Raw genomic sequence first — 46,460 nt, 5'->3', positions numbered from 1 at the left:
GTGGGGTTAACCCGGCTAATTCCATGCTACGAACGTGGGGTTAAATTACTATAGAGCCTTGGGTTAATAAAAGAAGATAGCCAGGGTATCAGATCAGAATAGAGCCTCGAAGGCTAGAACTTATGAATATTTCCTACCGGCTATCTTCTCCACATCTTAACATCCCAAAATTATCAACAACAATCTGTTAATTAATTTCTTTGCAAGTCTAATGGAACTTGTTTCAGGACCCCATCATAAAAGTGGCCACTTTGCCGAGCCGCTTTACATACCGGTTACCTGCCGTGTGGGGTACCGAAACAAGTTCGGCATGACGGTGGTTTTTTTTGCCGTTGTCGGCTTGTGACCACCAACCCTTTGCCGCTTAGCTTAAATTTGCTGATATTGCCCCTGCATCCACATAACCAATTATGAGCAACACCGATAACGGCAACATATTGCTGCACATCAGCGATGAAGGCATTGCCACCATCACCTTTTACCACCCGGCGCAAAACTCGCTGCCATCGGCCCTTCTTAAGCAATTGGCCGATACAATTGACAATGCGGGTGCCGATCCAAAAACAAAAATCATCGTACTCAAAAGCGGCGGCGAGCGCACTTTCTGCGCCGGTGCAAGCTTCGATGAGTTACTGCAGATAAAAGATAAGCAGGCGGGAGCGGCGTTTTTTTCGGGATTTGCTACGGTGATAAATGCCTGCCGCAAATCACCCAAAATTATCATTGCCCGGGTGCAGGGCAAAGCGGTTGGCGGCGGCGTTGGGCTGGCGGCGGCAGCAGATTATTGCCTGGCAACCGAAGCAGCGGCCATTAAACTGAGCGAACTGGCCATAGGTATAGGCCCATTCGTAATTTCTCCTGCCGTAACACGCAAAATAGGCCTACCTGCATTCTCCCAACTCACCATCCGTGCAACAGATTTCCAGTCGGCGCAATGGGCCATGGAAAAAGGACTTTATAACGAGGTATATGCCGATATCCCGACACTGGATGAAGCACTGGATATCCTTAGCCAAAAACTCGCTTCCTATCACCCGGATGCGCTTGTAGGCCTTAAACAAATACTTTGGGAAGGTACCGGGGATTGGGATGAACTGTTATTAGAACGTGCTGCTATAAGCGGGGAGTTGGTATTATCAGAATTTACGCAACAGGCCTTGAAGGGGTTTTTGAAGAAATAAAAAATCACGTCATGTTGAATTTATTTCAACACACCATCATAAAAGTCGCCACTTTGCTGAGCTGCTTGCATGCTGGTTACTTGCCGTGTGGGTTCCCGAAACAAGTTCGGCATGACGGTTGGTTCAAAATAGCGCCACAAAAAAAGCCCCTCAACCGAGGGGCTCCATATATCTATCTGATTAAAAAATTACCATCTCCTGCCACCGCGACCCCAACCGTGTCCACGGCCATGGCCACGCCCTTCGTAATAATGTTCGCGGTAAACTACACGGCGGTATTGCGGCCTGTAATATACTCTGCGGTAAACGGGGCGGTTAACGTAAACCGGCTGTTCGTAGTAAACCGGCGCAGGTTCTTCATAATAGGCCGGATAAACTACCCTGCGGGGCTGGTAACCAATATGTATGGTTGCGCCTACCCTTACCTGGGCCTTTGCAAACTGTGCCGAAAAAGCTAATACCAGTGCTATTATCGAAAATTTAATAAACTTCATGACTATAATTTTTAGTTATAAATTCTTGTTCGTTTTGTAAGTATGACTGTTTAACGCTTCAAGGGTTTAAAAAATTATGCCAAATTTTTTCCCGTCAATCCTCGTAAAGACGCAACCGGCTGCGCAACAGGGCTATTTCCTGTTGCATATTTTCTACTTTATCCAGCAGTTCATCTATCACAAAAATGCCAGGCTCGTTAATATCCAACTGGGTGTGCAGGCGTGCAAGGCGTTCTATTTTTTGTATCTCATCTATTGATACACAGGAGGTTTCATCAACCACGGTTATTTCTATCAGCCCCGCTTCCTGCAATTGATCTATAAAGGCGTATTCTACATTATGGTAAATACAAAAATCGTGTACGGTTATCAAATTCAACGTTTTCATTGGCTTGATTTTTTTTTAAGATTTGGCTAATTCTTCAAACAATCCGCGCTGTTTTTCGGTCAGGTTGGTGGGTAATTGTACATTATAGGTAATATACAGGTCGCCATGCTGGCCGTCCTTTTTATAAACAGGCACGCCTTTTCCTTTCAGTTTTACCTTGGTTGCGTTTTGCGTGCCTGCGGTAACTTTCAGCTTCACTTTGCCGCTGAGGGTATCAGCCGTAATTTCGCCGCCCAAAACCGCAGTGTACAAATCAAGATTTATGGTTTTGTGCAAATCGCTGCCTGTGCGCTTAAACTCCGGGTCATCCGGTATGGTAAAGGTGATGTACAAATCACCTGCGGGTGCGCCGTTAGTACCAGCAGCGCCATGCCCTGCTATCTTAATCGTTTGCCCGTTCTCTATCCCTGCGGGGATGGTAAGGCGGATATTTTTGCCGTTAACGGTGAGCGTCTGCTTTTTCGATTCCATGGTATCGCGCAGGTTCATTTGGTAGGTGGCGTTTAAATCCTGCCCTCGATAGCGTTGCTGCTGCCTGCCGCCGCCTGCACCGCTCCCCGGAGGGCCGCCGCCAAACATGGAGTTGAAGAATTCCGAAAAATCACCGCCGCTACCGAAGTCCGTCCCGCCAAAATCCTGGGCACCGCCGCCGCCAAAGCCGCCGCTGTAGCTACTTTGCCGCTTTTGATTTTGCCGCGCTTGTTCATAAGCTTCGCCATTCTGCCAGTTTTCGCCGTATTTGTCGTACTTCTTACGCTTCTCGGGGTCGCTTAAAACCTCGTTGGCCTCGTTCAATTGCTGAAAGAGCTTATTGGATTCGGGGTTATCGGGGTTAAGGTCGGGATGATGCTTGCGCGCCAGCTTTCGATAGGCATTTTTAATGTCCTTATCGGTCGCGGTTTTATTCACCCCTAAAATTTTATAATAATCAATAAAGGCCATAACACATATAGGTTGTAGAAGATAAACCTGTAAACAGGGGCTAAGTTTTAATAGCTGCACTAAATTACGGTAAGATTATATAAATTACCCCACCAATTATCCCGTAAATGACGAGTATCACAAATCCCTCAACCGCGTTTAAACCCAGCCCCACGGCCTACCTTAATGTATTGCGCATTTTTGCCTGCCTTATGGTGCTGATTGTACACAGCGGTGAGTTCTTTTATATCGGCCCGACAGGCGATATCATCTCCACGCACTATGCCTGGGTAAACCATTATGGCAGCCTGATGCGCGCCTGTGTGCCGCTCTTTGTAATGATATCGGGCTATTTGCTGCTGCCGATAAAGGAATCAGCATCGGTATTTTATAAGAAGAGGTTTACCCGGCTGTTGTTCCCGTTTTTGATATGGTCGGTAATGTATTGCATCGTACCCTATTTTATGGGTACAGATAAGGCGGGTACTATGTGGGCCAACATTGCCAACATCCCGGTGAACATCAACTGGAGCGCGGGGCACTTGTGGTTTGTGTATATGTTTATTGGCGTTTACCTTTTTATCCCCATCATATCGCCCTGGGCACAAACGGCATCCAAAAACTTCAAATTATTCTTTTTGGCCATATGGGTATTCACCCTGTTTTTGCCCTACATCCGCACCATTTACCCCGACGTGCTGGGCGAGGTGTTCTGGAACAAATTCAGCAGCGTGTATTATTTCTCGGGCTATATAGGCTATTTGGTATTGGGGCAATATATTAAAGAACATGTGCGACTATCCAAGCCGACCACCATCGGCATCGGACTGGTACTGGTTATTGCTGGCTATATCATCACCCACCAGGTGTTTGCGCACCAATGGCCAACCGCCAAAACCCTGCCCGAACTGGAACTATCCTGGGCTTTCCCCACCATCAACGTAGCCATGATGGCCACCGGGCTTTTCCTGTTGTTCAGCCTATCAGTTTCAAAAGTGCCAAAACAGAGTTGGCGGTCGCAAAATTTTCTGGGCTTACTTACGGCATGTACCTGGCGCATATACTGGTATTAAACCAGTTCTTCGGCCCCATAAACAACTGGCTGCACGGCGAGCCCAGGCTGGTAATACCGGTGCTGGCACTGAGTACTTTTATCGCTACGTATATCGGCATAAAGCTGTTATCGTATTTGCCGGGGAGCAAGTATATTGTGGGGTAGGCAGCAGCCCCACCATTTGTCTGAACTCGAATTTTTCGTGTTAATTATTTTTCAATGGCACTCAAGAGGGCTGCGCCGTTTTAAGGAATTAATAGAATTTGTCGAATTAAGGAACTATGCATTCTGTATAATTCTCCTAATTCGACAAATTCGAGTTCGGACAACTCTTAAAACTTTAAACAAATTACTATGGATACTTCTATCTTCAAATATTTCGCAGACATACAAACCAAGGATATAGCCCCGGGCTATCACTCCAAAATTATACACACGGCCACCAATACCATCAATTTTATTGAGGTGGATGCAGGCAGCGATGTGCCGCCGCATCAACATATCCACGAGCAATGCGCATTCGTGCTGGAGGGTACTTTCCAGCTAACGGTTAACGGCATCCCTCAGGTAATGGAGAAAGGCATGTTCGCCATTATACCGCCCAATGTACCGCACGGCGGCCTTGCCATAACCGACTGCAAACTAATAGACCTTTTTGCGCCTCCGCGCGAGGATTTTAAGGCGCTATAAGGTTAAAAGGTTGAAGGTTGGAAAGTTTAAAAGTTAATGCAAATGTTATTTTTGCTGCTTATGAATATTACTAAAGCTACCGTTGCCGATATACCCGAACTTACTGCGCTGATCAACTCTGCCTATCGTGGCGATGCTTCTTTTAAAGGCTGGACGACCGAAGCGAGTATGATTGGTGGGCAGCGCATAGGCGCTGCCGATCTTGAAGAACAATTTGCCGATGCGGATGCCGCCATTTTAAAACATACCGAAGCCGACGGCAGCATAACCGGTTGCGTTTACCTCAAAAAACAAGGCGAAAAGATATACCTGGGCACGCTCAGCGTATCTCCGCTTTTACAGGCGCAGGGCATAGGCCGTAAGCTGCTCGAAGCGGCCGAAATCTACGCCCGCGAAGCAGGCATCCATACCATCATGATAACAGTTATCACCCTCCGCGAAGAATTGATTGCCTGGTACGAACGCCGCGGCTATCGCAAAACCGGCGAGATAGTGCCGCTGGATATTCCAGAGAATTTTGGCATACTGAAGCAACCGCTGGATATGTATAAGCTGGAGAAAGAGGTGTAGAAAGCACTTTCAGACTTATGCTCTCCGCCGCGTCATTGCGCGAGGAACGAAGCAATCTCCCGTTTAGCAGAGCGGCTTTGCATGTCGTCCTATCCTCCGTAGAGATTGCTTCGTGCCTCGCAATGACGATGGGGTTAATAGGAACACAGAAATTCTACAAAATCTCAAAATCCCATGCAACCTCTCGCCAAAAAATGCATCTCATATAGTATAAGGCGCAAGCATGGATCAACTACACCCACAGTTAAGAGATTTTATTATTGATTACTGTCGCAAGTATAAAGTGCAGCGTGTGGACCTGAACGACCTTTCGCCCAACACCAGCATCGATTTGGACCTGGATATCTTCGACATTGAAATAGACCTCTTTATTGATGAGTTTGCCGAACATTTTAAGATTGACGCTTCCCGCTTTACCTGGTACAAATATGGTTACCCTACCGGCTCTAACAAGGTAAATATGCTAAAAATGCTTTTTGGCTACAAACGCCCCTGGGTAAAGCAATTGGCCGAACGCTGGTACACGCCAAAACTACGCGTGCACACCCTGCAATCAGCTTTGCAAACGGGTAAGTTATTGTAAGGCTATCGGGCACTAGCCAATCCTCTTCCCCTCTTCGCTTGCTTTTATTAAATTTTCCAGCCTGCTCAATTGCGTTTTTTCCTGCTTGGCGCTCATTACCCTGTGCTGCGATAGTTTTTTATACCAGGGTGCCTGCGACTGGAAGAACGCCCAGGCAGCTTTGTTGGCTTTGAACTGTTTTTCGTAAGCGGCAGAGAAGGGCAATTCGTCTTTCTCGAAACTGTAGATGGCCGAGCGCTTTTCCTCGCGCAGGGCATAGGCGGCAAGGCCTGCCGGTTGCATCAGGCCTTTCTCTGTAAGTTCTGCTATTTTTTTGATGTTGATGCCGCTCCAGATGCTTTTGGGTTTGCGCGGGGTAAAGCGGATGCTGTAGCTATCGGCATTGATGTTCTTGCGCACGCCGTCTATCCAGCCAAAGCAAAGCGCCTGGTCTACCGATTGCGGCCAGGTGATGCTTGGCTTGCCGCTTTTGGTAGTATAAAAGCCTACCAGTAGTTCGGTTTTATCGGCATGGTTATGCTCCAGCCAATGCCTGAATTCATCCTGTGTGGCAAAAAAGGTTGCTTCCATGCAGGCTAATATACAAAGGCCTTACTGTTTTTTGGCCGTAGCTACAATAACAATACCGCCAACCAATAAAATACCACCAAGGTATGGCGGCCAGTTTACGGTTTTTTGCCTGTCGGCCGATATTTGGATGGGACCTGCATCTACTATTTTTTCCTTCTTGGTGTAGGTGAAGCCTGTCCATATCAGCATGGCCGCGCCTACAATGATGAGTACGATTCCGATTGTCTTGTTCATATTATTTCTTTTTTCACCGATTACACCGATTTGATGATTACACCGATTTGTTTTCATCGATTTAGATGATTTCATCGATGGTTGTGTGGACAATAGCAGATTACTTTAAATTGTTTGCGATGGGCACAGAATTAAGTTCACTAAACCCGATGGCAGCGGCACAACGTAAAGCGGATAGCGGGACTGGCGGAACAGATGGAATGCAGGAAGTCCTTTGCAAAAAGAGAATTTTCAATTTTACCTGTCCCCGCTCATTGCTCTAAGGTCGTAATCAGTCTCGTAAAGCTCGGTGTTGTGGATGTTCCAGTCTTCGATATCGATAATGCCGGGGATGGTTTGGTAATGGCTATCATCGTTGGGGCATTTTACTACATACCCCTCTATACCCACATGCGCTATAATGGGGCGCGCACCGCACTCGCGGCAGCGCTTGCAATAAACCGACTTAGGGATGTTAACGTAGCCCTTCATACTTAATTATACGCAAAAACCATTCCGTATGGTTGTGCCACACCGGAAATATTTATCGATACTACTGTTAATTATTTAGCGTCGTTAATTTCTATGAGGTAACCGTCCGGGTCGTTGATGTAAACCTGGTTAACGCCATCAACACGGTGCTCGGTTTTGCCGGTTTCGCCTTTCCAGTTGCTATAGGGGATGTTCATGCCGTTGAGGCGTTCGATAAAAGCCGGGATAGATGGCACGCTGAAGCACAAATGCACACCGCGGGGATAATCGGCCTTGGGGCAATTGGCTTGTATGATGTGCATCTGCAGATTGGGGCCAATGCTGTACCAGGTGTGCACGGTATCCTGGAAAGGGTTGGGGATAATTTTGAGCTGTAGTACGGTAGTATAGAACTTGTTGCTCACCTTAAGGTTGGCACTGCATAGCGCAGCATGATTAAAAGTGGCTTGCGCTTTAACCATAAAGGGTAGGCATGAGAAGGCACAAATGGCAACCGCCTTAAAAGCGCTTGCCCTTAAGGCTATTAGTTGGGTAGATAAGGGCATGGTAAAAAATAGTTTATGCCATAAATATACATGCAGGTAATACCATCTCCTAATTTTATTTGTAACAAACACGTGTAGTCGCGCCGCATCTATCCACCTCCAAAACACATTTGTAACGTTTATGTGATACGGCTTTTGCAGACTAAACTTTGCTTTACGGGCTTAGTTTAACTTATAAAGAAACAGTAATTGACACTAAATTATAGAAATCATGAAAAAGGAAATGATAAAAATGCTGGCCCTGTTGTTCTTAGGAGTAGGCGCATTATCTGGCTGCGCAATAGATAACGGCCGCTACCATAACAGGCACCATAACGACAGGCACCGCGACCGCGACCATAACGGCTATCACAATAATGATAACAATTATGGCCATAACAACGGTTACCACGGTAACTAATCAAAATTAAAAAGCAACCAACAGTTTAAACAACAATTAAAAAAAAGCAATCATGAAATATCTTAGAGTATTAGCCATAGCCATAGTAGCCATATTCGCCTTTGAGGGCGCAAAAGCACAAGTAGTAGTAAGGGCCCGCGTGGGCGCACCGGTACATACCCGTACCGTTGTAGTAGAAAGGCCTGCATACCGCACACATTACCGCCGCACGGTGGTAGCTACACGCCCCGTTTACCACAGGAATTATCGCCGCACTGTAGTGGTAGAACGCCCTGTGTACCGCAGTAATTATCGCCGCACCGTAGTGGTAGAGCGCCCCGTGTACCGCAGGGCAGTTGCCTATCACCGCCCTTACGAACGCGTTGTAGTTAGGCGTTATTAATAAAAAGGCTTAACACCTTTTCCCCTATAAAGCAAAATGGCTCTGTGGTAATTACCGCAGGGCCATTTTCATTTTATTTGGTTACCAGCACCCAATCTACTATTACCCTGGCATCTCCGGCCCTTATTTTATCTACCGTTGATTGTGTTATACCGAAATAAGGGTTATCGGCTTTGTTTACCGAGTGCGGAAAACCGCCGCCCAGTGCAAAATTGAGGATGATGAATTTCGGCGTATCAAACGCCCAGCGGCCATACTTTTCTACCATGGCTTTGGTTACGTTATAGGTTACATTGCCGTCTACCTTAAAAGTGAGGCCCTCTGCGGTCCAATCAACCGTGTACACATGCCATTGGGTAACATCTATGCCTTTTGGGAAGGGGTTGCGATGCACCAGCGGCGTATTGCCAAAATAACCGGGGCCGTGCAGAGCGTTGCTGGTCCAGCTGCTGTCGCCTACGGTTTCCATAATATCTATCTCGCCGCAATCGGGCCAGTGACCTTTGCCCAACAGCCAAAAGGCGGGCCAAAGCCCGGCCCCTGCGGGCATCTTCATCCTTGCCGAAAAGGTGCCGTAGGTAAACATCATTTTATCGCGTGTATTTATCCTGCCCGATACGAAATCGTATTTCTTTTGCTCTTTGCTGGTGTGGCCGGATTTGTAAACGGCCTTTAAAACCAAGGCACCATTGGTTGCGCCTTCGGCTTTGCCGTTAATCATATATATCGTGGCTGACGAGTCGATATAAGCCTGCTGCTCATCATTAACGGTATGGCCCGTAACTTCTGCATTCCATTTGCTACGGTTGAGGGCGTTGGCGTTAAAGTCTTCAAAAAACAAAGTGTCTTTTTTAGTTTGCTGCGCGATGGCAGCGGTGGAAGCGAGTAATAAAACAGAGAGGGTGAACGTACGTGAGATCATTGAGAGAGATTTTAGTTGAGGCTTTAAAAATAGTTATTTAGTGCAATAGCCGCTCAATTTTTACACCCTAATTACCTTAGCTTGTTTACCTTGCAACTTTACCCAGCTACACTATGCATAAAGGCGGTTTTTTAAATGTGTTCCTGATAATTGCAGCCCTTACGCTGCTAATGGACTGGTACGTAATAAATGGCCTGCGCACGCTTACGGCCGACTGGCAATCGCGCCCGTGGCGCTTAATTGTGCTTTGGGGCTACGCGGTTATCTCCATAGGCGTAACGGTGGTTTTTATGGCCGGCTTCGGTAGTTACAGTACATCGCGGGGGATGACACCTTACCACGAGTGGATGCTGAGTCTGCTGTTTACCTTTTTTGTTACCAAGCTGGTTTTTATCATCGTTATTTCCTTGTGCGACCTGGGCCGTTTCCTATATGGCATAGGCGACAATATCCTGCATGATAAACCGGAAGACCAGCCCTTCTTCCCGGAACGGCGCAAGTTCATCGTCCAGCTTGGTTTGATATTGGCCGCCATACCTTTTAGCGGGTTCCTTTATGCCATGATACGTGGCAAGTACGATTATAAGGTGCACCGCACTATTATTTATTATGATGAACTCCCAGAGGCTTTCGATGGTTTTACTATAACGCAGCTGTCAGATATCCATTCCGGGAGTTTCGATAACGTAACCGCCATGCAACGGGGGATAGATCTGGCCAAAGCCCAAAAATCTGACCTGTTTGTGTTTACCGGTGACCTGGTGAACAACGCCGCCTGGGAAATTGAACAATATATCGATAGATTCGGCCAGCTAAAGGCCCCTTATGGACAGTTCTCTATACTGGGCAACCACGATTATGGCGACTATATCCCCTGGGATAGTGCCGAAGAAAAAGCCGCCAACCTGCAGAAGCTGAAACGCCACCACGCCGAGCTGGGGTATCGCTTGCTGCTTAACGAAAACGTGGAGATAGAAAAAGGCGGGCAAAAGATAAGCCTCATCGGCGTAGAAAACTGGGGCAAGGGCTTCATCCAACTGGGCGACCTGGACAAGGCCCTGCGTGGCGTTGATAAAGATGCCTTTAAGATACTCCTCTCGCACGATCCTACCCACTGGGAAGAAAAAGTGCGTTACAACCCTACCGATATCCACCTCACCTTATCGGGCCATACGCATGGCGCACAATTCGGTATAGAAACGGCGGGCATCAAATGGAGCCCTATTAAATACAAATACCTGGATTGGGCCGGCCTCATCAACCATAAAAACCGCTACCTATACGTAAACAGGGGTTTCGGCTTTTTGGCGTTCTCGGGAAGGTTAGGTATCTGGCCGGAGATTACAGTGATAACGTTAAAGAAAAAGGTGGCTTAAAATGGATGTTGCAATAATCCCCGTTGCCGTGGTGACAGTAGTTTTTGCGTATCTGGAAATCAAAAAACGATTGAAGAAGCGGCCGGTAATCACAAAAAACACGATTAATGAAACGGCTACTGTTTTGGAGGTCGAGAAAAGTGACGTCCAATATACCAACGGTAGAGACCATGGTATACGAGACTTCGAGATTACGTTACTAGTACAAAATACGGAATTTGGCGAAAGGAATATTGTGGTGACGCAAAAATTCAAATTTTGGTTGCACCCTGAAGTTGGAGACCTTGTCGAGATTGTTGTCGAAGTAGGCGATACTAACAACGCAGTTATTTTGTTTGACAGCGGGAAAAGCTAAAACATCCTGATAAAACAATTCCGCCTCGTTCAGGCTTATCCTATCATGGAAAAGAAGAAAATAGGCGCCGGGAAAGCCCAGCCAACGCACAGCAATAACCATAACGCACTGGAAGTAATGAAGCCGTTCCTACTTTTTGGCGTGAAGGCTATAGCGGTAATCGGCGCTGCCTTAGTTACCATCGTGCGCAACATTCCTAAGCCGGAAGCCGATAAACCGAAGAATAAAAAAGACGGAAGGATAATAAAGATTTGAGGGAGTCCGGAAGTTGGAAAGTCCGCAGTCCGAAAGATGTCTTGAATTTCGGATAAAGAATATATCGGATTATGCCGCAGCTATTCTTTCGGACTTCCGGACTAAAAACTTTCCGACTTAAGACAGCCACTTCCCAAACTCGTAGAACTTTTCGATTTTTATACCCAGTTTGCTGCCCGGTTTGTATTTAGCGCGGTCGTAATTGATAACGCGTAACGATACCTCATCGCGCTCTATTACCAGTTCTTCGTAAAAGCCTTTGAACAGCACTTGCTTCACCGTCCACCTTTTGGGGCCGATACCGCCGATGGTGATGTGTTCGGCATAAATAACCACCGTTCCGCGTTTAGATTTTATGCCACACACCGCTGCCTGGGCTGCGGTAAGCTCGCTGCAGCTTACCAATATCTTCGCCGTATATAAAAGCTTTGGCGACTGGTAAAGCTTTTCGGGTGAGCCATGCTCCACTATCTCACCCTCTTTTATCACGATGAGTTCATCGGCCATGCTTAGCAATTCGGCCGGGTCGTGCGATACCAGTATTACGGTTACGCCCCATTCCTTTACAATCTGGCGTATATCGTGCTGCAAATCGTCGCGGTAATTAGCATCAACCTGGTTAAAGGGCTCATCCAGCATCAACACTTCTGGGCGGTTTATAAGGGCCTTGGCAATGGTAACGCGCTGTTCCTCGCCGCCGCTCAGCTTACCGAAGGATTGTTCTTTTAGGCCGTATATACCCAATAAATTAAGGGCTTGGGTAGTTTTCTGCACCTGGTAGTTTACGTCCCCCGTTGGTAAGCCTGCGCAAACATTCTCCCAAACAGATGCACCCATATCCATATCACGGTTATCCTGGCTCACCATAGTAATAGCGGCGTGCGCTGCGGTAGAGCCATCGCTGCGCGGCGGCAGCACCTGCGAATGGAAGAAAACTTCGCCCGAATCGGGCTTGATGCTACCGTTGAGCAGTTTAAGCAAAGTGGTTTTGCCGCTGCCGCTTTCGCCCACTATGGCGGTTATCTTCCCCTTAGGGATGAACACGGTAATATTGTTTACCCCGGTAGATTTGTCGCCAAAAAAGTTCTTGGTTATTGATATGGTTTCCAGTATCAGTTCGGCGCTCATAAATATCTGCAGGGATTTTTCAATTCTTTCAAACCTAACCTATAAAAGCTTATCGGCCAAAAAAAAGTTAAAAACTGTCTGAACCGGGATTTAGCGGATTTTTACGATTAATGGGATTTTGATTTGCCAGGGAGGATACATTTTTATCTGTCCTCTGGGATTGTGGCAGCCCCCTTCCGCGCATATCCCTCGCTTCGACTTCGCAATGACAACTGTTGCGATAAACAATAGTCGAACTGCAAACTGCTCCCCGCAAACTGCCCACTAATTAAACCTTCCCCTATAATTCCCGTCGAATTATACAGAAACACAACAAAGAATATTTAATTAGTACTACCATGAAAACTACCCTATCAACCATAAAAAACGATCTTTTCCGCGTATTTGTAAAAGGCGATGCCGACACTACCCAAATGGCTCACGTATTTGTACTAATGGCCGTTCCGTCTATCGCATCCTTGTTAGCGTTCGGTCATTTCCCGGTATATTAATAACCGTAAACTGTCCCTGCAAAAAATAATCTGCTATTTTTGCGGCACAAAACGCAAAAATGGATAGCACGCTTAAAGGCAAATACGACAGCATCATCTTCGACCTCGACGGCACCCTTTGGGATAGCACCGAGACCATTACCCAGGCATGGCAAGCCGCCCTTAACCAGGCGCCTTATATGAGCGATGAGGTAATGACGCGCGAACGCGTACGCTCTATTACCGGGATGACTTACGATAAGATATTCGAAAAGCTATTCCCATTTTTGAGTACTGAACAGCGTGCCGAGGTACAAAAACTATGCTCGGTAAGCGAACTGGAGATACTGCACAAGCAAGGCGGTACCCTGTACCCTAAACTGGCCGAAACGCTGGAGTACCTGGGGCGGCGCTATAATCTGTACATCGTGAGCAATTGCCAAAGCGGGTATATCGAATTATTTTTGGATCTGAACAACATGCACCACCACTTTTTGGCGCACCAATGCTACGGCACCAAGGGCAACCCCAAGGCCGATAACATCCGCGATATAGTAGAGGACAATAACCTGATTTCGCCGGTGTACGTAGGCGATACTATGGGCGATTACGATGCCGCCACCAAAGCGGGCGTGCCATTCATATTCGCTTCTTACGGTTTCGGCGTGGTGGAGAGCGGGCAGGTGGCTACCATAGATAGCTTTGAGGCGCTGAAGGAAATACTTTAGGCCAAACCTTTTTTGTGGCGATGGGTTTATCGGTTAAAGCGTAGCCTGTAATGAAGATATCCAAATACATCCATTCGTGCCTTTTATTTGAACTGGAGGGGCATAAACTCTTGTTCGACCCGGGGAACTTTACCTTTGCCGATGGCACCGTAACGCCCGAAATGTTTGCCGATGTAGATAGCATCATCATTACCCATATCCATCCCGACCATCTCGATATAGAAAACCTCAAAAAAATAAAAGCCCTCGGCAGCCCTACCATCTACACCAATATGGAGGTGGGCACGGCCATACAAAAAGCGGGATTGAATTATACTTTGATAGAAGAAGGTGTTTATAGCATCGGCCCCTTTAAGCTTGAGGCCATCCCGGTAGTGCATGAGCCGCTGTTAGATAGCCCCATACCGCAGATGACAGGTTTTATTATCAATGATAAGGTACTGCACCCGGTAGATTCTATGGAAGATAAGCTTACCCAATACCACGGCATAGAATTACTGCTGCTGGTTACCATGGCACCCTTTGCCAACGAGTTGCGAATAGCAGGCTTTGGCGATAAGGTGAAGCCCAAAAAGATTCTGCCATTGCACGATGGCTTTGCGAAGCCATCCTTCGTGAAATCGCGTTTCCAGAATTATGCCAGGCATTTTGCCAAAACCGGTATCGAGTTTATTGAGATATATGAACCGGGCGATACTATTGCCATTTAGAGATTAATGGCCGGAGGTTAGAGAATGACCGGTAGGCAGGTGCTCTATCCTCTAATTAACTAACCCCTCACCTTCACTTCCTTATCAAAATTCTCCATCACCAGCACTGCCGCGCCAATCAACTCGGCATCGAAACCAAGGGCGGAGATCAGCAGCTCTGTGCCCGATGCCAAACGAGGGATACAGTATTTAAGCAGGGCCTGTTGTATGGGTGCCAGCAATATCTTGCCCACCTTTGCACCGCGGCCACTCAAAACGATGGTAGCCGGGTTCATGATATGGATGAGGATAGCCAGCGCTTTGCCTATTTTATAGCCGGCATCTGACAACAGCTCCAGCGCAAACTGGTCGCCCTGATTGGCGGCATCCATCAAGGCATCGCCCATCAGTTTAAAGTTGCCATCCATGGTTTTCAGGCTGGTAACGCGGCCCTCTTTTATGCCCTCTTCGGCTTTCTCGGCCACCACCAGCATGCTGGCTTCGGCCTCCAGGCAGCCACGTTTGCCGCAGGTACAAAGCGCGCCATCGTCTGACAAGGGGATATGGCTCAACTCGCCCGCAAACCCGTTAGATCCGCGGAATATTTTACCATCTATAATCATCCCCAAACCTATACCCCAGCCCAGGTTAATCACCATTACTTCCTGCTGAAATTTGGCTATGCCAAACTTTTGCTCGGCAAGGGCAATCAAACTGCTATCGTTATCTATGTAAGTGGTAATGCCGGTGTGCTGGCTTATATGGTCGCTCAGGCTTTGTCCGCCGGCATCCATGTAGGTGTAGTTGATGCCTTCTACCGCGTTGATGAAGCCCGGCATCCCTATGCCAATGCCCGCTATTTTGCTTTTAGAGATACCGCTTGCAGCCACATAATCGTTTAGGCTGTCTATCAGCGTGGGCAGTGCCTCGTCGTTATTCAATAGTTTTATATCAACGGTAACCATTGCGGCAACAGGGTTGTTCTGCAAATCTATCAGTTGCAGGCGGGCGGTTAGCTGGTCCATCGCTACGGCCAAAATATACATGGCTTTAGCATTGATGGCGTACATCAGGGGGCGGCGGCCACCACTCGATGGCGCGTACCCTTCCTCTACCACAAAGCCTTCTTTTATCAGTTCGTTTATCGCCTTTGTAATAGAGGGGATGCTTTTATCAAACAACAGGCTAAGCCCCGCGCACGACATTGCATTATCGAAATACAGGCGCTTGATGATCATGTTTTTTAACCAGCTGCCTTTAATGCCGTTACTTTTTATTTCCATTCAGTATAAGTGCTGCAGTTTTTAAGATATGTGCATAATTCAATCCGATAAAAATAAAAATAATGCATCAAAGTACAACATAATCATTTTAGCCATCTGCTCCCCCTCTTTTTTTAATAACTATGCCCGGTAATTAAATAGCAGTATATTTACCAAATCAATAAACGACTGCCAAACTATTGATGATGAACAAGATACTGTTGATTTTGGCGCTTGCCGGCTTTTTAACTTCCTGCAAAAAAGAAGATAGTGGCCCCGGTACCGATGCTTTACTTAAAGGCGAGTGGAAGACAAACCTGACCACCGACGTGATATTCGACAACGCAACCGGCACCGAACTTACCCGGGTAAGCTACCTGCATGGCTTGGAAACTAAACTTACTTTTGACGGCGCGGGCTCGGTAACATCGTACGATACCGAGTACAAAACAACCCTGAAACACGCTTACACTCTGCGTACCGAAAACAACCACACTTATCTGAGCACGCAGATCGTAGGTTTTGAACCGGCGGAATATGATATACTGGCCCTCCACGATCCCGACCTGCAAATGAAAGGCACCGTAATAAGTAATTTGCCGTACAGCATCAATGGTAAAAATTACCGGGTGCATTATGAGCGCACGCAATTCTTCACGAAACAATAAGCGGTTTATTTTGCAGGAGTTGGCAGCATTTATGATTTAATATCGGCCAGCTGCTTTTTCAGTTTCTCCAGCTCATATTCCAATTTTAACACATACTCGTTTTGCGGGGCGAACGCCCGCTTTATTTCGTCTTCGGTATAGCGTGGGGTAATATGCTGGGGGCAATTCCAATCAAATGCTTTTACATCAAATAGCATCATCCGCTCGGGGGTATGTTTATAATCGGCAGGGTCTAATAATTTAAACAGAGCGGGGTCGTCTTTCAAATCTACAATGCGGGCATCGGCATAAATTTTAAGGCGTGTTTTATGTGGATAATCCATCAGGAACAGCGCCACCTGGTGATGACTTAGCACATTGCCAACGGATATATATTGTTTATTCCCCCTAAAATCAACCAGGCCAATGGTGCCTGAATTTATCACTTTAATAAAACCCACCGGCCCGCCACGGTGCTGTATATAGGGGTAGCCATTTTCGCCAATGCTGGCCATGTAAAAGCTATCGCGGCTTTCAATAAACTCAATTTCTGCCTCTGTTAAACCGTCTTTATCTGTTTGGGTCTCCATCCTTGCGTAGCTTTGGCGGCTGCCGTATTGTTCCTGTAAAGCTTTAATACCATCGGTAAAGGCGAATTTTGCAAAGTTCATAGCTGTGTGGCAATTAGTGCTGGTATAAAGGTATTACAAATCAGCCCCATAACCCAAAGCCTAAACGCCCGCCAATCAAATTTACATTGGCGTTATTTACAAGCCCATCCGCATTTGTATCATACTTTTGGTGAAGCCGCTTTTCTCGTAGGCTTTTACTGCCGGGGTGTTCTCATAATAAACTTCCAGCTGCAATTCGGTCATGCCCTGGCTTATGGCCCAATCTTTTAAGGCCTGCATCACCAGGTTGTTTACGCCCTTACCTCTGTGTTGCGGCAACACGTACATAAAGCCAAGGTAAGCATGCTGCGGATGGTTTAAGAAGTGCTTAGATTCCTGTATGCGGGCGTATCCGCTGCCTATGGGCTCGCCGTTTAATTCGGCCACCACAAGATGGATGTGCGTGGCAGCAATCATCAGCTCAAGGTCGTAATAGTTTACCGGATTGGGTTTAATAGTTGGGTCGAACGGACGTTCGGCAGTAATTACGCCTTGCTCAAATTGAAGCAATACGGGCATATCGGCCATTGTGGCCTCGCGAACAATGATGGTCTCCATGCCGCTAAATTACTATTTTGATAGCCCCGATAAACACGATTGAATGATTTAAAGATTAACACGATTTCTCAATGTAGGTGTCTTATATATTCGCCCGCATACCTCCCGTTTTTAGAATTTAGAATTTCGGTTTTAGAATTTCTCTCTTAGGCTGCTCCTCCGAAATCGGCTATGAAGGCGTAGTAATCGTTCCAAGTGGGGTCTTCGGCTTTTTCGATGCGGATGGGCAGCGTCTCAAAATCGAAGAGCACGGTATCTATGCGTTCCTGTGCGCTATCGGCGTTGGCGGTGTACCAGGTCCATTGTTTTTCGCCCTGGCCTGCCATTACGGTTGCCAGTATGCTTTGCCTATCGCCCTCTAACGCTTCTACTAGCTTGTATTCCAGGTTATCCATTACGTTTGCTTCGCCGGGCGTGGGCATCTCCGCGGCTTCGTCGGTATCGTAGCTCCAGGTGATAGTGATTTTTTGGGTATAGTTGCCACTATCGATAAAGCTGCGCAGGTTTTGGCGGTAACGTACCATTACGGGTATCCCTTCGGCATTCGAACCTTCGGCACCCGTCCAGTTATCTTCCAGTATCAAGTCGTCGTTCATACTTTAATAAAGGGGATTGGGGGAGAAATGTTTGGGAGCGGCAGAAGGAGCTGATTTAATTAAATGATAGCCCCAAACCATCGTTTTTACAGTAAACTGTAATGTTCAAATGCCGCCTTTATCGCATTTATTGTCAATGGTTTAGAAATTATCGGATAATCTGGAAGATCATTAGTTTTCAACTTTTCTTTCATAGCGATATGACCTGTCAATATCATGATTTTAGGCTGATTAATGCCAAGCCTTATAACTTCCTTTATCAATTGATAACCATCCATTTTACTAACGATAGATAAATCTATATCTACAATTAGCACGTCAAAAGTACTTAACTTAGTCAAATCTCCGAACTCTTGTGATGATTTATAGTCTTTAATTTGCAGACTATTTTTACAATAGATTAAGTTAAACCCATCAAAAGAACTCTTGAAATTAACATACTCATTTTCAAATATCGCTACTTTCATATCTCCTAATAGTTAAAACTAAACTTAAAATATCGTCTACCAAGTATAATTTATGTTCAATATCCAATTGTTCCAAATATTGTTTGATAATTTTCAAACCCTTACTATTTCTCTTCATAATCTCACTCATGCGTTCATTATTAAAATCGTCAATGATTTTTATGAGCTCTTTTTTGTTCTTATCAATGCTTTTAACTTTATTGCTGAATTCAATGATGGGCACTTCATCATTATTATAGCGGAATTTTATTGTGCAAAAGCCATTCGAATGTTTAGCTAAATTTATGATTAATTCTTCAATAATAAATTCAAAAAGATGGGTATTAGATTTCGTAAGCGAATCTAATGTTACGAAGTCCCATTCGACCAAAAGTTCATTTACTATAATGCTATTTTCGAATAAAGTCCTTATGATAGTAAATAGTTTTCTTAATTTAAAAATTTTGGTATCGCTGATAATGTTAGGATTACTAGCCTTCTCTGCCATCTGGTTCATTTTATCTGTAATCGGTAAAATGTTATTCATTGCATTTTTCTTTTCTCGTTCAATAATTATGTGAAATTGATCTTTAATACCACTGCTTTTCATTTTTTCATAATATTCTAACATGGAAAAGTAGCTCGTTATGGGAGAAAGCTTATTATTCAGAAAGTGAATAGCATTAACAGCTATATCTATATCTTCTAGCCGCTGTTTTAGCGCTGCGAAATATTTCTTATTCTCATTTTGATATACGTATTCAACGCTGATTATGTTAGTGATTTTGGATAATAGCGGCACCAAAATTTTATTTAAATAGATATTGAAAAAAATCCTTATTGGTTTCTTTTTAAATGCGACGAAAAATACGTACTGCGAATCTTGGTAAGAATTGAGCAGAAACACGTTATTGTTACTAAAAATGCCGTCTATTTCAATTTCAAAATCCAACGCCCTTTTATCCTCAAATAAAATTTCTAACAATTCATGTTCCTGTAAATTGAACTTTATAATAAATTGGGAGCTTATTAGTATTTGTAATTTTTGAGAATTACCGATCTTAAAAAGTGCTATATGTTCAATTGGAATAAATTTATTTATCAGCGGTACATTTTTATGCACCTTCATTATTCTTTGGAATAGCAAATGGGTTTTGCCAATATTGAAATTTTCCTGATAAAATTGTTCAATTAAAGTGTAAAGGTTATTGCTAAAGTCCATCACGCTTAATCGTATATAAAAAAGAGTATTTATGGCGCTGATTGCTATAATTGGGATAAAAAACCGGGTGTTAAAAGTAAAATTATTTAGTATGTATAGTGATAATATCAATACAACATACAGAATAATTGGAAACGGCGTAGGCCTTCTATCGCTTGAGTGATTGAGAGTATTTATTAACGGTAAGAATAAAAAAATGGAAATATTAATATCATTCAAAGATTTACCCCATATAATCATTAAAATAAAAAGATAATCATTTAATAATCTAATTACTACCAGCCAAAAATTCCTTTTGAATATTAAATAGGCATAGATACCAGCATAAACCACATACCCCGCTAAATATATTTTATAAGAAAAAGCATTACCAAACTTATAAAGTACTGTAAAAGAGTAGAACACTAATATAACGCGGAAAAACAGTGAGTTGACTTTTCGTAAAATTGAGTCGGTCGCTTTTAATATGGACATTACATTTTGAATCTTTTAATAAGTTGGTCTATCAAAATATTGATGACTATTAATATGAAGAAGCATTTTCCTAAGACGAACACAATCGCCCCTGTTAGTGAAGTTGGTGTTACAAAAGAAGGGTTCTCTTGTACATTAAATATTGATAACAGAACATTACCAATATGATTCAATATTTGCACGTTACTTACGTCGACGTAATGAAGCTCAAATAATATTGGCCATCCATCTGGGGCTGGCAGGTATATGACTACTTTGGCAATAAAGCAAAACAGCAAAGAAAAAAAAATAGTTATGTGATTGTAAACGGTTGCTAAATATAAAACCTTGAAAAAATTTCTATGATTTAACTTGCTCCATTCTTTAAGAAACTCACATTTGTTGAATTCGTTTTCAAATATCTTTATTTTTTTATCTAATCCAATAATTTTTAAATGACGAATTGTAAATTGCAGTAAACTACATTTTTGATCTACGCCGAATAGATTTAGGTAATTAAATATCTTTTCCTCATCAAATTCATCATAATAATATTGTTTTTCTTCAATGGCATAGGTATAGTATAATATAAAATTCTTTACGTTTATGTAAATGTCACTTTCTAATTCCGGGATCGACGAATGAATTTTTAATTGAAGTATATTATTAACCCTATCCAATTTCTCGCAATTGCTATTGGCTTTGATAATAAGTTCATTTTCGTTTGATATTAGACTAACAATCTTACTTTTAACCATTTAATCTTTAATTATGGAAAGCAAATATAGATTAGCGCGTCACAATTAATATCAATCAAAAACATATATTTATAAACATACTAACATATTGCCTTTCCCCTCTATTCCACCACAAACTCCTTCTTCAACTTAATATCTTCCGACGATGCACCAATCATTACGGTGAATTTGCCCGGTTCTACCGTCCAGTTCATGTTTTTATCCAACAGGGCCAGGTCGTCCGGGTGGAGGGTGAACTGCACGGTTTTCTTTTCGCCGGGTGCCAGGGTAATGCGCTCGAAACCCCGCAGGTCGAATTCGTAGGTGGTTACGCTACTTACGTTATCCTTTAGGTAAAGTTGCACCACCTCATCGCCTTTGCGGCTGCCGGTGTTGGTAATATCTACCGATATGCTGAAATCGCCCTGCGAGTTCTGTTTATCCGGCGATACCACCAGGTTGCTGTACTCGAACGTGGTATAGCTCAACCCGTACCCGAATGGATAAAGCGCGCCGTTCACGCTAGTTTTGCCCCAGCTGTTTTGCCCGCCCTGCCCTGCCTGGGCATTGGGCTTAAAGGGGAAGTTGAATTCTATCTGTCCCGTTGTTTTGGGGAAGGTAATGCTGAGCTTGCCGCCGGGGTTATTATCGCCAAAAAGCGTTTCGGCAATTACCTGTCCGCTTTGCACACTGGGGAACCAGGCTTCTAAAATAGCCGGCACATATTTATTTTCCCAGTTGATGGTGAGCGGCTGTCCATTTATCATTACCATTATTACCGGCTTGCCGGTTGCCTGCAATGCCTGTATTAGCTTCAGCTGACGGCCCGGCAGATTCAGTCCCGTGCGCGAAAGGCTCTCGCCTACCCTATCTACATCCTCGCCCACCACGGCAATCACCACATCTGCCAGCCTGGCCTGCGCCACTGCCGAATCTATCCCTGCCTGCTCGGTAGCAGTCAAAGGCGTTTCGATGATTTCGCTCTCGGGCCAGGTAGCATCAATCATATCGCAACCTTTGGCGTAGTTTACTTTTACGCCTGTGCCTACATAGTTCCTTATCCCATCCAAAACGGTAGTAACCGGGTTATGTGATGGGCCGTACCTGCTGATGGCGTAGTTGGTTTCCATAGCCAGCGGACCGGTAACCAGTATGTTCTTCAGCTTGCTTTTATCCAGCGGCAGCAGGTTGCCTGCATTTTTCAGCAACACCATGCTTTCGCGGTTCATTTGCAGGCTCATGGCAGCATCGGCTTGCGTATGCACTACCTTATCGGCGGCGGCGGGGTCTTTCACATACGGACTATCAAACAGCCCCAGCCTGAACTTCACCCGCAGCACATCGGCCACGCGGCTATCAATTACCTTCATGGATATCTTATTCTCTTTGATCAACTCGCGCAGCGGGAGGATAAAAGTTTGCGGCATGGTAAAGTTGGTGCGAACATTCAGCCCCGCCTCTACCGCCTGTCGCACGGCCTCTTTATAATCGGCAGCAACGTGGTGTTTAGAGTACAGGAACTCCACAGCCTCGCTATCGCTCACCACATACCCATCAAAGCCGAATTGCTGGCGCAGCAGCTGAGTTAAGAAGTAATAGCTGCCGGTTACGGGCACGCCATCCCAATCGTTATAGCTGCTCATAACGCCCATAGGGTGCGCCTCCTGTATCACCCTGCGGAAAGGGTACAGGTATATCTGATACATCTCGCGCGGGGCCACGTGCGGGTCGGTACGGGCGCTGCCGTCGCGGCCGCCTTTGGGCACGCTATAAACGGCATAGTGTTTTAAGGTTGATGCCACGCCCTGCTCCTGTATGCCCAGCACCATTTGCTTACCCAGTTCGGCAATCAAAAAGGGGCTCTCGCCATAGCATTCCACCACACGGCCCCAACGCTGATCGCGGGCAGGGTCTAATATCGGTGCGTAAACATTGGTATAGCCCAGGGCCTTGGCTTCGCGGCCAACGGTTTGGCCGGCCAGGCGCACCAGCGGCTTATCCCAGGTGCTACCTATTGATATTGGCGCCGGCAAGGGCGTGGCCCTATCGTGGTTAAGCCCGTGGATACCCTCGTTGGTAAAATCTACCGGGATGCCCAGGCGGGTTTCTTCCACAAACCAATGCTGTATGGTATTGATGGCCCTGGCATGCTTGCTGAAGGGGTAAGAATATTGCGTAGGCGCATCATCGGTGTGCGAGGTGAGGTTGTTCAGTTCCTCATCAATATTGGCAATACCGTCCTTCCATATCTCGGTTTTCCAACGGTCAACCGGCATCTCGTCTTTCAGCACGCGCTTGTAACCATACAGGGTGGCCATCTGGCAGGTTTTCTCGTCAACGGTCATCTGGCTTATCAGGTCGGCAACGCGTTTGTCTATGGTTTGCTTGGGGTCCTCAAAAACGTCCATCTTGCCGTTTTTGTTAAAATCTACCCAACCCTTATGGTATATGTTTTTTGTTTGTGCCGATGCGGAGACAGCAAGCAGTAGCAGCGGCAGTAGCAGTAGCGGTTTTTTCATGAATGAGAGATGTATTGGTTTACCTCTCAAATATATAAACCGGGCGGGAGATACGCTATTGCGTAGCGAATAAATCAACTATCACGTTTTCGTTGGCTCACTTAACGATATATTTATAATCTGGTTCCCGCCACTTTTACCACGGCCAAGATTGGGAACCCTGCCGAATTATAGGCGTAGGTTGCTTCCATAGCGATGGACTTGAAACCTATCGCTATTTGAGCTGTATTTGTCGACAACGCATTTATGAAAGCAGTTTTCTTAGCCTCCTCTCCTGTACAAATTCACCAGTCGCGAAACACCCGTATAATGTCACAAAGGACACCGCCGCGTATCCTCTATACGCTCTACCTTTACAATCATAAGCTAACACCAAACAAAATGAGAAAGATTAAAATTTTTGAGCACATATCGCTGGATGGCGTAATAGAGCATGATGAAAACTACGAATATGGCGCATGGACCGCACCATACAGAACTCCAACCGGCCTGGCGAGCCTTTTGGAAGCATATGGTACAGATTTCGACTTGCTGCTTGGTCGTAAAACTTACGATGCATGGACCGGCTTTTGGCCAAATGCGGGTAATTTTCCTATGGCAAACGCCCTTAACGCTGCAACAAAATTCGTGGTAACCCATCATCCCGGTGGCCTGGAGTGGGGCCCGGTAAACTCCCTGGGCGAGGATGCGATAGCGGGCATTCGCGAATTGAAAGCGACGGATGGCCCGGACCTTATCGTATCGGGAAGCGCGTCGTTGACGTCAATACTGCTGGATGAAGGATTGGCAGACGAGGTTGTACTAATTGTGTACCCGGTATTGCTGGGTCGGGGTAAACGCATCTTTTCCGATGCATTCGATGCACGTGAACTCTCTTACGTAAGCACTATAACCACACCTACCGGTGTGCTTATGAATACCTACAAGCACCTGGGGCCATTGAAGAAATAATTTTGGGGCCAACGGCGCAAACCGAACGGGCATTTACCGATTGATTATCCGGTAGATGCCCTTTTTAATTTTCCATAAAAAACCGGCGTCCCCCCTCTGCTCGTTTTCCCCTACACCTGTACTAAAAATTATTTTCGGGACTGCTAACAAATGGCTGTATTAAATCGTAATAGCAATGTAATGCTTTGGCATTTTATTTGCGCTGACAATGCCGTACATCTTAACCGGAAGTTTTTTATGAGCCATTCGTTTTTACTAAGCTTTTTTGGATTGCTGCTGATTACCGCAAACGCCGATACAACCTCCAACGTTTCGCTTGCCGCCGAGGAGCAAATTTGCGGCAAATGGCAAAACCAGGAAAAGAACTTGATAGTGCAGGTTTATAAGGAAGACAGCCAATTTAAAGCCAAAATAGTATGGTTCAATAATGGCGAAGGCGAAAACGCCATGCAAACCTGCATGGACAAACACAACCCCGACCCTGCCCTACGCAACCGTAAGCTGCTTGGTATGAACGTGCTGGAAAAACTGGTTTATAGGCCCGAAACCAATTCATGGGAAGACGGAATGATATACGATGCCCAGGCGGGCAAACATTGGAACTCGTCGGCCTATATCAATAAAGATGGCTCGCTAAAAGTGAAAGGTTACTGGCACTTTAAGTTCATCGGCAAAACCATGACGTTTAATAGATTATAGATGTGCAGATTAAAGTGAAGGATTTTTAAGTCCACTCTTCGTGAGGCCACCCGAGAAACAAAACTGAACTATATATAAACAACGAAGCGCCCCGGGGATTTCCCTGGGGCGCTTTGTATTTATATGGTATTACCTAAATTATTTAGATTGGCCAAACTCGCCGCTTGCGCTCAGTTCAACTTCGTCGCTCAGCATTGGTGAACCATATTTGCTGCCGAAACCGAAATCAGAACGTTTGATAGTACCGGTTACTTTGAAACCGGCAGAAGGTTGTTTGCTCATTGGGTTGGTGATAGTACCACGGTGTACAAAATCAAAAACAACCGGTTTAGTAACGCCATGCAGCGTTAAGTTACCGGTAAGTTTGTATTTGCCTGTGCCTACAGAAGTAATGCCTGTGCTTACGAAAGTAAGGGTTGGGAATTTAGCAACATCAAAAAAGTCTTCGCTTTTCAGGTGGCCGTCGCGACGCTCGTTGTCGGTGTTTACTGATGCAGTTTGCGCTACGAAAGTAACTTTAGCATCGCTGAAATCTGGCTTTGCAGCAACGATGGTAGCATCAAAATCTTTAAATACACCATCAACATCAGATACCGCTAAGTGAGTGATGGTGAAAGTTACGTGCGAATGCGCCTTATCGTTCTTCCAGGTAGTTTGAGCAAATACAGCCGTTTGCATCAACAATGCAGCAGCAGCTAACAATAGTGTCTTTTTCATTTGTTTAAAATTGTGTTTTAATATTTTTTATGCGTCAAATATACACAAACGATTCAGATAAGGTAAATTAAATGTTTAAACATTTAATATATGAATAAACGGTGACAAATTATGTCACTTTTCGAAGAACTCATCCACTTTTTTGTTGAATTCCTTCGCATGTTCTATCAATGTACCATGGCCACTGTTGGGTACAATCCACAATTCGCTGCCGGGTATATTGCTTTGGATGAGGCGGGTATGCTCGTCGCGTATCGCATCGTGGTCGCCGGCTATGATGAGGGCCGGGCATTTTATTTGCTGCAACTCGGTAAGCTTAATGTTGGGCTGGTTCCAATCGAGCATGAAAATCTTCCAGCTGTTTTTGGCCCGCGGGGTTTTCCAAATACGGTTTTTATTCTCGTTATAATATTTCTCGCTTTGTTTCTAGCCCTGCGGGTCGAGCGCGGTGCTGTCGAGCCATATGTTAGCACCGGTAGATGCCAGTTTTATCACCTTATCGGGATGCCGCATGGCCATCATTAGCGCGTTTATGCCACCGTCGCTCCAGCCTAGTACGTAAGCCCTGGGGCTTTTAAGGTATCAAGCAGTACGGCGAAATCATCGGCCATTTGCTCAAAACTAAGCGAATCGGCAGCATCTACGGTTTTACCCTGCGCGCGACTGTCCACCAGTATCACCCGGTATTTTTTGGCAAAGTAAGGCACGTTTTCGGTAAAGGCGCTCATATCGCCGCCATTGCCATGTATCATCAGCAAGGGTTGGCCGCTGCCGTACTCCTCCACGTACATTTTTATGCCGTTGATGCTGTAGTATTTCCCTACCTCCGGGTTATTGCCATACATCGTTTTTGGTTTGCAACCCAGCAGGGTTAGCAGCTGCGGCAAAATAGCGAGCAATATCAATCTTTTTATGCGCATATATAACTTATTCATAGGGGTGCATAAATATAGATAATTAGCGGGCAGAGATTGGAGGTTAGTTGATTAGCGGTTAGGGATTAGGAATTTTTAGAGGTTAGAGGTTAAAGCAGATTACTATGCTTTGTTTTAAATTCTGAAAAATTCTTCTAATTTCATAAAATTCGAGTTCAGATAAATTATGATGGCGATGCCTGCGGCCCGGGCTATTCGCTCATACTGCACAGGCCTTAGCCACGGGGCCGGTATCCGCTCCTATCCCTATCGCTTTTTTTCTGAACCATGATTAGTAAGATTTAAGGACTGCCATGACTAGTTCCCGAGAATCCATCAGATAATCCTAAAATCAAGAAAATCATGGTTCAGACAACAACAACTCCGAAATCTACAATATCCTCAAATACGCTGCTATCTCCGCATACTTCTTCAATTCTTCCTCGCCCCCACCCTCAGTTGGCGCATACTCTGCCCAGCCAAGAGGCGTGCCGCCGTACACTTTATCTTTAGCTTTCAAATCTGCGCCGGCTTCAACCAATAGTCTTACCGTCTCTATGGAGCCCGACCATACCGCCTGGTGCAACGGCGTAGCATGCGAGTGGAAACCGCTATCGGCGGCGGGGTAGCCGTTCGGACTAACACCATTATCCAGCAGGAACTTCACGATATCGGCCATGCCGTAAAATGCAACGCCGGCCAGGGCGGTAATCTTTTCGCTTTCGGCGGCAGTTTGCAGCAGGCGGGCTACATCATCCATGCGCCGTAAGCCTACGGCAACGCCCAGGCTTAGCTTGCCGCCACGTTCTATCAGGTAGTTGGCTGCTTCGGTATTGCCGTGGGCCAATGCCCCCATGCCGCCACCCGGCTTTGCACCGGCGTTAATTAGGGCATCCATCATGGCTATCTGTACCCCGCATTCGCGCGGGATGCGGCCTGTAGCTACTAAGCCCAGGCAGTAATCCAATTGCTGCTGCACAGTGTCGGCCGCTTTTGCTTTTACTTCAGTTATCAGCAAGTTAGTAATATCAACAATATTAGCGGGCAGTTTTTCGTGCCTGATGGGGTTATCAGCCACGAACCAAAGCAGGTATGGATCTTTAAAATAGCCTTCTTCGGCGGTGGGCAGCTTGTCGGTAACCAGGTAAGGGTTATCTGCAATAAGCGTTTTAAGCGTGGCAATATCGCTGCTGTCGATAGCTTCCACGGCTTGCAGGAAAATGGCATCGGTGATATCTGAGGTTTGCATGTAAATCTTGAATTATTTTACTGCGTCGGCTAACACACCCCTCCGCCCCTCTCAAGAGGGGAATCGCACATGGCCGCCGCTTTTATCGGTGAAATCGTAAAAATCAGTGAAATCAATTTATAAATCCGTAAAATCCCGGTTATATATTCTCCCATTTCCCGCTATCCAGGCTGCGGTAAATGGCATCTACTATCTTATTGGTTTTTAATCGGCATTTAAAGTTAAGCGAAAATATCAAGTAAGCAAAGAGCTGACCTGTTCCTCAGCAGCGGTTATTCCATTTGTTTACTTCAGCACCACCTTAGTTGCCCCATAGCCGAATTTCTCTTTACGGGCATCCATAAAGGTTTGCACCTTGTTGCTTTTGCTGAGCAGTTTATGTAGTTCGTTCTTGAGTGTGCCGTTTCCGGTGCCGTGGATAAAGGTAATCTCGGGCATCTGGTGCACTATGGCCGCATCAAGCGCGTGCTTAAAGTTGGTGAGCTGTATATTCAGTATCTCGCTGCTGCCCAAAAAGTGGTGGTCGGTACGCAGTTTTTCTATGTGGAGGTCTACCTCGATTTGTGGTTTGGCTACTACCTGCTTTTCTTCGGCGGGTTTAAAAAAGCTTTCTTTTAACTTCTGGGCATCTATTACCAGTTCGGGTTCGTCAAGCTGTATCATCCAGCCCAACTGATTGATAAAGGGCACCTGCTTTTTCGCACCCGAAAAATCCTTGGCCTTAAATTGCTCGCTTATATCCAATGGCGCAAGCGCAGGCTGGTTCTGTTTGGTATGGAACAGCACCCGGAAGATGAGCTTTGGCCACAGCTGCAAATCGGCCAGCTTTGCCGAATATACTTTTGCATGGCTGCGCGGTTCTATAATTCCCGCAAACTCGCCTTTATATTGTTTATTTTGTTCGGTACTTACCGATGCCAGCAGCTGGTACGACGTTTCGTTCACCAAATGCAGGTGCACCACCGAATTGGCCCGGGCATCGGCTATTACAGCTATATACGCCCCCTTGCTTTTGAACTCGCCGGTAGGCAAAGCCACCTCTATGAGGTCTTCAGGCCGCTCATCGCCAACCAATTTGGCATGGCCATGTACAAAGGTTACCTTGCTGGCCAGCACCGGAATCTCAAAATCGTCGTCGCCGGTAACGCCAATCATTTGTTCGTCAATGATGCGGGTTACGTAACCCTCCATTTTTTCGTCTACAAAGCGAACAAAATCGCCTAATTTATATTTCATATGGTATTACTGTGCAGCAAAGGTATCAATATAGATAGCCGCAAGCCGGTAATTAAAATAATTTACTCCAACGGGATATTTTACGCGTGATAACCGATGCCATTTTTGACCAGGCCCAACACTAATCTATTATGAATATGCAAGCTACCTCCACACCTACAGACAATGCCCTTTTAAAGGAACTTTTCACCCATCACCTTAACCGTATTTATAGCGGCAAATGTTTCCTGAATAAAAACCTCGACCACCTCATCAGCCTCGCTTCTTTCAAAGGCCTGCAACTGGCCATAGAAGAAATTGGCGGGGACGTAAAAAAGCAGATAGAGCGGATGGAGCAGATTTACCGGCTGATAGGCGAAAAGCCAGTCAGGGACGACTGCAACCCCATCAAATCTATTTTGAAAGATGAGTTTTGCCTGGATGAGCAACAAACCCTCGCAGCCTTGAACGACCTGGACCTGATGTTATACGTGCAGGTGCTGGAGCATGTGAATATTACCTCGTACCGCATGCTCATCATGATAGCCAAACTGCTGCATTATGATGAAGTTACCCAGCTGCTGAAGGAGAATTTCGACGAATCGGAAGACAACGATAAGCTGTTTATGCTGATAGCGAAGGAGTATATTAGTGAGTAGAGTTTAGGAAGAAATTCTAAAGCCGAATGTCTAATACCCCTAAAATAACAAAAGCCGGGCTTGCGCCCGGCTTTGCAGAGTTATTTAATACCCCTACTAAAATAACTTTGAACAAAGGAAAATAATTAATCGGCGCTACGCAAATTAATATGGCAAACCTATTGTAACAATTCGTTTACCATCATCGTCTCATCTATTAGCGGTATAATACCTAATTTGCGCACCTAATCATCAAATTGAATATATCCACCCTATAACCTCGTAATTTATGTTTAAACCCATTGCGTTAACCGCTGTATGCAGTTTGTTCCTGTTACAGCTGCAGGCCCAAAACCTGTACATGCCGCGCGAAATTAAGCAGGCATACACCAAAGGAACCCGCTCGCCCGATGGCAAGCCCGGCAGCAAATACTGGCAAAACTTTGGCCGCTACAACATTGCCATTACCCTGGCCCCGCCCACACGCACCGTAAAGGGTGTTGAGCAGATTACCTATATCAACAACAGCCCCGATACCCTGAAGCGGTTGAACATAAAGCTGATCCTGAACATCCACCGCCCGGGCGCATCGCGCGATGGTGGCGCCAGCCTTGATTACCTTACCGAAGGCATACAGGTAGATAGCTTTTTGGTGAATGGCCAAAAAAAGAAATGGGATAATAAAGTTGCCTCGGCTACAAACGCCGGCGTAGGCTTAACCAAACCCCTGATGCCGCACGATTCGGTAAAACTGAATTTTATATGGCATTTTGATGTAAGCAAAGAAAGTGGTCGCGAGGGTATGATCGATTCTACCTCGTTTTACCTTGCCTACTTCTATCCCCGCGTATCGGTTTATGACGATTACCAGGGCTGGGACCGCGTAGAATTTGTAGACTCTAAAGAGTTTTACAACGATTTTAACGATTACACCCTAAGCGTAACCGTACCCAAAAACTTTATCGTTTGGGCAACCGGCACCCTGCAAAACCCGGCGCAGCTTTTACAGCCTGAGTTTGCAAGCCGCCTTGCCGCTTCCTTTACCAGCGACTCAACCATACACGTGGCTACCCTTGCCGACCTAAAGGCTAAAAACGTAACCACCCAAAATGCAACCAATACATGGGTGTGGAAAGCCGATAACATAAGCGATATGGCTGTGGGTATAAGCGACCATTACCTTTGGGATGCCGGTAGCGTTGTGGTTGACAAAGCCACGGGCCGCCGCAGCAGCATGCAGGCTGCATACCCGGATGCCGCTTTCGATTTCAAGAAATCGGTACAGTATGGCCGTAACGCACTGGGCTGGTTCAGCGCCAACTGGCCGGGTGTGCCTTACCCCTTCCCTAAAATGACTGCCTTTAAAGGCTTCGCCGATATGGAATACCCCATGATGGTGAACGATAGCCAGTTTGGCGACCCAACATTCGCGCAACTGGTGCAGGACCATGAGATTGCCCACACCTGGTTCCCTTTTTATATGGGCATAAACGAAAGCAAATACGCCTTTATGGACGAGGGCTGGGCAACCACGCTGGAATACCTGATAGGCACCGCAGAAAACGGTAAAGACAAAGCCGACAGCTTTTACAAGCAGTTCCGCATCAACGGCTGGATAGGCGATAAATCTACCGCGGAAGACCAACCCATTATTACCATGAGCAGCGAGCAGAAAGGCGGCTACGGCAACAACGCCTACGGCAAGCCATCGTTAAGCTACCTGGCCCTGAAAGATTACCTGGGCGACGACCTGTTTAAGAAAGCCCTGCACGGGTATATGGATAGGTGGCACGGCAAACACCCTATCCCATGGGATTATTTCAACTCCATGAGCAATGTATCGGGCAAAAACCTCACCTGGTTCTTCAACAACTGGTTCTTCAGCAACGGCTACAACGATTTGGCTATCACCACCGGCGTAAAAGGCAAAGATGGTTATACGCTTACCGTTAGCAATGTTGGCGGTTTTGCCATCCCGTTTGATGTGGTATTGACTTTTGCCGATGGCACTACCCAAACCATCCACAAAACCCCTGCCGTATGGGAAGCAAACCAAAAACAGGTTTACGTAACCTTTAAAGCGGTAATAGGCAAAAGCTTAAAATCGGTTACTTTAGATACCGGCATTTTTGTAGATGCTGTTAAGGCCGATAATACCTGGGTGGTGAAATAAAAGTGATATAGAGTAGTGGTTGGTGAGTAGAGAATGGTTCTCTGCTTAATCATCATTGCGATAAAGACTTTCTTCCATTATCATAATCGTACAAATGCAAAAACCCGGCTCATCACCGGGTTTTTTGCGTTATTGCAGCGAGTATCTTATGCGCCCTGTATAGAGCTGTTTACGTCGTTAGCGGCAGATTTTACCCTGCTTTTGGCTTCGTCTGCGCCGTTTTGGGCATAATTTTTGGCCGAGCCAATAGCATCTTCGGCACTACCGCGTGCGCTATCAACCACATTGCCTGCGCCGCTTACCAGGTCGTTATATTTAGATTTTACCGAATCTACAGCGTTGCTGCTGTATTCCTTTACGCTACCGGCAGCATTTTGTGCCTTGTTTTTAGCATTCTCCAACACGTCGTTAACGTAATCGGCGATATCGCCTCTTAGGTTTTCGCCTTTTTCGGGGGCCAGTAACAGGCCCAATGCGGCACCGGCCGCAGCGCCCACTAAAAGCGCTGCTATAATTTTCGCTTGATCTTTCATATCTGTTTGCTTTTAAGTAGATGTTCTTTTTCTTATAAGGTTAACAACGCCTTTGCCTTTGTGTTTACAGAAATAAAAAATAAGTCAAAATTAGTTTAAAAGGCTTGCAAATGAGGCTATTTGCACGTAAAGCCAACAATAAGCGCAAAAACGCTGTTAGGGCAGCAGTAACTAGCCCGAATTCTATGGATCCTATACTGCAATCGATACATTTCCGCAAGGTGTTTTACCTGGTGAGCATCATCGCCCTTATATTGCTTTTCGTAATAAAATATACGCTTATACCGGTTATAGACCGCCGCGAGGCCCTGCCCAAAAAGATTTTAAGGTATATATTAGATACCCTTATAGCCCTATTGATAGCCGCTATGGCCATTGGCGGAGCAGTGTTTTGGATGAGCGGGAATGAGTAAACCGGGAACAGGCCTACCGCTTTTCATAGCTTAGTTGCCGAAACCGGCCTTATATTTTTTGATTGCCCGGATGATGGATTGTACGATCTGGTTTTGCCCCTCATCTGAGTTGAGATATCTTTCGTCTTCGGCATTGTTGATGTAGCCCGTTTCTATCAACAGGCCCGGCATGCCGCTTTGCTGCAATACCAACACGCCCTGCTCCTTTACACCAGCGCTGGCGCGGCCGTCGGTTTCGGTAAATTCGGCATTCAGCAATTCGCCAAACTGCACGCTTTGCTTGCGGTAACGCTGCTGGAACGCTGCTAGTACAATGGCGTTCATGGCGGCATCTTCGCCGTAGCCGTTATATTTTTGCTGATAATCTTTCTCCTGGTAAATAGAGGCGTTCTCGCGAAGGGCCTCCAACTGCTCCTGCTTGCGGTGGAAACCATATAACAGCAGCATGGCGCCGCGCCGCGTGCCTATGCGCTGCGGGGTAGAATTACAATGTATGGAGATGAACAGGTTGGCCTTGCTATCGTTAGCTATCTGGGCGCGGGTATGTAATTCTATGAATTTATCGGTGCTGCGCGTCATGATTACATTGAGGTAGGGCATCTGGTCGTTAAGGGCATCGCGCAGCTTTTTGCCGATGCTGAGTGCCACGGCTTTCTCGTTAGAATATGCGCCATGGGCACCGGGATCCTTGCCACCGTGGCCGGGGTCGATAACAATCGTTTTAAATTGGAACGACCGGGTAGAATCGTTGGTTTTAACGGATGTTTGAGCGAAAGCCGGGCAAACGCCCACAAAAAATAAGATGATAAAAGCCGGTAACGGGGCTTTAAGGAACGGCCTAAAAAACATGGCGCAAAGATATAGGATTGTTTTTGGGTACAAACCCTTGAGTGTTAGAAATATGGTTTTTAGTCCCCTCTCGAGAGGGGGCGCGGTAGATTGTGTAGTGGGAGGGGTGTGTTCACCACCATGCAATGGCGTAACGCATAGCGTGCAAACACACCCCTCCACCCCTCTCAAGAGGGGAATCGCACATCCCCCTGCGCTTTTCAAAGCTTTCGAACAATCAAGGTACAAACCCCGTGTTTTTGAATTATTTGCAGGCATTTATTTGGTTTATAATACGGCTGGCCTTATAACGGAACCTTGGCAGCTATTGTTTGGTATGACAGCAAACGGGATAAAAGGATTAACAGGAACCGGGATTTCACCGATTTATTCGATTTCACAGATTTTAATTTCGCTCATTAAAAATAAAAAGAGACGCAAAATATTGCGTCTCTTACGGTTGAGATTATACCTGCATATCGTTTACACGATATTATTTTTCTCTACGAAGGCCTTCACTTTGGCCATCAGCCCCTGTTTCAGCTTTAAGTAAGCGGGGCTGTTGCTTAATTTGGTATCGAAGTCTATCTTACCGCCATCCCATTTAAAGCGGGGCGTAAGTTTACCATCTTCAAAATCAATTACATTGAATAGCTCCAGCAGGCCATCCATGCGGCATTCGCTTACTTCGCCCTGGTTAAGGTCGTTAACGTAAATGGCGGGTGTGCCCATCCCTACCGATGGCAGGGCGCAATGCACGCGACTGGTTACCACAAAGGCGGCTTTGGCGTATTTGCCCAGCAGTTCCTTGGCGTACTCAAATTTCTCGTCTTCGTCCTTATAAGTCTTCAGCGGGTCGGCGTGTTTTACGTATTCGGCCTGGGTTAGTACCTCATCGGTAAAATAGGGCGAGTAGGTTTTATAGAAACTGGCGGCGCGTATCATCCACCGTAAATTGGTAAAGCCCGAGCGGCGCTGCGATATGGTTTTGATGGTGTTATATTTCGTCAGTAATATCCAGCTGAAACCTACAAGCGAGGCATCCCTTTTTATCGCTTCGTATTTGGTATCTACAAAATAAGCTTTGCGTTCTTTCTGCGGGTTGGCGTAGGTTTCGCCCAGGGTAAGCGTTAAGCAGCCCGAAAAATAGGCATCTATACCTTTGGCATTGAGTACTTCGGCCGTTTTGCGGTCGCGGCAACCTATAGGTGCGTGCTGCTTAAGGTAATCTATAATTTGAGGCGTGTTCAGGAAATGTTCCTGCGCCAGCACATTCAGGTGAAAGGAAATAAAAAAGGGCAATATGGCTTTAGCGGGTGGCCAGTTTTTTGGGTGGTGGGTAAACCAGCCGTTCATAATCAGGGCTATCTCCTCGCCGGTGTATTCGTTCAGCAATTCGCGGTTCAAATAAGTATCGGCTTTGCCGCCTAAAAATTGCAGGGCGGCCAAACTTTGTACGTAGTCGCCTACGTTATCTTTACGGAAACCCGACTCGTAAATTAATACGCCTTTCTTAATACTCATAAGTTTTTGTTAGAAGCCTCGCAATATTTGCCCTAAAAATAAGCATAAATCGTAATTACGCAAGTTTAAGCGCAGGTTTAAGTCGTTTTAAGTTCGTGCGCAACAAAGCGGCCGGTTACAAAGGCCACTCAGTAAGTTTTCCACATTTTCTAATTTAATAAACTGATAATGTGCGATTTAAAAAAATAACAAATGCTTACATTTCTACTAAATTAATTTTCTCTGCAACCTATCTTTCCAAAATATCGTATTAACTGTATATTAAAAATACAGGGCGTTATGGAAGCAATTTTCTCCTCATCATTATTTACTTTTTTCTTCTTCCTGGTGGTTGGCAGCGTGATAGTGTATTTTATTTTGAAGTACGATAAGCAGCAACGCCATAAAATGAGCAAACTGGTGGCCGAAACCCGCAACGTACAGCCTTTGTTGATGGCCAAAGCCATTAACCATAAATTGAAAAGCATTAAGCCCGAGTTGAATTCAGATTCGAGGCGCGACATAGCCAAACAACTCGACGAATTGGTTGCCGCTTACGATCGTGGCCAGGTGACCCTGCCCGATTACTGCCACAAGTTGAACAGTCTGCTATCGATGGTAGCGTAAGTAAGTCCGAACGTCTGAAGTCGGTAAGTCCGTAAGACGAATTTTAACGCTTCCCGACTTCGTGGCTTTTTCCATAATTTTGGCGCAACATCATGATCGCCGAAAATCAACCCCAACATTTAAGCATAGTTGCCACTGCCGATGGTTCTAACACCATATACAACGCGCAGGTTGGCGAAAATTACCACTCGCGTAATGGTGCCCTGCAAGAAAGCCGGCACGTGTTCCTGCAATCGGGCCTGGTTTATTTTCTTCAGCATGCACCCTCGCCTCCCACCGCCGTTAGTGTTTTAGAAGTCGGCTTTGGAACAGGGCTTAACTTTTTGCTGAGTGCCGATTATTGCGCTACTGAAAACATCGGCCTCGATTATACGGGCATCGAAGCTTACCCCCTTAGGCCCGAGATGATTGCCCAAACAGGGTACGATGAATTCGTATCGGCAACCACCTGGAATAACTTCCTACGAACTTACCCCGCATCGTTAATGGCCAAAAGTAAGTTCAGCCATGGCATCCAACTGCAAACCGCACACTGCCCACTGCAAGATTTCTCCTCCAACCAGAAATTCGATATCATTTATTTCGATGCCTTCGCGGCAGCCTACCAGCCCGAAATGTGGGGCGAGGCTGCGATAAGCCATACCCTAAGCTTTTTGAAGCCAGGCGGAGTATTCGTAACCTATGCTATTACCGGTAATCTTAAGCGCATCGTAAAATCACTCGGCCTTGAGGTAGAGAAAGCACCCGGCGCACCGGGGAAGAGAGAGATGTTGAGAGCAGTGAAAGGTATGCAGATATGAAAACAATGCTACGTGATGATTATGAGGAGAGCTTTAAGAAATTTATAAAGTGGGCAAATTGCCGGTAAGGTTTATATTCTGTCAATCCCTTCCGAGTTTAAATGCGGGTTCAAAAAGAAATTTTTGCAGTAACCTTTATTGCAGGCCTGTCGTCTTACAGGTACCTTGTATTTAAAACCTGTTACTCAAAACATATTTTCTGGCATGAAGAATACTTTTAGGCGTGTACTCATCTTATTGGCAATAATTGCCCAAACCACCATCGTTGTTTATGCGCAGGATACAGTTATCATTAAGCATGGCATTTCGTACCTCGATTCGTTGCAATCAACCATATTGCAACAAAAAAGGATGATACAGGTGTTCCTGCCCGAAAATTACAAACCGCAAAATGCAGCAAGATACGATGTGCTTTACGTACTCGATGGCGGCAACTGGAACACCGGGCTTATCAAAAACATTCAGCGTTTTGTGGAAGGCGAAAGTTATATGCCGCCTACCATCATCGTGAGCATAATGGGTATCGACCGTAATAAAGACCTTACCCCTACCCATTTAGAGGATATGAAAACGTCGGGCGGGGCAGCAAATTTCCTTAACTTCATCACTACCGAACTTATCCCTTATATCAATAAAAAATATCCTACTAACGGCGATAACACCCTCTGGGGGCATTCCCTGGGAGGTTTGTTTGTGGTAAACGCCCTTTTAATGCAGCCTGGTGCCTTTAAATCGTACATCGCAGTAGACCCCAGCCTTTGGTGGGATAAAGAATACATAAAAAAAATTGCGCCGGATAAATTAGCTGCATTGGCGGGCACACCCATTACGTTGTTTATGGGAGGGCGCGAAGGCGCCGATGGCGAAGGCATGAAAATAGCCGGCATGGATTCCTTGCTCAAAAAAGCGGCCCCCACAAGTCTGAAATGGAAAAGCGTTAAGTACCCCGATGAAACGCACGCCTCGGTAAGGTTTAAAACCACATACGATGGGCTAAAGTTTTCATACGGATGGCAAACCGGGCGAATTGAGTTTCACCCCATGAATGGCATTGTAGTTAACAACAAACCCTGGCCATTTTGGTACTTTGGCGATACCACCAAAGTACGCTACACCTTAGATGGCAGCACACCCACCATTGCTTCGGCCAAAACGCAGCCCGAACTCAAGCTGATGGATGGCGCAAAAATAACCGTAAAACAGTTTACCAACCGTGCACGATACGATAAGGTTAAAACAGGCGTGTTTTTGACGGAGCGGGCTTTTGAGCCTGTTTCCAAACCACGAAACTTATCACCGGGGGGCTTTCATTACGCCTATTATGAAGGCGGATTAGATTCGGCCTCCAATTTCAAAAATTTAAAACCACTGCAGGAAGGCATTACTAACGCAAGTTTCGACCCGGAAAAAATGCCGCGCAAAAACAACTTCGCGCTGGTGATTGATGGCTTTTTGGAGGCGAAGGAAGAGGGTTATTACATTTTTGGTTTGGAGGCAGATAAAGATTCTAAATTATACATCAACAACCGTATGCTCATAAATTGGCAGGGCGGCTACAATAACCTAGCCTACTCATGCATCGTGCCCCTTAAAAAAGGCTTTTACCCCTTCCGTTTAGAGTACCGCCATAAAATACAGGATTTTAAATTGAGGCTAACTTACCTTACCCCCGGTAAAATAAGCACAAAAGAGCCAATTGACATTCCAACGGAACTACAGTGGGCTACCCGCGCAAGATAGCTGCAATAAGTCAGGTTGATTTGCAAACTAAAAAGGGAAGCAAACCGCCAACTGTTACCTATCTTTGCAGCCTATGCCAATAACACCGCCTATTGCTTCTGTTACGCCTTCGGGCGCTTTTGAGCGCTTGCTTACGATCATGAACGACCTGCGCACTAACTGCCCCTGGGATAAAAAGCAAACCCTGGAGAGCCTGCGCCACCTTACCATCGAAGAAACTTATGAGCTGAGCGATGCCATACTGGGCGGCGATATGCAGGAGATTAAAAAAGAGTTGGGTGATATTATGCTGCACCTGGTTTTCTATTCGCGCATCGCATCAGAAACCGATAGTTTCGATATCACCGGCGTGCTCAACGGCATCTGCGATAAGCTCATCAACCGCCACCCGCACATCTATAGCGATGTTGAGGTGAGCAATGAGGAAGATGTAAAACGCAACTGGGAGCAGATAAAGCTGAAGGAAGGCAATAAATCGGTATTGGGCGGGGTGCCTGCATCGCTGCCGGCATTGGTAAAGGCATCGCGCATACAGGAGAAAGCCCGCGGCGTAGGCTTTGATTGGGATAATAAAACGCAGGTATGGGCCAAGGTAGAAGAAGAACTGCAGGAATTTAAAGCCGAGTTCAACGTGGATAACGATACCGCCATTGACCAGGAAAAGGCTGAGGCCGAATTTGGCGACCTGCTTTTCTCGCTTATCAACTACGCGCGCTTCATCAACATAAACCCGGAAGATGCGTTGGAAAAAACCAACCGCAAATTCATCAAACGCTTCCAATATTTAGAGAGCAAGGCCAAAGAAAACGGCAAGCAATTGCAGGATATGAACCTAGCCGAAATGGACGTATTTTGGAACGAAGCCAAAAAAGTGTAAAAATATATTGCGTTTAGTAGCGTTTTATTAAATTACCGCGTAAACCAATTGAAACCAAATAGCCCATGAGAAGAAGATTTACTTATTTACTGCCCCTTTTAACGGTAGTGATAGCCTTACTAGCTGCCTGTGGTCCCAATAAGTCAGATAATCCGGTACCAAATCCAACCGGTACCTTCGCAGGCGAATTCCGCAGATTGCACCGTTCACCAGGTGCCAGTAAAATTGATACGCTTAAAGCAAATATATCCGTTACTTTAAACAGCGATTTTACCTACAAGGTAACAGGCGACACCAGCACCGTACACGCCGGAAGTATGGGTCTTTGGAATATCTCTGCCAACAGTATAAAATTCCAGGATAACACTTATTCGCCAGCTTCTACGATAAAAAAAGCACGTCTGTTTGGCGAGTACGATTATGCTTATGATGGCAGTTCGCTTAAAATGGCAGTGAGTAGCGTGGATACCCTTAGCTTGCAATACGATTTGAAAAGAGTTAACTAATATTGCTGCGTAGCAGCTGTACCCTGTAGCAAAAAAGCTACGGGGTTTTTATTTTTATAAATTATTTGGTATTATTTGTAGCGTTTTGCCCATAGGCGGCGTAATGATTTGTAAACAACCGGAACTAACAGTTTTTAATGCATCTAACCCACCGCATTACCGAAGATGAAATAGTAGGTAAGTGCAAAACCGGCAGCCTAAAGCACCAGGAATTGCTATATAAGCAGTTCTATGGCTATGCTATGGGTATTAGCGTACGCTATAGCCTTAACCAGGATGATGCTTTAGAGGTTGTAAATGATGCGTTTATAAAAGTGTTCAACAATATAAGTACATATAATACCGACAAGCCTTTTAAGGCCTGGCTGCGCACCATAGTGGTAAACACCGCTATAGACAGGCGCCGCAAAGAACTGAAGCACCAGGCCCATACCGACCTGGATACGGCTGTTGGCGTGGGTAGCAACGCCAGCGCCATAGCTAGCCTGAACGCACAGGATATTTTAAAACTAATGAAACAGCTGCCGCAGCTACAGCTCACGATATTCAACATGTACGAAATTGATGGCTACAATCACGATGAGATTGGCAAAATATTAAACCTGCCCGCCAGTTCATCGCGTGTATATTTAAGCAGGGCCAAGGATAAATTAAGGCAGTTATTAACAACAGAAACGCAAACCCATGGATGAGCAGTTTGATAATAAGCTAAGCAGCCGTATAAGGGAGGTGTTTGATAATTACGAATCGCCACCTGCCGATGAGGCCTGGCTGGAACTACGCAAAAAGTTCCCGGTGAAAGAGGAGCGCAAAATTGCCTGGCTTTGGTGGAGCAGCGCAGCTGCCCTTTTATTGGTATTTTTAGGCGTAGGCCTGTGGCTGATGAATAACAAGCCGCAACCTGGCGATAATGTAGCCGTAAAACCCAAAATACAACAGCAACAGCCGAAGCAAGCGGCACCAACATCTGCGCCTGCAGGCAGCCACGTTGCCTCAGTTAATCCGTCGGCAATTAAGGGTACCCAGGGCGATAGCGCGGCGCAAACGCCAAACAATGCTCTGGCTGGCCCTGGTGTTGCAGCCGGCCATTATGTAGCCAATAATGCAGGTAAAACGGGCAGCACTGCGGTTGTACTGCCGGGCAATACACCCGTAACTAACGGCGGCTCCCCTGCCGGTGTAGCAACCAACTCGCAGTTGCCGGGTACGGCCAGCATTGCAGGCAACACGCCTGCACCCGGGCAAGCGGTAATTACAGGTGCAACAACCAACAACCAGCAGGTTGCTATAGTTGATGTGCCCGTAACTGATAATAGCCAAACCGTGCCTGTAACTACCAACAAAACAAACCCCGTTACTGCGCAGCAGCCTGTAAAAACAATAGACGATTTGTTTGCGCAGGACAAGGCCCAGCAGGTTGCCAAACAAAAAGCCGATAAAAAAGAACTGAAGAAAGTAAACTTCAGCGTGTATGCGGCAACTTATATGAACTACGCCCAGGGCAGCGCCAACCAGATAAACGCGGGCGCGGGCTTCACCTCTGATATACGGCTGAGCAAAAACATCAAACTATCTACCGGAGTATCGCTGGCGCAGAATACGTTGAGCTACGCGGGCCAGCCGCCTGCATCGGGCAGTAGCAACAGGTCGCTTTCGGCTCCTAACGCATCAATATTGCAGAATGACGTACTCAACTTCGGCGCATCGGCAACGGTTGCCGAGCTACAGAACTACAGCGCCAGTTTGGTAGGGCTTGATGTGCCTATCAACATCAAATACGAGTTCAACCCCGATAAAAGCGATACGTACATATCAGCCGGTTTAAGCTCGGGTACTTTTATCGATGAACGGTACACCTCTCATTATGCTTATAAAAATGCGCAGGGCTATTCTTCGGCGGTAACGCAAGACCAAACCTACACGCAAAGCTTCAACAGCTTTTACTTCGGTAAAACGCTTAACTTATCGTTTGGCACCGGCTTCCCGATAGGGAAAAACAACAGGCTGGTTGTAGAACCGTTCCTGAAATATCCGCTTGGCGGGCTGGGCGCGCAGGCTATCCACTTTGGTGCGGGGGGCGTTAACCTCAAATTCAACTTTAAAGCAACCAAAAAATGAAAAAGACCGCTCTGAGCCTTTTTTGCGTTTTTATTGCTGCTACATCGTTTGCCCAAAAGCTCGAGGTTAACGCGGGCGCATACTCGGGCTTAATGAGGTTTAGCGGCCAGTCGGCCGAGTCGTCTTCTATAATGTCGGTCAGCACAAACAGTGCAGTAAATTACTCCTATACCAATAACCCCTATGGCAGTAAGTTGGGCTTTGGTTACGGTGTAAGCGGGCAGGCACAACTGGTAGGCAAAGCAGGCTTTATTGTAGGCTTGCAATTGGCATACGAACGGTTAAAAAGTAAAATTGATGTAAACCAGGTGTTTCTGTACAACCCGGTGAGTAGCAGCACAAATGGCCAAACTTTAGCAGCCGAGGGCAGTACGAATTTAAAAAGCAATATCATCAACATTAACCCCTACCTAGGCTACCGTATACTAATTGCCAAAGTTAGGCTGGATATTTTAGCAGGCGCCGATATGGGTTACATCAGCAGCACACGCGAAAAAGGTGTGGCCCATGCCAACGATAGCAAAACCTATACCACCAGCATGGACCGCACCGGTATAAAAGAAGATTACCGGCTACGTGTTGGCATTGCTGCGGGTTTAAACAAGTTTACCTTTAACGCGAGTTACGCCAACGGTATATCTAACTACATGGGCGGTTACATAGGGGGCGGCTCGCACAATGCACATAGCAAAGTTATCAGGATCGGGATCGGATATAGGATATTTTAGGGTGGAGGAAAATCATCACCCGTCATCTTGAACTTGTTTCAAGACCCCATCATAAAAGTCGCCATTGTGTTAACCTACTTTGCTTGCCGTAGACCTGCCGCGTGGGATTCCGAAATAAATTCGGAATGACGAGAATTAGGATCGCCAGCCTTTCCCCCCCTACTTAAACCTTATTGCCCGCACCGGCGATATACGCGTTACCAGCATACTCGGTATTATAAGCACCAGCAGGCAAATAACCAGCGTGCCTACATTAAGCATCAGCACATCCAGCACGCTGAACTGAATAGGCACAAAAGCCATATAATAGTTTGCCGGGTCGAGCGCGAAAAAGTGGGTTTGCTGCTGAAAATAGCCTATGCCCAGCCCCAGCAAATTGCCCAAAAATAGCCCTACCCCTATCAGATAAGCCGCATTATACAAAAACACTTTTTGTATAACCCAGTTTTGCGCACCCATCGCCTTCAGCATACCTATCATGCTGGTGCGCTCCAATATCATGATCAACAGCGCCGATATCATATTGATAACCGCCACCACCGTCATCAACACCAGCATCACAACCGCGTTTGCATCCAATAGCCCCAGCCACTCAAAAATCATGGGGTAGTTCTCCACCACGGTGTATGATTTTAGCAGTATGGGCAACTTATCGTCTATCCAGTCGGCAGTAGGGTTAAGCCGGTCGAAATCGGCAACACGCACTTCGTAGCCGCCAACTTCGCCTTTGTTCCAATCGTTAAGGCGTTTGATGAGGTTTATATCGCCTATGATAAAGTTTTTGTCTATCTCATCGGCACCGATATCGAAAATGCCTTGTATCCTCAGTTTACGCTTGCGCGGGGTTTCCTGTACGAAATAAATCAGCAGGTCATCGCCGGCTTTTAGTTTAAGCCGCTTAGCTATCACCTGCGATACCATCACTTGCTTCATCGCGTCGGCCGAATCCCTGAAATCGATAACGCTGCCGCTCACCAGCATTTTTTTCATGTAATCCCAGTCGTAGTTTTTATCTATTCCTTTCATGATTACGCCTTCCCTATCGTTGTTGGCCTTAATAATACCGGGTTTAGTGGCAAAGGCGTTGATATGGGCAACATACTTATTGGCCGTTAATTTAGCTATAAGGCCCGGCTCGGGTATAAAGGAAGAATTTTCGTAGGAGTTGTTCAGGTCTGATTTTACGATTTGCACATCGCCTGCAAAACCGCGTATCTTCTCGCGTATTTCGGCTTTAAAGCCCCTGATGATGGCCATAGAGAGTATCATCACCCCAAGCCCGAGCGTAATGCCTAAAATGGCTATACGCACAATTAATTTAGAAAAAGTACGCTTACTTTTTAAGGTGATACGATTGGATATGAACCGGGCGAAACTCAATGCTGGATGGATTTTTGTACCTTCGCAAATATGCGCTTTTAAGCTTAAACAAGCTGCCTTTAAATTTGGTTTAGTATAATAAAATGATGATGAGGATAAAGATATTGTTGCCCGCCGCCTTGCTATGCAGCCTGTTCATCACCTGCGATAACCTTGCCCAAACGCCCCGCAGCCATAAAACCGCCATCAAAAAAATGACGTTGCCGGTGTTGCCAGCTGCCGACCAGGTGCCCGTTTACCTCGATTACCTGAAAGGCAAAAACATAGGCATGCTGATAAACCAAACATCGGTTATCGGGCCAAAAAAAGTGCCCGTGGTTGATAGCCTGCTTAAGCTGGGCGTAGCCGTGAAGAAGATATTCGGACCCGAGCATGGCATAAGGGGCAATGCCAGCGATGGCGCTACCATAAACGACAGTACCGACCCGGTAACCGGCCTGCCCGCTATATCGCTATACGGCAAACACTTTAAACCTACGCCCCAGGATTTAAAAGGCATCAACCTGATGATATTCGACGTGCAGGATGTAGGCACGCGCTTTTACACCTATATCTCTACCCTGCACTACGTAATGGAAGCCTGCGCCGAAAACAACATCGAACTGGTGATACTGGACAGGCCTAACCCCAACGGTTATTTTGTGGACGGTCCGGTGCTGGATACCGCCTTCCGTTCCTTCGTAGGCATGCATACTATCCCCGTAGTACACGGCATGACGATTGCCGAATACGCCCAAATGATTAACGGCGAAGGATGGCTAAAAAACAAGGTGCAGTGTAAGCTTAAGATATTCAAAGTGGCCAATTACGCGCACGATAAGCCTTATGTGCTGCCCGTAAACCCATCGCCCAACTTAAACTCCGCGCAATCGATACTGTTGTACCCCCACATCTGCTTTTTTGAGGGCACCAACATCAGTTTAGGCCGCGGCACCCAGGTACCATTCCAGATACTGGGCAGCCCTTTGCTGAAAGATAAGTACCCTTTTTCATTTAAACCGGTAAGCATACCGGGCATGAGCGATAATCCGCCCCTAAAAGACCAGGTTTGTTACGGAATTAGCTTAAAAGATTACAATACCGACACCCTACGGCAACAGAAAAAGCTTAACTTAGCGTGGCTGATCAGTTTTTATAAAGCGTACCCTGATAAGGAACACTTTTTTATAGCATACTTCAATAAACTTGCCGGCACCGATGTGTTGAAAAAGCAAATTATCGCCGGCAAATCGGAGGCTGAAATAAGGGAAAGCTGGGAGCCCGCCCTATCGAATTTCAAGGCTATACGCAGCAAGTATTTGCTGTATAAGTAAGCTGCGTTGCTGTGCCGAAGGCATTGCAATGCGCACCGTTCCGCTCTTTTTATTTAATGCTAAATCTTAACTCCACAAGCAGATGAGAATTATTTTTATGGGTACTCCCCAGTTTGCTGTTGCGTCGCTGGATGCCTTGATCACCGCCGGTTGCGAAGTTGTAGCCGTTGTTACCGCCCCCGATAAACCCGCAGGCCGTGGCAAAAAAATAAGTAAAAGCGCCGTAAAGCAATATGCTGTAGAGAACGGATTGAAAGTACTGCAACCCGAAAAGCTGAAAAACCCCGATTTCTTAAAAGAACTGGAAGCCCTGCACGCCGATTTGCAGGTGGTAGTAGCATTCCGCATGCTGCCCGAGGTTGTTTGGAACATGCCGCCAAAAGGCACCATCAACCTGCATGCTTCGCTTTTGCCGCAATACCGCGGCGCGGCCCCCATAAACTGGGCCATCATCAATGGCGAAAAGGAGAGCGGCGTTACTACCTTCTTCCTCACGCACGATATAGATACCGGCCACATCCTGTTCACCGAAAAGGTAACCCTTAAAGGTACCGAAACCGCCGGCTTTTTGCACGATTGGCTGATGACCAAAGGCGCGGGCCTGCTGGTAAAAACCGTAAAAGGCATCGAAAGCGGCCGCTACAGCCAGCACCCGCAGGACCATTTTACCGACGGCATTGTACTGAAGCATGCTCCCAAGATTTTCAAAGAAGATTGCCTGATTGATTTTAACCAGCCCGCCCAAAACGTTTGCAACCTTATCCGCGGCCTAAGCCCATCCCCTGCGGCATATACCACCATAAACGATAAGGTGCTGAAAATATACTTCGCCACCCCGGAGATTACCGACCCGGGATTATCGCCCGGCGCCTTCGTAACCGACAATAAAACCCATTTTAAATTTGTAGCCGCCGATGGCTTCGTAAACGTAACCGACCTGCAGCTGGAAGGCAAGAAACGCATGGAAATTGAGGAGTTTTTAAGAGGGAATAAGTTTTAAGACTTCGGTGATGAAACGGGC

At 46.1% G+C, this 46,460-nt stretch carries 56 protein-coding genes (1 of these 56 running past the window's edge); 31 read left to right on the top strand and 25 right to left on the bottom strand.

Annotation, left to right across the window (positions count from 1 at the left end):
* The first annotated feature begins 410 nt into the window (after nucleotides 1–410).
* Nucleotides 411–1,181 (top strand): enoyl-CoA hydratase/isomerase family protein, encoded by a 771-nt coding sequence (locus AC1DXC_RS15255; RefSeq protein WP_477460016.1) that lies wholly within the window; start codon nucleotides 411–413, stop codon nucleotides 1,179–1,181.
* A 188-nt stretch (nucleotides 1,182–1,369) separates the two neighbouring features.
* On the opposite strand, the gene AC1DXC_RS15250 is transcribed toward AC1DXC_RS15255, so the two are convergent.
* The 3 genes from AC1DXC_RS15250 to AC1DXC_RS15240 form a co-directional block, all read right to left on the bottom strand.
* Nucleotides 1,370–1,675: a hypothetical protein gene (locus AC1DXC_RS15250; protein WP_477460015.1), complete on the bottom strand. Its 306-nt coding sequence runs from the start codon at nucleotides 1,673–1,675 to the stop codon at nucleotides 1,370–1,372.
* A gap of 94 nt (nucleotides 1,676–1,769) precedes the next feature.
* Nucleotides 1,770–2,063 (bottom strand): chaperone modulator CbpM, encoded by a 294-nt coding sequence (locus AC1DXC_RS15245; protein ID WP_477460014.1) that lies wholly within the window; start codon nucleotides 2,061–2,063, stop codon nucleotides 1,770–1,772.
* Between the two features lie 15 nt (nucleotides 2,064–2,078).
* Nucleotides 2,079–3,005, bottom strand: coding sequence for a DnaJ C-terminal domain-containing protein (locus tag AC1DXC_RS15240; protein ID WP_477460013.1), 927 nt, complete (start codon nucleotides 3,003–3,005; stop codon nucleotides 2,079–2,081).
* Between the two features lie 107 nt (nucleotides 3,006–3,112).
* Between AC1DXC_RS15240 and AC1DXC_RS15235 the strand changes: the two genes are divergently transcribed.
* The 5 genes from AC1DXC_RS15235 to AC1DXC_RS15215 all read left to right on the top strand — a co-directional run bounded on the left by AC1DXC_RS15235 (nucleotide 3,113) and on the right by AC1DXC_RS15215 (nucleotide 5,881).
* On the top strand, nucleotides 3,113–4,057 hold the full coding sequence (locus tag AC1DXC_RS15235) for an acyltransferase (RefSeq protein WP_477460012.1): 945 nt from the start codon (nucleotides 3,113–3,115) through the stop codon (nucleotides 4,055–4,057).
* On the top strand, nucleotides 4,030–4,203 hold the full coding sequence (locus tag AC1DXC_RS15230) for a hypothetical protein (RefSeq protein WP_477460011.1): 174 nt from the start codon (nucleotides 4,030–4,032) through the stop codon (nucleotides 4,201–4,203). Before AC1DXC_RS15235 ends, AC1DXC_RS15230 begins: the two co-directional genes overlap by 28 nt.
* Before the next feature lie 189 nt (nucleotides 4,204–4,392).
* Nucleotides 4,393–4,728 (top strand): cupin domain-containing protein, encoded by a 336-nt coding sequence (locus tag AC1DXC_RS15225; RefSeq protein ID WP_477460010.1) that lies wholly within the window; start codon nucleotides 4,393–4,395, stop codon nucleotides 4,726–4,728.
* A gap of 60 nt (nucleotides 4,729–4,788) precedes the next feature.
* Nucleotides 4,789–5,298 (top strand): GNAT family N-acetyltransferase, encoded by a 510-nt coding sequence (locus AC1DXC_RS15220; RefSeq protein ID WP_477460009.1) that lies wholly within the window; start codon nucleotides 4,789–4,791, stop codon nucleotides 5,296–5,298.
* Between the two features lie 223 nt (nucleotides 5,299–5,521).
* Nucleotides 5,522–5,881 carry a DUF1493 family protein gene (locus AC1DXC_RS15215; RefSeq protein ID WP_477460008.1) on the top strand — a complete coding sequence of 120 codons (360 nt, stop codon included), beginning with the start codon at nucleotides 5,522–5,524 and terminating at the stop codon, nucleotides 5,879–5,881.
* Nucleotides 5,882–5,893: 12 nt separating this feature from the next.
* Here AC1DXC_RS15215 and AC1DXC_RS15210 read toward each other — a convergent pair whose 3' ends face one another.
* From AC1DXC_RS15210 to AC1DXC_RS15195, 4 genes are all read right to left on the bottom strand, one after another.
* Nucleotides 5,894–6,451 (bottom strand): YdeI/OmpD-associated family protein, encoded by a 558-nt coding sequence (locus tag AC1DXC_RS15210; protein ID WP_477460007.1) that lies wholly within the window; start codon nucleotides 6,449–6,451, stop codon nucleotides 5,894–5,896.
* 21 nt (nucleotides 6,452–6,472) lie between these two features.
* Nucleotides 6,473–6,685 (bottom strand): hypothetical protein, encoded by a 213-nt coding sequence (locus AC1DXC_RS15205; protein ID WP_477460006.1) that lies wholly within the window; start codon nucleotides 6,683–6,685, stop codon nucleotides 6,473–6,475.
* Nucleotides 6,686–6,922: 237 nt separating this feature from the next.
* A complete protein-coding gene (locus AC1DXC_RS15200) occupies nucleotides 6,923–7,156 on the bottom strand; it encodes a hypothetical protein (RefSeq protein ID WP_477460005.1) in 234 nt (77 codons plus the stop codon).
* Between the two features lie 71 nt (nucleotides 7,157–7,227).
* On the bottom strand, nucleotides 7,228–7,701 hold the full coding sequence (locus AC1DXC_RS15195; RefSeq protein ID WP_477460004.1) for a VOC family protein: 474 nt from the start codon (nucleotides 7,699–7,701) through the stop codon (nucleotides 7,228–7,230).
* A gap of 211 nt (nucleotides 7,702–7,912) precedes the next feature.
* Here AC1DXC_RS15195 and AC1DXC_RS15190 point away from each other — a divergent pair, with 211 nt between their 5' ends.
* Nucleotides 7,913–8,101, top strand: a complete 189-nt coding sequence (locus AC1DXC_RS15190; protein WP_477460003.1) for a hypothetical protein — start codon at nucleotides 7,913–7,915, stop codon at nucleotides 8,099–8,101.
* Between the two features lie 52 nt (nucleotides 8,102–8,153).
* Nucleotides 8,154–8,483, top strand: a complete 330-nt coding sequence (locus tag AC1DXC_RS15185) for a hypothetical protein (RefSeq protein ID WP_477460002.1) — start codon at nucleotides 8,154–8,156, stop codon at nucleotides 8,481–8,483.
* A gap of 73 nt (nucleotides 8,484–8,556) precedes the next feature.
* Here the strand turns inward: AC1DXC_RS15185 and AC1DXC_RS15180 are convergent, their stop codons facing one another.
* Complete coding sequence (locus AC1DXC_RS15180) at nucleotides 8,557–9,405, bottom strand: glycoside hydrolase family 16 protein (protein ID WP_477460001.1); 849 nt, start codon at nucleotides 9,403–9,405, stop codon at nucleotides 8,557–8,559.
* A gap of 113 nt (nucleotides 9,406–9,518) precedes the next feature.
* Here AC1DXC_RS15180 and AC1DXC_RS15175 point away from each other — a divergent pair, with 113 nt between their 5' ends.
* Genes AC1DXC_RS15175 through AC1DXC_RS15165 form a run of 3 tightly spaced genes read left to right on the top strand, consistent with a single transcriptional unit; the run spans nucleotide 9,519 to nucleotide 11,391 of the window.
* Nucleotides 9,519–10,781, top strand: coding sequence for a metallophosphoesterase (locus AC1DXC_RS15175; protein ID WP_477460000.1), 1,263 nt, complete (start codon nucleotides 9,519–9,521; stop codon nucleotides 10,779–10,781).
* A gap of 1 nt (nucleotide 10,782) precedes the next feature.
* A complete protein-coding gene (locus AC1DXC_RS15170; protein ID WP_477459999.1) occupies nucleotides 10,783–11,136 on the top strand; it encodes a hypothetical protein in 354 nt (117 codons plus the stop codon).
* 45 nt (nucleotides 11,137–11,181) lie between these two features.
* Nucleotides 11,182–11,391, top strand: a complete 210-nt coding sequence (locus AC1DXC_RS15165; RefSeq protein WP_477459998.1) for a hypothetical protein — start codon at nucleotides 11,182–11,184, stop codon at nucleotides 11,389–11,391.
* 117 nt (nucleotides 11,392–11,508) lie between these two features.
* On the opposite strand, the gene AC1DXC_RS15160 is transcribed toward AC1DXC_RS15165, so the two are convergent.
* Nucleotides 11,509–12,519 carry an ABC transporter ATP-binding protein gene (locus AC1DXC_RS15160; protein WP_477459997.1) on the bottom strand — a complete coding sequence of 337 codons (1,011 nt, stop codon included), beginning with the start codon at nucleotides 12,517–12,519 and terminating at the stop codon, nucleotides 11,509–11,511.
* Between the two features lie 338 nt (nucleotides 12,520–12,857).
* On the opposite strand from AC1DXC_RS15160, the gene AC1DXC_RS15155 reads away from it, so the two are divergent.
* From AC1DXC_RS15155 to AC1DXC_RS15145, 3 genes are read left to right on the top strand one after another with little or no spacing between them, the layout of a single operon-like run.
* Nucleotides 12,858–13,010: a hypothetical protein gene (locus AC1DXC_RS15155; protein WP_477459996.1), complete on the top strand. Its 153-nt coding sequence runs from the start codon at nucleotides 12,858–12,860 to the stop codon at nucleotides 13,008–13,010.
* A gap of 59 nt (nucleotides 13,011–13,069) precedes the next feature.
* Nucleotides 13,070–13,717, top strand: a complete 648-nt coding sequence (locus tag AC1DXC_RS15150) for an HAD family hydrolase (RefSeq protein WP_477459995.1) — start codon at nucleotides 13,070–13,072, stop codon at nucleotides 13,715–13,717.
* A gap of 50 nt (nucleotides 13,718–13,767) precedes the next feature.
* A complete protein-coding gene (locus tag AC1DXC_RS15145) occupies nucleotides 13,768–14,427 on the top strand; it encodes an MBL fold metallo-hydrolase (RefSeq protein WP_477459994.1) in 660 nt (219 codons plus the stop codon).
* A gap of 59 nt (nucleotides 14,428–14,486) precedes the next feature.
* Here AC1DXC_RS15145 and AC1DXC_RS15140 read toward each other — a convergent pair whose 3' ends face one another.
* Nucleotides 14,487–15,689 (bottom strand): ROK family protein, encoded by a 1,203-nt coding sequence (locus AC1DXC_RS15140; protein WP_477459993.1) that lies wholly within the window; start codon nucleotides 15,687–15,689, stop codon nucleotides 14,487–14,489.
* A 182-nt stretch (nucleotides 15,690–15,871) separates the two neighbouring features.
* Here AC1DXC_RS15140 and AC1DXC_RS15135 point away from each other — a divergent pair, with 182 nt between their 5' ends.
* Nucleotides 15,872–16,336 carry a hypothetical protein gene (locus tag AC1DXC_RS15135; protein WP_477459992.1) on the top strand — a complete coding sequence of 155 codons (465 nt, stop codon included), beginning with the start codon at nucleotides 15,872–15,874 and terminating at the stop codon, nucleotides 16,334–16,336.
* 29 nt (nucleotides 16,337–16,365) lie between these two features.
* Here AC1DXC_RS15135 and AC1DXC_RS15130 read toward each other — a convergent pair whose 3' ends face one another.
* From AC1DXC_RS15130 to AC1DXC_RS15105, 6 genes are all read right to left on the bottom strand, one after another.
* Nucleotides 16,366–16,986, bottom strand: a complete 621-nt coding sequence (locus AC1DXC_RS15130; protein ID WP_477459991.1) for a pyridoxamine 5'-phosphate oxidase family protein — start codon at nucleotides 16,984–16,986, stop codon at nucleotides 16,366–16,368.
* Nucleotides 16,987–17,082: 96 nt separating this feature from the next.
* Entirely contained in the window at nucleotides 17,083–17,544 is a 462-nt protein-coding gene (locus AC1DXC_RS15125; protein ID WP_477459990.1) for a GNAT family N-acetyltransferase, read from the bottom strand.
* Between the two features lie 146 nt (nucleotides 17,545–17,690).
* Nucleotides 17,691–18,140 carry a DUF695 domain-containing protein gene (locus tag AC1DXC_RS15120; RefSeq protein ID WP_477459989.1) on the bottom strand — a complete coding sequence of 150 codons (450 nt, stop codon included), beginning with the start codon at nucleotides 18,138–18,140 and terminating at the stop codon, nucleotides 17,691–17,693.
* 86 nt (nucleotides 18,141–18,226) lie between these two features.
* Complete coding sequence (locus AC1DXC_RS15115; RefSeq protein ID WP_477459988.1) at nucleotides 18,227–18,607, bottom strand: response regulator; 381 nt, start codon at nucleotides 18,605–18,607, stop codon at nucleotides 18,227–18,229.
* A complete protein-coding gene (locus tag AC1DXC_RS15110) occupies nucleotides 18,588–20,282 on the bottom strand; it encodes a hypothetical protein (protein WP_477459987.1) in 1,695 nt (564 codons plus the stop codon). Before AC1DXC_RS15110 ends, AC1DXC_RS15115 begins: the two co-directional genes overlap by 20 nt.
* A gap of 838 nt (nucleotides 20,283–21,120) precedes the next feature.
* Complete coding sequence (locus AC1DXC_RS15105) at nucleotides 21,121–23,517, bottom strand: glycoside hydrolase family 3 N-terminal domain-containing protein (protein WP_477459986.1); 2,397 nt, start codon at nucleotides 23,515–23,517, stop codon at nucleotides 21,121–21,123.
* 381 nt (nucleotides 23,518–23,898) lie between these two features.
* Here AC1DXC_RS15105 and AC1DXC_RS15100 point away from each other — a divergent pair, with 381 nt between their 5' ends.
* Both AC1DXC_RS15100 and AC1DXC_RS15095 read left to right on the top strand, forming a co-directional pair.
* Nucleotides 23,899–24,468, top strand: a complete 570-nt coding sequence (locus AC1DXC_RS15100; RefSeq protein WP_477459985.1) for a dihydrofolate reductase family protein — start codon at nucleotides 23,899–23,901, stop codon at nucleotides 24,466–24,468.
* Between the two features lie 237 nt (nucleotides 24,469–24,705).
* Complete coding sequence (locus AC1DXC_RS15095) at nucleotides 24,706–25,167, top strand: DUF2147 domain-containing protein (RefSeq protein ID WP_477459984.1); 462 nt, start codon at nucleotides 24,706–24,708, stop codon at nucleotides 25,165–25,167.
* A 138-nt stretch (nucleotides 25,168–25,305) separates the two neighbouring features.
* On the opposite strand, the gene AC1DXC_RS15090 is transcribed toward AC1DXC_RS15095, so the two are convergent.
* The 5 genes from AC1DXC_RS15090 to AC1DXC_RS15070 all read right to left on the bottom strand — a co-directional run bounded on the left by AC1DXC_RS15090 (nucleotide 25,306) and on the right by AC1DXC_RS15070 (nucleotide 29,283).
* Nucleotides 25,306–25,884: a YceI family protein gene (locus tag AC1DXC_RS15090; protein WP_477459983.1), complete on the bottom strand. Its 579-nt coding sequence runs from the start codon at nucleotides 25,882–25,884 to the stop codon at nucleotides 25,306–25,308.
* A gap of 114 nt (nucleotides 25,885–25,998) precedes the next feature.
* Nucleotides 25,999–26,229: an alpha/beta fold hydrolase gene (locus AC1DXC_RS15085; RefSeq protein ID WP_477459982.1), complete on the bottom strand. Its 231-nt coding sequence runs from the start codon at nucleotides 26,227–26,229 to the stop codon at nucleotides 25,999–26,001.
* A 206-nt stretch (nucleotides 26,230–26,435) separates the two neighbouring features.
* A complete protein-coding gene (locus AC1DXC_RS15080) occupies nucleotides 26,436–26,819 on the bottom strand; it encodes an alpha/beta fold hydrolase (RefSeq protein WP_477459981.1) in 384 nt (127 codons plus the stop codon).
* A gap of 370 nt (nucleotides 26,820–27,189) precedes the next feature.
* A complete protein-coding gene (locus AC1DXC_RS15075) occupies nucleotides 27,190–28,047 on the bottom strand; it encodes an ankyrin repeat domain-containing protein (protein WP_477459980.1) in 858 nt (285 codons plus the stop codon).
* 285 nt (nucleotides 28,048–28,332) lie between these two features.
* Nucleotides 28,333–29,283 carry a Smr/MutS family protein gene (locus AC1DXC_RS15070; RefSeq protein WP_477459979.1) on the bottom strand — a complete coding sequence of 317 codons (951 nt, stop codon included), beginning with the start codon at nucleotides 29,281–29,283 and terminating at the stop codon, nucleotides 28,333–28,335.
* 131 nt (nucleotides 29,284–29,414) lie between these two features.
* Between AC1DXC_RS15070 and AC1DXC_RS15065 the strand changes: the two genes are divergently transcribed.
* Nucleotides 29,415–29,921 (top strand): DUF892 family protein, encoded by a 507-nt coding sequence (locus AC1DXC_RS15065; protein ID WP_477459978.1) that lies wholly within the window; start codon nucleotides 29,415–29,417, stop codon nucleotides 29,919–29,921.
* Between the two features lie 268 nt (nucleotides 29,922–30,189).
* Entirely contained in the window at nucleotides 30,190–32,073 is a 1,884-nt protein-coding gene (locus tag AC1DXC_RS15060) for a M1 family metallopeptidase (protein WP_477459977.1), read from the top strand.
* A gap of 146 nt (nucleotides 32,074–32,219) precedes the next feature.
* On the opposite strand, the gene AC1DXC_RS15055 is transcribed toward AC1DXC_RS15060, so the two are convergent.
* Nucleotides 32,220–32,606 carry a YtxH domain-containing protein gene (locus AC1DXC_RS15055; protein ID WP_477459976.1) on the bottom strand — a complete coding sequence of 129 codons (387 nt, stop codon included), beginning with the start codon at nucleotides 32,604–32,606 and terminating at the stop codon, nucleotides 32,220–32,222.
* A gap of 110 nt (nucleotides 32,607–32,716) precedes the next feature.
* Between AC1DXC_RS15055 and AC1DXC_RS15050 the strand changes: the two genes are divergently transcribed.
* Nucleotides 32,717–33,019, top strand: a complete 303-nt coding sequence (locus tag AC1DXC_RS15050; protein WP_477459975.1) for a hypothetical protein — start codon at nucleotides 32,717–32,719, stop codon at nucleotides 33,017–33,019.
* A gap of 30 nt (nucleotides 33,020–33,049) precedes the next feature.
* Here the strand turns inward: AC1DXC_RS15050 and AC1DXC_RS15045 are convergent, their stop codons facing one another.
* Both AC1DXC_RS15045 and AC1DXC_RS15040 read right to left on the bottom strand, forming a co-directional pair.
* Nucleotides 33,050–33,868 carry an N-acetylmuramoyl-L-alanine amidase family protein gene (locus AC1DXC_RS15045; RefSeq protein ID WP_477459974.1) on the bottom strand — a complete coding sequence of 273 codons (819 nt, stop codon included), beginning with the start codon at nucleotides 33,866–33,868 and terminating at the stop codon, nucleotides 33,050–33,052.
* A 462-nt stretch (nucleotides 33,869–34,330) separates the two neighbouring features.
* Nucleotides 34,331–35,371 (bottom strand): polysaccharide pyruvyl transferase family protein, encoded by a 1,041-nt coding sequence (locus AC1DXC_RS15040; RefSeq protein ID WP_477459973.1) that lies wholly within the window; start codon nucleotides 35,369–35,371, stop codon nucleotides 34,331–34,333.
* 279 nt (nucleotides 35,372–35,650) lie between these two features.
* Here AC1DXC_RS15040 and AC1DXC_RS15035 point away from each other — a divergent pair, with 279 nt between their 5' ends.
* The 8 genes from AC1DXC_RS15035 (at nucleotide 35,651) to AC1DXC_RS15000 (ending at nucleotide 42,746) form a co-directional block, all read left to right on the top strand.
* A complete protein-coding gene (locus AC1DXC_RS15035) occupies nucleotides 35,651–35,977 on the top strand; it encodes a hypothetical protein (RefSeq protein ID WP_477459972.1) in 327 nt (108 codons plus the stop codon).
* Nucleotides 35,978–36,069: 92 nt separating this feature from the next.
* Nucleotides 36,070–36,777 carry a tRNA (5-methylaminomethyl-2-thiouridine)(34)-methyltransferase MnmC2 gene (gene mnmC2, locus AC1DXC_RS15030; RefSeq protein WP_477459971.1) on the top strand — a complete coding sequence of 236 codons (708 nt, stop codon included), beginning with the start codon at nucleotides 36,070–36,072 and terminating at the stop codon, nucleotides 36,775–36,777.
* Nucleotides 36,778–36,981: 204 nt separating this feature from the next.
* The gene (locus tag AC1DXC_RS15025) at nucleotides 36,982–38,517 is read left to right on the top strand and encodes an alpha/beta hydrolase-fold protein (RefSeq protein ID WP_477459970.1); all 1,536 of its coding nucleotides are present in this window, start codon (nucleotides 36,982–36,984) and stop codon (nucleotides 38,515–38,517) included.
* 73 nt (nucleotides 38,518–38,590) lie between these two features.
* Complete coding sequence (gene mazG / locus AC1DXC_RS15020; RefSeq protein ID WP_477459969.1) at nucleotides 38,591–39,394, top strand: nucleoside triphosphate pyrophosphohydrolase; 804 nt, start codon at nucleotides 38,591–38,593, stop codon at nucleotides 39,392–39,394.
* A 65-nt stretch (nucleotides 39,395–39,459) separates the two neighbouring features.
* Nucleotides 39,460–39,900 carry a hypothetical protein gene (locus AC1DXC_RS15015; protein ID WP_477459968.1) on the top strand — a complete coding sequence of 147 codons (441 nt, stop codon included), beginning with the start codon at nucleotides 39,460–39,462 and terminating at the stop codon, nucleotides 39,898–39,900.
* A 137-nt stretch (nucleotides 39,901–40,037) separates the two neighbouring features.
* On the top strand, nucleotides 40,038–40,592 hold the full coding sequence (locus AC1DXC_RS15010; RefSeq protein WP_477459967.1) for an RNA polymerase sigma factor: 555 nt from the start codon (nucleotides 40,038–40,040) through the stop codon (nucleotides 40,590–40,592).
* Nucleotides 40,585–42,018 (top strand): hypothetical protein, encoded by a 1,434-nt coding sequence (locus tag AC1DXC_RS15005; RefSeq protein WP_477459966.1) that lies wholly within the window; start codon nucleotides 40,585–40,587, stop codon nucleotides 42,016–42,018. The genes AC1DXC_RS15010 and AC1DXC_RS15005 overlap by 8 nt, the downstream gene beginning before the upstream one ends.
* Nucleotides 42,015–42,746, top strand: coding sequence for a hypothetical protein (locus tag AC1DXC_RS15000; protein ID WP_477459965.1), 732 nt, complete (start codon nucleotides 42,015–42,017; stop codon nucleotides 42,744–42,746). The genes AC1DXC_RS15005 and AC1DXC_RS15000 overlap by 4 nt, the downstream gene beginning before the upstream one ends.
* 159 nt (nucleotides 42,747–42,905) lie before the next feature.
* On the opposite strand, the gene AC1DXC_RS14995 is transcribed toward AC1DXC_RS15000, so the two are convergent.
* Complete coding sequence (locus AC1DXC_RS14995; RefSeq protein WP_477459964.1) at nucleotides 42,906–44,126, bottom strand: ABC transporter permease; 1,221 nt, start codon at nucleotides 44,124–44,126, stop codon at nucleotides 42,906–42,908.
* An 83-nt stretch (nucleotides 44,127–44,209) separates the two neighbouring features.
* Between AC1DXC_RS14995 and AC1DXC_RS14990 the strand changes: the two genes are divergently transcribed.
* The 3 genes from AC1DXC_RS14990 to AC1DXC_RS14980 all read left to right on the top strand — a co-directional run.
* On the top strand, nucleotides 44,210–45,439 hold the full coding sequence (locus AC1DXC_RS14990) for an exo-beta-N-acetylmuramidase NamZ family protein (RefSeq protein WP_477459963.1): 1,230 nt from the start codon (nucleotides 44,210–44,212) through the stop codon (nucleotides 45,437–45,439).
* Nucleotides 45,440–45,521: 82 nt separating this feature from the next.
* Nucleotides 45,522–46,439: a methionyl-tRNA formyltransferase gene (fmt, locus tag AC1DXC_RS14985; RefSeq protein WP_477459962.1), complete on the top strand. Its 918-nt coding sequence runs from the start codon at nucleotides 45,522–45,524 to the stop codon at nucleotides 46,437–46,439.
* A gap of 10 nt (nucleotides 46,440–46,449) precedes the next feature.
* On the top strand, nucleotides 46,450–46,460 hold the beginning of the coding sequence (locus AC1DXC_RS14980) for a hypothetical protein (RefSeq protein WP_477459961.1). Its footprint extends 664 nt past the window's final position; only the first 11 of its 675 coding nucleotides appear in the window; it begins with the start codon at nucleotides 46,450–46,452; the stop codon falls past the right edge of the window.

The organism is Mucilaginibacter sp. P2_D11 (assembly GCF_056404435.1).
This window is presented reverse-complemented; position numbering and strand designations above follow the sequence as displayed.

What these genes read in the sequence shown, in the direction of transcription:
- AC1DXC_RS15255 (WP_477460016.1), top strand. Translation starts at nt 411, where the DNA reads ATGAGCAACACCGATAACGGCAACATATTGCTGCACATCAGCGATGAA.
- AC1DXC_RS15250 (WP_477460015.1), bottom strand. Translation starts at nt 1,675, where the DNA reads ATGAAGTTTATTAAATTTTCGATAATAGCACTGGTATTAGCTTTTTCG.
- AC1DXC_RS15245 (WP_477460014.1), bottom strand. Translation starts at nt 2,063, where the DNA reads ATGAAAACGTTGAATTTGATAACCGTACACGATTTTTGTATTTACCAT.
- AC1DXC_RS15240 (WP_477460013.1), bottom strand. Translation starts at nt 3,005, where the DNA reads ATGGCCTTTATTGATTATTATAAAATTTTAGGGGTGAATAAAACCGCG.
- AC1DXC_RS15235 (WP_477460012.1), top strand. Translation starts at nt 3,113, where the DNA reads ATGACGAGTATCACAAATCCCTCAACCGCGTTTAAACCCAGCCCCACG.
- AC1DXC_RS15230 (WP_477460011.1), top strand. Translation starts at nt 4,030, where the DNA reads ATGTACCTGGCGCATATACTGGTATTAAACCAGTTCTTCGGCCCCATA.
- AC1DXC_RS15225 (WP_477460010.1), top strand. Translation starts at nt 4,393, where the DNA reads ATGGATACTTCTATCTTCAAATATTTCGCAGACATACAAACCAAGGAT.
- AC1DXC_RS15220 (WP_477460009.1), top strand. Translation starts at nt 4,789, where the DNA reads ATGAATATTACTAAAGCTACCGTTGCCGATATACCCGAACTTACTGCG.
- AC1DXC_RS15215 (WP_477460008.1), top strand. Translation starts at nt 5,522, where the DNA reads ATGGATCAACTACACCCACAGTTAAGAGATTTTATTATTGATTACTGT.
- AC1DXC_RS15210 (WP_477460007.1), bottom strand. Translation starts at nt 6,451, where the DNA reads ATGGAAGCAACCTTTTTTGCCACACAGGATGAATTCAGGCATTGGCTG.
- AC1DXC_RS15205 (WP_477460006.1), bottom strand. Translation starts at nt 6,685, where the DNA reads ATGAACAAGACAATCGGAATCGTACTCATCATTGTAGGCGCGGCCATG.
- AC1DXC_RS15200 (WP_477460005.1), bottom strand. Translation starts at nt 7,156, where the DNA reads ATGAAGGGCTACGTTAACATCCCTAAGTCGGTTTATTGCAAGCGCTGC.
- AC1DXC_RS15195 (WP_477460004.1), bottom strand. Translation starts at nt 7,701, where the DNA reads ATGCCCTTATCTACCCAACTAATAGCCTTAAGGGCAAGCGCTTTTAAG.
- AC1DXC_RS15190 (WP_477460003.1), top strand. Translation starts at nt 7,913, where the DNA reads ATGAAAAAGGAAATGATAAAAATGCTGGCCCTGTTGTTCTTAGGAGTA.
- AC1DXC_RS15185 (WP_477460002.1), top strand. Translation starts at nt 8,154, where the DNA reads ATGAAATATCTTAGAGTATTAGCCATAGCCATAGTAGCCATATTCGCC.
- AC1DXC_RS15180 (WP_477460001.1), bottom strand. Translation starts at nt 9,405, where the DNA reads ATGATCTCACGTACGTTCACCCTCTCTGTTTTATTACTCGCTTCCACC.
- AC1DXC_RS15175 (WP_477460000.1), top strand. Translation starts at nt 9,519, where the DNA reads ATGCATAAAGGCGGTTTTTTAAATGTGTTCCTGATAATTGCAGCCCTT.
- AC1DXC_RS15170 (WP_477459999.1), top strand. Translation starts at nt 10,783, where the DNA reads ATGGATGTTGCAATAATCCCCGTTGCCGTGGTGACAGTAGTTTTTGCG.
- AC1DXC_RS15165 (WP_477459998.1), top strand. Translation starts at nt 11,182, where the DNA reads ATGGAAAAGAAGAAAATAGGCGCCGGGAAAGCCCAGCCAACGCACAGC.
- AC1DXC_RS15160 (WP_477459997.1), bottom strand. Translation starts at nt 12,519, where the DNA reads ATGAGCGCCGAACTGATACTGGAAACCATATCAATAACCAAGAACTTT.
- AC1DXC_RS15155 (WP_477459996.1), top strand. Translation starts at nt 12,858, where the DNA reads ATGAAAACTACCCTATCAACCATAAAAAACGATCTTTTCCGCGTATTT.
- AC1DXC_RS15150 (WP_477459995.1), top strand. Translation starts at nt 13,070, where the DNA reads ATGGATAGCACGCTTAAAGGCAAATACGACAGCATCATCTTCGACCTC.
- AC1DXC_RS15145 (WP_477459994.1), top strand. Translation starts at nt 13,768, where the DNA reads ATGAAGATATCCAAATACATCCATTCGTGCCTTTTATTTGAACTGGAG.
- AC1DXC_RS15140 (WP_477459993.1), bottom strand. Translation starts at nt 15,689, where the DNA reads ATGGAAATAAAAAGTAACGGCATTAAAGGCAGCTGGTTAAAAAACATG.
- AC1DXC_RS15135 (WP_477459992.1), top strand. Translation starts at nt 15,872, where the DNA reads ATGATGAACAAGATACTGTTGATTTTGGCGCTTGCCGGCTTTTTAACT.
- AC1DXC_RS15130 (WP_477459991.1), bottom strand. Translation starts at nt 16,986, where the DNA reads ATGAACTTTGCAAAATTCGCCTTTACCGATGGTATTAAAGCTTTACAG.
- AC1DXC_RS15125 (WP_477459990.1), bottom strand. Translation starts at nt 17,544, where the DNA reads ATGGAGACCATCATTGTTCGCGAGGCCACAATGGCCGATATGCCCGTA.
- AC1DXC_RS15120 (WP_477459989.1), bottom strand. Translation starts at nt 18,140, where the DNA reads ATGAACGACGACTTGATACTGGAAGATAACTGGACGGGTGCCGAAGGT.
- AC1DXC_RS15115 (WP_477459988.1), bottom strand. Translation starts at nt 18,607, where the DNA reads ATGAAAGTAGCGATATTTGAAAATGAGTATGTTAATTTCAAGAGTTCT.
- AC1DXC_RS15110 (WP_477459987.1), bottom strand. Translation starts at nt 20,282, where the DNA reads ATGTCCATATTAAAAGCGACCGACTCAATTTTACGAAAAGTCAACTCA.
- AC1DXC_RS15105 (WP_477459986.1), bottom strand. Translation starts at nt 23,517, where the DNA reads ATGAAAAAACCGCTACTGCTACTGCCGCTGCTACTGCTTGCTGTCTCC.
- AC1DXC_RS15100 (WP_477459985.1), top strand. Translation starts at nt 23,899, where the DNA reads ATGAGAAAGATTAAAATTTTTGAGCACATATCGCTGGATGGCGTAATA.
- AC1DXC_RS15095 (WP_477459984.1), top strand. Translation starts at nt 24,706, where the DNA reads ATGAGCCATTCGTTTTTACTAAGCTTTTTTGGATTGCTGCTGATTACC.
- AC1DXC_RS15090 (WP_477459983.1), bottom strand. Translation starts at nt 25,884, where the DNA reads ATGAAAAAGACACTATTGTTAGCTGCTGCTGCATTGTTGATGCAAACG.
- AC1DXC_RS15085 (WP_477459982.1), bottom strand. Translation starts at nt 26,229, where the DNA reads ATGCTCGATTGGAACCAGCCCAACATTAAGCTTACCGAGTTGCAGCAA.
- AC1DXC_RS15080 (WP_477459981.1), bottom strand. Translation starts at nt 26,819, where the DNA reads ATGAATAAGTTATATATGCGCATAAAAAGATTGATATTGCTCGCTATT.
- AC1DXC_RS15075 (WP_477459980.1), bottom strand. Translation starts at nt 28,047, where the DNA reads ATGCAAACCTCAGATATCACCGATGCCATTTTCCTGCAAGCCGTGGAA.
- AC1DXC_RS15070 (WP_477459979.1), bottom strand. Translation starts at nt 29,283, where the DNA reads ATGAAATATAAATTAGGCGATTTTGTTCGCTTTGTAGACGAAAAAATG.
- AC1DXC_RS15065 (WP_477459978.1), top strand. Translation starts at nt 29,415, where the DNA reads ATGAATATGCAAGCTACCTCCACACCTACAGACAATGCCCTTTTAAAG.
- AC1DXC_RS15060 (WP_477459977.1), top strand. Translation starts at nt 30,190, where the DNA reads ATGTTTAAACCCATTGCGTTAACCGCTGTATGCAGTTTGTTCCTGTTA.
- AC1DXC_RS15055 (WP_477459976.1), bottom strand. Translation starts at nt 32,606, where the DNA reads ATGAAAGATCAAGCGAAAATTATAGCAGCGCTTTTAGTGGGCGCTGCG.
- AC1DXC_RS15050 (WP_477459975.1), top strand. Translation starts at nt 32,717, where the DNA reads ATGAGGCTATTTGCACGTAAAGCCAACAATAAGCGCAAAAACGCTGTT.
- AC1DXC_RS15045 (WP_477459974.1), bottom strand. Translation starts at nt 33,868, where the DNA reads ATGTTTTTTAGGCCGTTCCTTAAAGCCCCGTTACCGGCTTTTATCATC.
- AC1DXC_RS15040 (WP_477459973.1), bottom strand. Translation starts at nt 35,371, where the DNA reads ATGAGTATTAAGAAAGGCGTATTAATTTACGAGTCGGGTTTCCGTAAA.
- AC1DXC_RS15035 (WP_477459972.1), top strand. Translation starts at nt 35,651, where the DNA reads ATGGAAGCAATTTTCTCCTCATCATTATTTACTTTTTTCTTCTTCCTG.
- mnmC2 (WP_477459971.1), top strand. Translation starts at nt 36,070, where the DNA reads ATGATCGCCGAAAATCAACCCCAACATTTAAGCATAGTTGCCACTGCC.
- AC1DXC_RS15025 (WP_477459970.1), top strand. Translation starts at nt 36,982, where the DNA reads ATGAAGAATACTTTTAGGCGTGTACTCATCTTATTGGCAATAATTGCC.
- mazG (WP_477459969.1), top strand. Translation starts at nt 38,591, where the DNA reads ATGCCAATAACACCGCCTATTGCTTCTGTTACGCCTTCGGGCGCTTTT.
- AC1DXC_RS15015 (WP_477459968.1), top strand. Translation starts at nt 39,460, where the DNA reads ATGAGAAGAAGATTTACTTATTTACTGCCCCTTTTAACGGTAGTGATA.
- AC1DXC_RS15010 (WP_477459967.1), top strand. Translation starts at nt 40,038, where the DNA reads ATGCATCTAACCCACCGCATTACCGAAGATGAAATAGTAGGTAAGTGC.
- AC1DXC_RS15005 (WP_477459966.1), top strand. Translation starts at nt 40,585, where the DNA reads ATGGATGAGCAGTTTGATAATAAGCTAAGCAGCCGTATAAGGGAGGTG.
- AC1DXC_RS15000 (WP_477459965.1), top strand. Translation starts at nt 42,015, where the DNA reads ATGAAAAAGACCGCTCTGAGCCTTTTTTGCGTTTTTATTGCTGCTACA.
- AC1DXC_RS14990 (WP_477459963.1), top strand. Translation starts at nt 44,210, where the DNA reads ATGATGATGAGGATAAAGATATTGTTGCCCGCCGCCTTGCTATGCAGC.
- fmt (WP_477459962.1), top strand. Translation starts at nt 45,522, where the DNA reads ATGAGAATTATTTTTATGGGTACTCCCCAGTTTGCTGTTGCGTCGCTG.